Genomic DNA, 56,554 nt, shown 5'->3' with positions numbered 1-56,554 from the left:
TTCAGGGTTATCTGGTCTTAAACACCTATGGCGCGGAAACCAGCCTCGGTATGCTGGTGGCGCTGTCATTGCTGCGCGAACTGGGGCCGGTTGTGACCGCGCTGCTGTTCGCCGGACGGGCAGGGTCTGCGCTGACAGCCGAAATCGGCCTGATGAAGGCCACCGAACAGCTCTCCAGTATGGAGATGATGGCGGTTGACCCGTTGCGCCGGGTGGTCTCGCCGCGCTTCTGGGCCGGTTTTATCAGTATGCCGTTACTGACGCTGATTTTTACCGCGGTAGGGATTGCCGGTGGGGCGCTGGTCGGGGTGAGCTGGAAAGGGATTGATCCCGGTTTCTTCTGGTCGGCGATGCAGAATGCCGTCGATTTTCGTGCCGATGTGGTTAACTGCCTGATTAAAAGTGCGGTATTTGCCATTACCGTGACGTGGATTGCGCTGTTTAACGGCTATGATGCGATTCCAACCTCTGAAGGGATCAGTCGCGCGACGACGCGCACTGTGGTGCACGCGTCACTGGCGGTGCTCGGATTGGATTTTGTGCTGACAGCACTGATGTTTGGGAATTGATGCAATGCAAAGCAAAAAAAGCGAAATCTGGGTTGGCATATTTATGATTATGGCGTTGCTGGCGGCGCTGTTTCTCGCGCTGCGCGTCGCCGATTTAAAGTCAATGGGCACCGAGCCGACGTGGAAGCTCTACGCCACCTTTGACAATATTGGTGGTCTCAAAGCCAGTTCGCCGGTCAAGATTGGTGGGGTGGTGATTGGCCGGGTGACCGACATTGAGTTAGAGCCGAAAACGCTGCTGCCGCGTGTCACCATGGACATCAGCGATCAGTATGCGAATAAAATTTCAGACACCAGCTCGCTGGCGGTTCGCACTCAGGGACTACTGGGTGAGCAATTCCTGGCACTCAATTTAGGATTTGACGATCCTGAACTGGGTTCGGCGATGCTGAAAGATGGCGATACGCTGCGCGATACGAAATCCGCCATGGTGCTCGAAGACCTGATCGGTCAGTTCCTTTATAAGAGCGGCGATAATAAACAAAACAGTGAAAACAAGGATGCGCAGGAAGGCGACAGTGCTGCGCCTGCGGCACCGGCTCAACCTTAAAGAAGAGGGTATACCATGTTTAAACGTTTACTGATGATTGCCATGCTGGTGGTTGCGGTACCGCTGACGGCAACCGCAGCCGATCAGAGCAACCCCTACAAACTGATGAATGAAGCGGCGCAAAAGACGTTCACCCGTCTGAAAAACGAGCAGCCGAAAATCAAGCAGGACCCTAACTACCTGCGTCAGATTGTGCGTCAGGAGCTGCTGCCTTATGTACAGATCAAATATGCGGGCGCGTTAGTGCTGGGCCGCTACTATCGTGATTCGACGCCCGCTCAGCGTGAAGCCTACTTCAGCGCCTTTGGTGACTATCTGGCGCAGGCTTATGGTCAGGCACTGGCACTGTACAACGGACAGAGCTACCAGATTCAGCCTGAGCAGCCGTTAGGCGATGCCCAGATTGTCGCTATTCGCGTTTCCATTATCGATCCCAATGGCCGTCCACCGGTTCGCCTCGACTTCCAGTGGCGTAAAAACAGCCAGAGCGGTAACTGGCAGGCGTATGACATGATTGCTGAAGGCGTCAGCATGATCACCACCAAACAAAATGAGTGGAGCGATCTGTTACGTACCAAAGGTATCGATGGTCTGACGGCGCAGCTGAAATCTTCTGCGGCACAGCCAATCACGCTGGATAAACAACAATAATGCACGAATCGTTACGCTGGGAGCGGGAAGCCAGCACGCTATTACTGAAAGGCGAACTGGATCGCGACACGCTGATGAGCCTGTGGCAGCAACGTGAAACGCTGATTAAAGATGTCGATACCATCGACGTCGCGGCGCTGGAGCGTGTGGACTCTTCCGGGCTTGCCCTGCTGGTGCATCTGCGGGAAATCGCGCGGGCACAGGGTATTACCCCTCGCTTTACGGGCATCAGCGACAAACTGCATTCGCTGATTACGCTTTACAATCTGCAACAGATTATTGTTTCTGCGGATAAAAGCGCCTGATATCCGGTTGTTATGCTAAGCCCCTGTTTTCAACAGGGGCTTTTGCGTATTTAAGAGTCAGCCGCTTTCCTCTACTATGTCAGCCTTATTATTATTAAGTGAAGTTAAGCCCAATGGAAAACAGTGAAATTCAGGCCGTGCTGATGGCAGCATTGCCTTTAGATGAAGTGCATGTGATGAGCAATGATGGCAGCCATTTTCAGGTGATCGCCGTAGGCGAACTGTTTGGCGAACTGAGCCGCGTAAAAAAGCAGCAGGCTGTCTACGCGCCGCTGATGGAATTTATCGCGGATAACCGCATTCATGCTGTCTCTATCAAAACCTATACTCCCGCTGAATGGGCGCGTGACCGTAAACTCAACGGTTTCTGATCCCCAGCGGGGTGAACTCGTCGCTGGCGAGTCCAATCTTTAGCTAGTTAATTGAGAGCCGTGTTAATGGACAAATTTCGTGTGCAAGGCCCCACCCGCTTAAGTGGTGAAGTAACCATTTCCGGGGCAAAGAACGCCGCGCTTCCTATTCTGTTTGCTGCGCTGCTGGCTGAAGAGCCGGTCGAGATCCAGAATGTGCCAAAGCTGCGCGACATTGATACCACCATGAAGCTGCTGAGCCAGCTGGGTGCGAAGGTGGAACGCAACGGTTCTGTGCATGTCGATGCCAGCGCGGTAGATGTATTTTGTGCGCCTTACGATCTGGTCAAAACCATGCGTGCCTCAATCTGGGCGCTGGGCCCGCTGGTGGCGCGTTTTGGTCAGGGTCAGGTTTCCCTGCCGGGTGGCTGCGCTATCGGCGCGCGTCCGGTTGATCTGCACATCACCGGTCTTGAACAGCTGGGTGCCGAGATCAAGCTGGAAGAGGGCTACGTGAAAGCGTCAGTCAATGGCCGCCTGAAGGGCGCACTGATTGTCATGGACAAAATCAGCGTCGGCGCGACCGTGACCATCATGAGTGCTGCGACGCTGGCGACCGGTACCACCGTGATTGAGAATGCGGCGCGTGAGCCGGAAATTGTCGATACCGCCAACTTCCTTAACACCCTGGGCGCCAGAATCAGTGGTGCAGGCAGCGATAAAATCACCATCGAAGGCGTAGAGCGTCTGGGTGGCGGTGTTTATCGTGTCCTGCCGGATCGTATCGAAACCGGTACCTTCCTGGTGGCTGCGGCCATTTCGGGTGGCAAAGTGATGTGTCACAAAACCCAGCCGGATACGCTGGATGCTGTGCTGGCCAAGCTGCGTGATGCGGGTGCCGATATCGAAACCGGTGAAGACTGGATCAGTCTGGATATGCACGGCAAGCGGCCAAAAGCGGTCAACGTGCGCACTGCACCGCATCCAGGTTTCCCGACCGATATGCAGGCGCAGTTCACACTGCTAAACATGGTTGCGGAAGGCACGGGCGTGATTACCGAAACCATCTTCGAAAACCGTTTCATGCATATCCCGGAACTGATTCGTATGGGCGGACATGCTGAGATTGAGAGCAACACGGCGATCTGTCATGGGGTTGAAACCCTGTCAGGTGCGCAGGTGATGGCGACCGATTTGCGTGCGTCTGCCAGCCTGGTTCTGGCCGGTTGTATTGCGGAAGGAACGACGTTTGTTGATCGCATTTATCACATCGATCGTGGCTATGAGCACATCGAAGATAAGCTGAAAGCCATGGGCGCAAACATCGAGCGCGTCAGCGAAGAGTAATCCCGCAGATGCTCTGAAAGAGCCAGCCCCCTTTGGGGGCTGGTTTTTTTTCGCCTGAGGATCGCCTGAGTTTTCAGGCGGTATCGGAATGATCGACAGGCGCCCGGATACGTTTTCTGCGATCCAGCAGGCAGTGGGTCTCGGGATCGTAATAGCGGCTGGGCCAGATCTCACAAGGATGAACCTTGATCGCGTCAGCGATCAACCATTCGCCCTTGGGCCATGGACGCGTGAGCGCATTAGCCAGCGTAGATGAACTAAGACCTGCTGCGCGTGACAGCGCCGCGAGTGTCATTCCACGCTTATGCAGCGCCGCGATAATGTCAGCCGGGTGCCAGTCTTCCATCCTTTTTTGCATATCCTGTTCTCCTTTTCCCTGTCATTGCGTCGTCCAGCAGGACGTGAGCTTTCCTTTTTACCCTTATCTGGAAAGATTGGTGTTTTTATAGCAAATAGTTCCCATTAGTTTCCAGTAATATTTGGATCCAGCATCTGATCTGTGGGGTGGCATGCAAAAGGAGTGCAACAGCTAAGAGATAACAAAAAGAAGTGAGAGCAGGGACGTAAAAACGGAGCCTGTCAGGCTCCGTGAGGGATCAGAAATCGCGCTGAACTGACATGTGCGCCAGCGACTCCAGCGCACTGCGCCACGGCGATTCGGGCAGAATACGCAAGGCTTCAATGGCTTTATCCGCTTCCTGTTCGGCGCGGCTGCGCGTCCATTCGAGTGAACCACACTGATTCATCGCTTCCAGTACCGGTTCCAGCAGATGGCGGCCATTTCCCTGCTCAATGGCTTCACGGATCATCTTCGCCTGCTCAGGTGAGCCGTGCTGCATAGCATGCAGCAGTGGCAGCGTGGGTTTGCCTTCACTCAGATCATCGCCGGTATTTTTGCCCAGCGTCTCGCCGTCAGCACTGTAATCCAGTAAGTCGTCAATTAACTGGAAAGCGGTGCCCAGATAGCGCCCATAATCCTGTAGCGCTTTTTCCTCTTCAGGTGTGGCTTCAGCCAGTATCGCCGAGGCCTGCGAGGCCGCTTCAAACAGACGCGCGGTCTTGCTGTAAATCACGCGCATGTAGCTCTCTTCGGTGATGTCGGGATCGTTGACGTTCATCAGCTGCAGGACTTCGCCCTCAGCAATCACGTTTACCGCTTCTGACATCAGCGCCAGGATACGCAGCGAACCCATGCTGGTCATCATCTGGAAGGCGCGGGTGTAAATAAAATCACCGACCAGCACGCTTGCCGCATTGCCAAACGCCGCGTTCGCGGTCGCTTTGCCACGACGCATATCGGATTCATCCACGACATCGTCATGCAGCAGCGTGGCGGTGTGGATAAATTCGATCAGCGCCGCATTGGTCACGTGAAGATCGCCCTTGTAGCCCATGGCACGTGCGGATAGCACGGCAATCATGGGACGGATACGCTTGCCCCCACCACTGATGATGTAGTAGCCCAACTGGTTGATGAGCGAGACATCTGAATTCAGCTGGTCGAGGATGGTCTGGTTAACGGCAGCCATATCCTGTGCGGTTAATTCATTAATCTGTTCTAAGTTCATTCGTCTTTTCAGCTATGACTCGTTATCTCTGCCATGGTAAGTGCTTTTACCCAGCCAGCGTTCAGGTAATCTGTTACTGATTGTACTTGAATTTTCTGCCTGAGAAACGGTTGCATTCAGCCTGTGTTTTTTTTCTGCAAGAGTGTGCAAAGTGCTCTTGTCTTCTTCTGGAGTTTTGCGTAGAATTCGCGCCCTATTGTGAATATTTAGCGCGCCGCCTGATGAACTAAAAGGCAAGCGCAGAAGCGGAGTTTTATATGTACGCGGTTTTCCAAAGTGGTGGTAAACAACACCGAGTAAGCGAAGGTCAGACCGTTCGCCTGGAAAAGCTGGACATCGCAACCGGTGAAACGATTGAGTTTGACCAGGTTCTGATGATTGCTAATGGCGAAGACGTGAAAATCGGCGCGCCACTGGTTTCAGGCGGAATGATCAAGGCAGAAGTTGTTGCTCACGGTCGTGGCGAGAAAATTAAGATCGTTAAGTTTCGTCGTCGTAAGCACTACCGTAAGCAAGCAGGCCATCGCCAGTGGTTCACTGATGTGAAAATCACTGGTATCACGGCATAAGAGGAGATCTGACAAATGGCACATAAAAAGGCTGGTGGTTCGACTCGAAATGGTCGTGACTCCAATGCAAAACGTCTGGGTGTAAAACGTTTCGGTGGCGAATCTGTTCTGGCAGGTAGCATCATCGTTCGTCAGCGTGGCACCAAATTCCACGCCGGTACCAATGTAGGTTGTGGTCGTGACCACACCCTGTTTGCTACCGCAGACGGTAAAGTACAGTTCGAAGTTAAAGGTCCGAACAACCGTAAATACATCAGCATCGTTGCTGAGTAAGGTTGTCGTGACGCAGACGTTTAACGTCTGAACGCACGAATTGAAGGCCCCGCAGCTCCTGCGGGGCTTTTTACATTCTGCGGTCTGTTGCGGTAAAAGCGACGCATCACAAAAGTTTGCTGTACACTTTATGTACGCACTGGCGAAAGCCAATCCTGATTTATCCGCCGCTGGTCAGCGCAGAAGACCCTGGCGGACCCGTCTGCAGAGTGCTGCAGGCGATTGTGTGACGGAGATAGAAAATGAAGTTTGTAGATGAAGCGACAATTTTGGTCGTCGCCGGTGATGGCGGTAATGGTTGCGTAAGCTTCCGCCGCGAAAAATATATCCCGAGAGGCGGCCCTGATGGGGGTGATGGCGGTGACGGCGGTGACGTTTATCTGATCGCTGATGAAAACCTCAACACCCTTATCGATTATCGTTTCGAAAAATCTTTCCGCGCCGAGCGTGGGCAGAACGGCCAGAGCCGCGACTGTACTGGCAAACGCGGTAAAGATATCGAAGTTAAAGTGCCGGTCGGCACCCGGGTTATCGATCAGGGTACCGGCGAGACACTGGGCGACATGACGCGTCACGGCCAGAAACTGATGGTCGGCAAAGGCGGCTGGCATGGTCTGGGTAACACCCGCTTTAAATCATCTGTAAACCGCAGTCCGCGCCAGAAAACCATGGGTACCCCAGGTGAAAAGCGCGATCTGCAGCTGGAGCTGATGCTGCTGGCAGATGTCGGGATGCTGGGCTTACCGAATGCCGGTAAATCGACCTTTATCCGTGCCGTATCGGCAGCGAAGCCAAAAGTGGCGGACTATCCGTTTACCACGCTGGTGCCAAGCCTGGGCGTGGTTCGTATGGACAGCGAGCAAAGCTTCGTCGTGGCCGATATCCCTGGCCTGATTGAAGGCGCAGCCGATGGCGCAGGCCTGGGCATTCGCTTCCTGAAGCACCTTGAGCGCTGCCGCGTGTTGCTGCACCTGATCGACATCGACCCCATCGATGAAAGCGATCCGGTTGAAAATGCCCGCATCATTCTCGGCGAGCTGGAAAAGTACAGCGAGAAGCTGTTCAACAAGCCACGCTGGCTGGTCTTCAACAAAATTGATCTGATCAGTGAAGAAGAGGCGCAGTCACGGGCTAAAGCGGTGGCTGAAGCGCTGGGCTGGGAAGATAAGTATTACCTGATTTCTGCCGCAAGCCGTACCGGTGTCAACGAACTCTGCTGGGACGTGATGAGCTTCATCAACGCTAACCCGAAAGAAGCGGAGCTTGAAGAGAAGCAGCCGGAGAAAGTGGAGTTCATGTGGGACGATTACCACAAAGAAACCATTGAAAACACGGTTGAAGTGGAAGATGAAGAGTGGGATGACGACTGGGATGATGAAGACGACGAAGGCGTTGAAATTATCTATCAGCGTTAACCGATCGCCTGCTACAGCGTGATATGCAATGCCCCCTTTCAGGCCTGAAAGGGGGCATTGTTCTTTCTGCAGCTAGCTCATCACCGCTACACTCAGTCGCGCACTGCAGCACAGCTGATCCCGACCGTTCCGAATCTCAATCTGCCAGCTCTGACTGCGTTTACCCAGATGCAGTGGACGGCAAATTCCCCGCACCAGACCGGCAGAAACCGCACGATGATGGCTGGCATTCACTTCTACGCCAACCACGCTGCTGCCTTCCTCAACCGCCAGATATCCGGCAATTGAGCCCATCGACTCCGCCAGCACCACGGACGCACCGCCATGCAGCAGCCCGAACGGCTGTTGCGTACGGGCATCGACCGGCATCGTCGCTTCCAGATAATCATCACCTATCAGGGTAAAAACGATACCCAGATGGGCCACCAGAGAGTTCTCACCCAGCGCATTCAAGGCGGGAAGATCAATGGATCGCTTCCAGATCGCTGTCATTATCAGGCTCCCAGGGTTGCGCCACCATCAACCACAATATCCTGCAGCGTCACATGGCTGGCAAGATCCGACGCGAGAAACAATACGGTGGCTGCAATTTCCTGCGGCTGCGCGATCTTGCCCAGCGGGATACCCAGCTTGAACTGATCCGGGAAGCCGGCAATCATCTCCTGCTCACCCGTCGGTGTGTGCCACAGGCTGCGCTGCATATCGGTGTCGGTGGAACCCGGTGAAACGATGTTGCAACGGACGCCATAGGGCGCCATCTCCAGACCCACGGTCTGACAGAGACTGCGCAGCGCCGCTTTTGAAGCGCCATAAGCGGACATGCCAATACGCGGGGCATGAGCCGAATTAGACGCGACGGTGACGATGGCACCGGCGCGCTGTTCGCGAAAGCGTGGCAATGTTTGCTGGAACAGATTAAACGCGCCGCCCGCATTGACGTTAAGACACGCCTGCCAGTCGGCAAACGACAGCTCATCGGTGGCACCAATCCGTAAGATACCGGCTGCGTTGACCAGCACATCAATGCGCGGTTGCACGGCCAATACGCGCTGGCAGATCGTTTTGACCTGAGCCGGATCGGCTACATCCATCGTGTGGCAGGGAAACGGGTAATCATGGCCCTTAAAACGTTGATCAAAGGCCTCGACCTGTGCGCCAGCCTGATGAAAGGCTAACGCAGTATGATAGCCGATGCCCTGGCCGGCACCGGTTACCCAGACGATTTTACCGCTGAAGTCGAATGTGTGGCTCATTTCGCCGGCTCCCGCGTCAGCAGCGCCCACCAGCCATCAATGCTCGGATTTTTCGCCAGGCTGACGAAATCGATATCACGATGTACCTGACGCCAGCGTGCCGCCAGCGCCATCACGCGTACTGAGTCCAGACCGTAATCAATCAGGTTTTCATCATCTTCCGGCACCTCATCATCTTCCAGCAGCGGCAGGATCAACGCGCGCAAATCATCTTTGCTGAGTGGCACAGGCATCAGATCGGCGGTCATCACCACTTTTCCGCTACGGCCCGCGGTGTAGGTCAGCGCCATCATATGTTCCTCACGGCTGAAGTCAGCCAGCGCATCGGCCACCATAAACGGCTGAATATTGCGCATAAACGCATCGGTGGCGGTGGTCAGGCAGCCAATATGGGCATAGACGCCGGTGATAATTAGCTGATCGCGGCCCATCTCCTGCAGGATCGACTCCAGCGGCGAGCGGTGAAATGCACTGTAGCGCCATTTGGTCAGGACATGATCGTCCTCATCCGGTGCCAGCGCATCCACGATCTTCTGCTGATCGGGATGTTTATTCAGGCCCGGTCCCCACATGTCGTTGAGCAGCGCACGATCTTCATCGCTCTGCGCGTTTGGCTGAGCGGTGTAAAACACCGGAATACCCTGCGCTTTGCAGTAGCGACGCAGGCGGGCAATATTGTCGACTACCTGCTCAACCAGCGGGCTATTTTCGCCCCAGAAGTTGAGAAAATAGCGCTGCATATCGTGGATCAGCAGGGCGGCACGGTCCGGCTCCAGCATCCATTTCACTTTGTTGTTGGGCAACTCGGTGGCGGCTGGCAGCGGATAAGAGGTCAGTTGTGGAATAGCCATTGAAAATCTCCGGACAGATCAGGCTTGCGCTTGTTGATCGGCAAGTTGTTGGCGCAGACGTTTTTTGTCCACCTTTCCGACCGCGGTCAGCGGCAGGGCATCTACGCAGGTAATACGGTCGGGCAGCTTAAATTCTGCCACGCCAAGTTCACGCAGGTGACGACGCAGCGCCACCGGTTTAACCGGCTGACGGGTAACGATAAAGGCACAGCTCTTTTCACCCATCAGCTCGTCGCTCATGGAGACCAGCGCAGCGTGGATCACATCCGCATGGCGCTGCAGCAGGTTTTCGATCTCTTCGGCTGCGATCTTTTCGCCGCCCCGGTTGATCTGATCTTTCTCCCGGCCCTGCACGATGATGTTGCCAGCAGGCGTGATCTCAATCAGATCGCCAGAGCAGTAAAAGCCCTGGTCATCGAAGCTGGCGGCGTTATGTTCCGGGCTGTTGTAGTAGCCGCGGAAGGTATAAGGACCACGCGTCATCAGGCGACCGATGGAGCCTGCTGGCAATGGATTACCCTGATCGTCGGCGACCCACACCTCGTCATCCGGGGAGATCGGGCGTCCCTGCGTGGTGAGAATGGTCTGCTCATCGTCATCCAGTCGGGTGTAGTTCACCAGACCTTCCGCCATACCAAATACCTGCTGCAGTGTGCAGCCGATCTCGTTCTGGATGCGCGCGGCCAGCGTTTCGCCCAGCTTTGCGCCACCGACCTGAATGCGTTGCAGCGAGGCCAGCGCGGCATTGCTGCCCCATTCCTGAATCGCCTGCAGCCAGAGACTGGCGGCGGGCGGAACCAGGCCGGTATCGGTGACCTGATGCTTTTCAATCAACGGGAAGCAGAGCGTTGCGCTGGGATCGGCGGCTAAGATCACCTGTCCGCCCGCGTAAAAAACGCCCAGCGCGCCCGGCGAACTCATCGGGAAGTTATGCGCGGCGGGCAGGGCGATCAGGTAGCGGGTGTCGGCGGTAACATCGCAGATAACGTCACTCTCACGGATGCTGTAGTAGTAATCATTATGGGTACGTGGGATCAGTTTCGGTGTACCGGTACTGCCACCCGACAGCTGGAAAAAGGCGACTTCATCGCCTGCGGTCGGGGTTGCGATGAAGTTGCCCGCGGGTTCAGCCAGCAGGGCGTCGAGGCTGTTTTCCGTCTGAGCGTCATTACGCAGGATCACCTGTTGGAGTGAACGCTGATCGCGGCGAAGTTGCGCAATAAACGCATCATCGGCGAACAGTGCGTGGCTGCGATCGGCAATTAACAGGCTCGGCGAGATCTGACTGGCATAGGCGGCCAGTTCGGTGCGCTGATGGCTGAACAGGGCGTTAACCGGGGCAACGCCGATTTTGAACAGGGCAAACAGCGTCAGGTAAAATTCCGCCACGTTGCCAAGCTGCACCAGCGCCGTATCGCCTGACTTCAGGCCGCGACGCTGCAATGCCGCGGCCAGGTTGTCACTCAGCGCCGCCAGCTGGCGATAGGTAAATTGTCGTTCGCCATCAATCACCGCCACGCTCTCGCTGTCGCGATGACGTTCCAGGATGTCGGTCATCGGCAGATCGAGCCAGTAGCCTTTTTCACGGTAACGTGCGGCCAGATCGTCCGGCCAGCGGCTGTAGGAAATCGTCATACAGGTTCCTTTATTGCAGTCCAAAAGCGCGAAGCATGGTGTCGAGTTTGACGCCGGTTTCACGCCATTCTGATTCAGGTTGTGAGTCCGCTACGATGCCTGCGCCCGCAAACAGCCGCACCCGCGGGCCATTCACCGTACCGCAGCGAATGGTGACGACCCATTCGCCATTGCCCTGATCGTCACACCAGCCGACGATGCCGCCAAACAGCTGACGTTCAAATGGCTCCAGTCGCTGAATCAGCGCCTGAGCACGCTGATGCGGGAAGCCGCTGAGGGCCGGTGTCGGATGCAGCAGACAGGCCAGTGACAGCGCATTTTCGCGATCGTCCAGCACGTCACCCTGAATCTGCGTAGCGAGATGCCACAGTGTTGCGGTGGTCAGCAGTGAAGGTGTCTCGGGGACCGACAGCAGGCGGCTGCGCGGTTGCAGCGTCGCGCGCATCGCATCCGTGACCAGCTTATGCTCATGACGATCTTTTGCTGAGTGCATCAGGCTGTCGCCAGAGGCCTGGTCACGCTGCGGATCGCGATGACGCGGCGCTGAACCGGCCAGCGGACAGGAGCTGAACTGGCGGCCCTGCTTACGAATCATCAGCTCCGGGCTGGCGCCAACCAGCGCGCCACCATCGGGCAGCGGCAGATGAAAGTGATAGCTGTTAGGGTTCTGCGCCACGATGCGCTGCATCAGGGCGGCCGTATCAACCGGTTGTTCCGCCACGATATCCATCAGCCGCGACAACACCACTTTATCCAGATCGCCGCGCTGCGTAGCCGCCACCGCCTGCGCAACCATGTCAATGAAAATGTCATGGTCCGGCACCGCCGTGCGGCGACGCACCTGCGGCAGTTCAGCCTCAGCCAGAGAGGCACTGGCGTTGAGATCGTCACGGTTAAAGGTCTGATACGACTCAGGGATAAACAGCGCAGCGGGCTGATCCACGTCGAAGGGGATTGCACCCACCAGAATGGGATGGGCAATGCCCTGTTTTCTGGCTGAAGCAAAATGGTGCTGTAGTTGCTGCTGAAACTCCCCTGTCAGCTGCTCACCCTGCCTCACCGGCGCGGTAAGGGTAGTAAAACAGCCCTGTGTGGTCAGGCTTTGCCAGGGAGAGGTAAACAGAAAGCCACGGCAGAGTGCCGGGAAATCCTGCAACAAGGGATGTTCAAACGCCAGCGATTCCACCATAATTTCCACCTATAAATGATAAGATAACTAATAATGATTATCATTTGTATTGTGGGCCAGTAACCTACGTTGATTAGCCGAAAGTGTCAATAATTACGCGGCGATTCAGCTGGCATGGCCGGTTAAATCAGCACAAATGGTCTCTCTCTTTTTCCGGGTAAAAGTGGACGAAAATCTATGAGTAAACATGGTGTCACATCGGCGATAGCGCTGTTTTTCCTGAGCATCAGCCTGTTCAGTGTTACCGCTGCTGCCCAGACCGGCTGGCCGCGAACTGTCGCCGGGGCAACAGGCAATATCACGCTGACCCAGGCACCGATGCGCATTGTTTCGACCAGCGTTACCCTGACCGGCTCGCTGCTGGCGATTGATGCGCCGGTCGTCGCCAGTGGCGCAACCGCACCCGGCAGTCGGCTGGCTGATAAGCAGGGATTCTTCCGTCAGTGGGGCGAAGTGGCCAAACAGCGCGGCGTAAAACGTCTCTACATTGGTGAGCCCAGTGCAGAAGCGATTGCTGCTGAAGCGCCAGACCTGATTGTGGTCAGCGCCACCGGGAATGATTCGGCGATCAAACTGGTCGATCAGCTTGCGGCGATTGCGCCGGTGCTGGTGGTGAATTACGACGATAAAAGCTGGCAGCAACTGGTGACGTTGCTGGGTGAGGCGACCGGGCATGAAGCGGAAGCTGCCGCCCGGAAAGCTGAGTTTGATGCGCGAGAAAAGGCTCTGAAAGCGAAGCTGACCCTGCCGCCGCAGCCGGTTTCAGCGATGGTGTGGAACGGGGATGGCCGGGCAGTCAATCTGTGGACGGATGCGTCGGCGCAGGGGAAATTACTGCAGCAACTGGGCTTCACCCTGGCGACGCCGCCGGCCACGCTTCAGGCTGGTCACAGCATGGGACAGCGTAAAGATATCCTGCAACTGTCAGGAGAAAATCTGGCGGCAGGCCTTAATGGTCAATCATATCTGCTGTTTGCCGCTGAAGAGCCCACCGCCGCACAGGTGATGAGCAACCCTTTCCTGGCGCAGACCCCAGCTGTGCGCGCAAAAGCGGTCTATGCGCTGGGGCTGGATAGCTTCCGGCTCGACTACTACAGCGCCAGCAATTTGCTGACGCGGCTGGAGACGTTGTTCGTTAAATCATGATCCCGTTTCCGCCGGTGCAGGCGGTTGATAGCGACGCAGACGCGCCATCAGCAGCCACATGATGATGCCCAGCACGGTGGCTGCCAGACCAGCCAGGCTGGCCGCCTGCTGCGGCAACAACAGTGAACCCATCGCGCCAATCATCGCTGCACCTATCGCATCGCCGGTGACATTCTGCGCTGTCCAGAGGCTGTTGATCCTGCCGAGCAGCGCATCAGGCGTCAGCGTCTGGATCATCGCGTACTGCACCAGGCTGTTGATGGCACTGAAATAGCCAAAGACCGCGAGGCAGACCAGACTCGCGCTGAACCACGGCATCAGGCTGAACAGAGCCAGCGCGACGAAAGCAGCAATAGCACTCGCCAGAATCAGGCGGCCCGGCTGCGGTGACTGTGCCAGCCGTCCGCTGGTGAGGGCACCTGTGGCAGCACCCAGCGGAACGGCGGCATACATCAGCCCTAACTCCGTCACACCGACCTGCCAGTGTGGCGCCAGCGCCGGATAGAGCACGCGCACCGCGCTGGCTAACGTCACCAGCGCGCCGACCAGCGCCGCCATGCCAACGATCGGGCTGGCAAACAGGAATTGCACGCCGCTGACCAGTGCTTTCAGCGGATGCTCACGCGGCTGCGGCGGTGGCGCAAGCCGCGGCAACCGCAGCAGGGTTAACACCGTCAGCAACGTGCCGAACGCCGCCAGTCCGTAGTTCCACGCCACACCGCCCTGCGCGATGACCAGTCCGGCAATGGCGGGTGAGAGAATCGCGCCAAATCGCACCGTCAGCATGGTAATCGCACCTGCTTTCATCAGGTTTTCACGCCCGACCAGCGCCGGCGTCGCCGCCAGCAGCGCGGTGACGCCTATCGCGCCGAAAAAACCATCCCACAGTCCCAGCACAAAGACGGCGATCACCGACGGCGAAGGGAGCAGGGCATTGATGCATAAGGCGACAAAGCCCAGGCCACAGGTGGATCGGGCAAACAGGATCAGACGTCGGCGCTCATAGCGATCCGCCAGCACGCCGCCGGTCAGCAGGCCGATAAACATGCCGGCACTGGCCAGCGTCACCGCCAGACCCACCAGCAGCGGCGACTGCGTTAGCTGCTGAATCTGAACCGGTACCGCCACCGCCAGCATGCCGAGGGCGACGATGGAGATAAAGCGGGCGATAAAAATGGCGCGAAAGGCGGGGTGGGTTCTCAGCAGGCTGAGATCGATAAAGTGGGAGGGTTTGTTCATAACGTCGCTTTTTTGCACCCATTTTCCTCATCATTGAGTCCGGGAGTCATGGTAACATACAAAAAATCACTAATAACGATAACAAGTATCATTATCATAATGACTCGTGCTGCGATCTCAATGAATCGGTGAAGGTTTAAACGTTATGCGTCAACTTCGTGCAATAGCAGGTTCAGGGATGCTGCTGTTGTTGCTTCTCGCGCTCAGCCTGATGCTGGGTGCCAAATCTATCCCCTTTCATGATGTCACGCAGGCCTTATTCAGCGACTGTAACCGCGTCGATTGTGTCATCGTGCGCGATGCCCGACTGCCGCGCACCCTGGCGGGTCTGCTGGCCGGGATCAGTTTAGGTCTGGCGGGCGCGCTGATGCAGAGCCTGACGCGCAATCCGCTGGCCGATCCCGGCATTCTCGGTATCAACGCCGGTGCAGGCTTTGCGGTAGTGCTGGGCATCGCCCTGTCTGGCGCTGACTCCCCCGCGGACTGGCTTGGCTTTGCCTTTACGGGCGCACTGCTGGCCTCCCTGCTGGTGGCGCTGACCGGTGCGCTGGGCGGTGGCCGCGTTAATCCGGTGCGTCTGACGCTGGCAGGCGTGGCGCTGGGCGCGGTGCTGGAGGGGTTAACCTCTGGTTTATCGCTACTCAATCCTGACATCTACGATCATCTGCGTTTCTGGCACAGTGGCTCGCTGGATATCCGCAATTTTGCCATTCTGCGCACCACCTTTCCGGCGGTAGTCGCCGGTAGCCTGCTGGCGCTGCTGCTGGCGCGTTCGCTCAACAGCCTGAGTATGGGCGGTGATATGGCGACCGCGCTGGGTACCCGGGTGATGCGTACCCAGCTGGTGGGATTACTGGCTATTGCGCTGCTGAGTGGGGCGGCGACAGCCGCTGTCGGCCCCATCGCGTTTGTCGGCTTAATGACGCCACATCTGGCCCGCTGGCTGCTGGGTAACGATCATCGCTGGATGCTGCCCGGAACCCTTCTTATCACCCCCTGTTTGCTGCTGGCCGCCGATATTCTGGGACGGCTGCTGGTACCGGGCGAACTGCGCGTGTCGATTGTCACGGCCATACTGGGCGCGCCGATGCTGATTGTGCTGGTGCGCCGCAAGTCGGGAAGAGGGCAGCTATGAAACGGGTGATGATTAATGCGCTGATGCTGCTGGTGGCCTGCGGGGTGCTGGCCTTTCTGAGCATTACGCATGGCACCTTACCGATCTCCGCCAGCCAGTTGTGGGCCCTTATCAACGGCGAGGCGGCGCGTAACATACAGCTGATTGTACTGGAGTGGCGACTGCCGCGCGTCATGATGGCGCTGCTGATTGGTGCGGCACTGGGCGTCAGCGGGGCAATTTTTCAGTCGCTGCTGCGCAACCCGCTGGGCAGCCCCGATATTCTGGGTTTCAATACCGGCGCTTACAGCGGCGTCCTGGTGGCACTGGTGCTGTTCCAGCAAAACATGGAGGGCATGACGCTGGCGGCACTGCTTGGCGGACTGCTCACGGCGGGCGTGGTCTGGCTGTTCAGCTGGCGCAACGGCGTGGAGACCTTTCGTCTGATCATTGTGGGCATCAGCGTGCGGGCGCTGCTGATGGCGCTGAACAGCTGGCTGATTATCAGCGCCTCACTGGAGGCGGCACTGAGCGCCGGGCTCTGGAGCGCCGGTTCACTCAACGGCATTACCTGGGCGAAAACGACGCCGGTGATTATCGTGCTGCTGCTGGCGCTGCTGGCGACAAGCATGCTGGCCCGGCGCATGCGTCTGCTGGAGATGGGTGACGACACCGCCTGCGCGCTGGGCGTACCGGTTGAACGCAGCCGCGTTTTGCTGATGCTGACGGGCGTGATCCTCACCGCCGCCTCTACCGCGCTGGTCGGTCCTGTCTCCTTTATTGCGCTGCTGGCACCGCAGATTGCTCGTCGGCTATGTGGCGGTATCAAAGGCGCGCTGCCGCTGGCTGCCTTGTGCGGCGCGCTGCTGTTAACCGCCGCGGATTACGCCGCGCAGCACTTTTTCCTGCCTTATCAGCTGCCGGTTGGCGTCATCACGGTTAGCCTGGGCGGACTCTATCTGATTGCTCTACTGGTACGGGAGGCGCGACGCCAATGACAGTGAAAACACGTTTGCAGGGCGACGCGCTGACGCTGGGGTATGACAAAAAAATCGTGGCGGAGAATCTCACCGTCGCGATCCCCGACGGTGAACTGACCGTTATTATTGGCCCCAACGCCTGCGGAAAGTCGACGCTGCTGCGTACCTTAAGCCGCCTGGTCTGGCCCCTGAAAGGCCAGGTGCTGCTGGATGGCAATGCGATTGCTCACTACGCTACCAAAGAGGTGGCGCGTCGGCTGGGGCTGCTACCGCAAAGCTCGAATGCGCCAGCGGGCATCAGCGTCAGCGAACTGGTCGCGCGCGGGCGTTATCCGCACCAGTCGCTGTTTGGTCGCTGGCGACAGGAAGATGAGACGGCTGTTCAGCAGGCAATGCAGGCTACCGGCGTGGCAGATTTGGCGCAGCAGCAGGTTGATACGCTCTCTGGCGGCCAGCGGCAGCGGGTGTGGATTGCGATGGTGCTGGCTCAGCAGACGCCACTGTTGCTGCTGGATGAACCGACCACCTGGCTCGACATCGCCCATCAGATTGAGTTGCTGGAATTAATGCAGGATCTCAATCAGCAGCATGGCCGTACGCTGGTGGTGGTGCTGCACGATCTCAATCAGGCGTGCCGCTATGCCAGCCACCTGATTGCGATGCGAGACGGGAAAATCATTGCCGAAGGGAAACCGGCGGAGATCGTCACGCCGGAACTGATAGAAGCGATCTACGGCCTGCGCTGCATCATCATTAACGATCCGGTGGCCGGTACGCCGATGATTGTGCCGCTGGGAAGAGGCTGACCTGCGCTTTCTCCACCCGAAGAAAGCGCAAAGTCAGAACGGTTCAGGGATTCAGCGACGCCAGGCACTGCTGCAGTCGTGGCCCAATCTGTTCGAACATGCGCGGTGAGATGATCTCGACGTGCGCACAGTCCAGCGGCCAGATAGTCAGCTCGCCGACATAGGGCGCCCAGGCGCGGCGCGCATCCTGACCGGGCTGCTGCGTCTGTTCCGCCAGGAACAGGGTTGCGTGTCCGGTGAAACGGGCACTGCGCGCTGTTGCCAGCAGGCGCACCGAACTGGCGTAGTTGGCTTCAATGGTGGTAAACAGTGCCTCCATTCCTTCACCGGCCTGCTGCCGCTGCGCAGCGATAAACTGCTCGCGCTCACGATTAACCTCTTCCAGCACCGCCGGATCCAGCACGTTTTCACCGCGTCGTTCATCCCAGTTCTGCGTCTCCGGCGGCCAGGTATCCAGCAGTCCGAGGAAGGCAACGGTTTCACCTTCGGCCTCCAGCCGCGCGGCGATACCCTGCGCCAGCGTGCCACCCAGCGAGTAGCCCAGGAAATAGTATGGCCCCTGTGGCTGCTGCTGACGCACCGTCGCCAGATGCGCCTCACACACCGCGTCAAGGTGCTGCGCCTGGTTCAGCGGGCTGGCGTTGTCGGGTGACTGAATGCCGAGTAGCGACCAGCGTGCATCCAGATAGCGCTGCAACACGCTGAACTGCCAGGCAAAACCGGAGGCGGGATGGAAGCAAAACAGCGTCGGGCCAGTGCCGCGTCGCAAGGGTAATACCGCTTCAAATCCGGCACGAGCCACATCCGCGGGCTCGCTGCTGAGCAGTGCCGCCAGCTTTTCTACCGTGGATGCCACCATGATCTGGCCCACTGACACCGGCTGATTCAGCGTCCGGCGCAGCTGTGCTGCCAGCCGCATCGCCAGCAGCGAGTGACCGCCCAGCGAGAAGAAATCATCCTGGGCGCTCACCGGTTCGCACTCCAGCAGCCTGGCAAACGCCTGTGCCAGTGTCGTTTCGAGTCCGGGATGCGGCGCGCGACCAGCCAGCGCTGCCTGCGTTTGCGGCAGCGGCAGCGCTTTGCGATCCAGTTTACCGTTGCTGCTGAGCGGTAACGCCGCCAACTGAACAATCGCCACCGGCACCATATGCGCCGGTAACTGTGAGGCCAGAGTCTGACGCATTGCGTCGGTATCGATCGGGCCATCAGCCACCACATAGCCGACCAGCTGGCGGGCATCGCCCTGCTGATCGCTGCTGCTCCCCAGCACCACCGCATGTGTGACGGCCTGCTCAATGCCAGGTAGCGCAGCCATGGCGTGGTCGATCTCGTTCAGCTCGATACGCTGCCCGCGAATTTTTAGCTGATCGTCGCTGCGGCCCAGATACTCCACCGCACCATCCGGCAGCCAGCGCGCCACATCACCAGTGCGGTACATCCGGGAGCCGTGACCCCACGGATCGGCGACAAACCGGCTGGCAGTGAGGTCGGGACGATCAAGATAGCCATGCGCCAGCTGCACGCCGGTCAGATAGAGATCGCCAGCCACGCCCGGTGGCACCGGCTGCAGACGCGCATCCAGAATCCGTAAGCCGGTGTTCCAGACCGGGAAGCCAATCGGCACGCTGGCCCCTTCGACGGCCGCCAGTTCCGGGCCAAAGGCCGGATAGTAGCTGACATCAACCGCCGCTTCGGTCGGGCCATAAAGATTATGCAAGGGCACCCGGGTCAGCGCCTGCCACTGGCGCGATAACTCTGCGGGCAGCGCTTCGCCGCTACAGAAAACCCGGCGCAGGGTGGCGCAGCGCGCTATCGCGTCACCTTCCTGCAACGAAGCGACAAAAGCAGCCAGCATCGACGGAACAAAATGGGTGGTGGTCACGCGGTAGCGGGCAAACAGCTGCTGCAGCGCGTCCGGGTCGCGATGAGCATCGGGCGGAGCCATCACCAGCCGTGCGCCGACGATAAGCGGCCAGAAGAACTCCCATACCGAAACATCAAAGCTGCTCGGGGTTTTCTGCAACACCACATCATCGCTGCCGAGCGGATAGCGATCCTGCATCCATAACAGACGGTTGACGATCGCCTCATGACTGACCAGCACCCCTTTTGGCCGACCGGTCGAGCCGGAGGTATAGATGATGTATGCGCCATCCTGTGGACGCGGGGCCTGCATCAGCACGCTATCAACGGGTGTTAACAGCGCGTCGTAAAACAGCGGCGCGACGGGTGAGAGTGCCGCCAGCCGCTCGGACAGTTCACGACAGGTGATCAGCGTTTTCGGCGCGGCATCTTCCAGCATCATCTGTAACCGATCGTCCGGGTAGCCGGTATCAAGCGGCAGCCAGGTTGCCCCCACGCTGACGATCGCCTGCAGCGCCAGCGATAAAAAGACCGAACGCGGCAGCGCTACGGCGACGATATCACCCGGCGTCACTCCCTGCGCAATCAACTGTTGCCCCAGCGCGGCGACCTGCTGCTGCATCTGTTGATAGTCAAGCTGATGCCCCTCATCTGCCAGTGCCGGAGCGCGCGGCGAACGCTGTGCCTGACGGAGCAGCAGGCTGCTCAGGGTTTCTGCAGGCAGCATTACGGCAGTCTGGTTGATCGCCGCGAGCTGCTGATGCTCTTCCGGCATCAGCATGTCCAGCTCGCCACAGGCACTGGCTGGCCGGACGGCAAGCTGCTGAAGCAGCAGGCCAAAGCGGCTGGCGTGTTGCTTTAGCGTTGTGTCGCTGTAGCGCTGTGCATTAGCCAGTAACTCCAGCGTCAGGTCGCCCTGTTCGCTGAGGTAGATAGCAATCTCCAGATCGCGTACCGGTCCTGACGCCAGCTGATGGGTTATGCCTTTGATGCCAGCGAAAGCGAGCTGGTAATCAAACATCTTCAGATTGATTACCGGCCCATAGAGCGGATCGCTGTCGCCGGAGCGACCCAGATCGCGCTGCACCTGTTCAGCGTCGTAACGCTGATGGCGACGCATTTTTTTGACTTCGGCCGCCAGACGCCCGGCCAGTGCCGTCAGCGGCTGTGCCGGATCGTAATGCACCGCCATTGGCAGCACGTTAATCACCGGACCGGTGGCGCAGAGCGCGGCCGAGCCGATGCGGCGCATAAAGATGAAACCGGCGGCGAACGCATGCTGACCGGTGAGGCGCGCCAGCCATAACGCCACCAGCGCAAAGGCGGTATCCGCAGCACTGAGGTTGTGCTGCCCGGTGTGCGTCAGCAAAGCCTGAAAAGTGTCGCGATCCACGGCAAACGTGTGGCGCAGCAGGTCGGTACTGGCGCTCTCACCGGCCAGCGGCAGAGCGGACAACGAGGCGGGCGCAGGTAGCTGCGCGCCTTTCTCCAGCCAGAACTGGCGATCGCGCTGCCAGCCCGAAGATAGCTGATAGCGCTGATATTCATCAACGACGTCGCTGAACGGCACAAACGGGCTCGGCTCCGGCGTGTCGCCGCGCTGCCAGGCGCTGTAGAGATTGGCGATACGGCGGGTCAGGGCGGTGAAACTAAAACCATCGACCACCAGATGATGGTATCGCTGATACCAGTACCAGTGATCCTCATCCAGCCGAAACAGGCTGTGATGGTAGAGCGGCGCGCCGCTCAGCACCCGCAGATCGCCGGTCATATCCTGCTGCATCAGCGCACGTGCTGCGGCCTCCGGATCGGCGGCGTCGCGCAGATCGATCACCTCAGGCTCGCGGAAAGCCTGGGGTTCAGGCCACTGTAGCGGTTCACCCTCCTGCTCGCCAAAGGCCATATTCAGTGTGTCTGCTTCCTGCATGCCAGCAATTATGGCCCGTGACAGCAACGCGCTGTTCAGCGCACCGCGCAGTTCGACAAAATGCGCCACGGCGTAAGCATTGGAATAGGGCGATAGCTGGTCAGCGATCCAGATTCCGGGCTGAGCGGCCACCAGCGGCAGCGTTTTTTGTTCTGTCTGCGGGTTGAGGGTGATCTCAGACATTTTCGCCTCTGTCCTGCGTCATAACCGGACGGATATCGTGCCAGTTTTCATTCAGCCAGCTCAGACAGTCAGCCTGTGGCCCGGGACCAAACACCGGCTGCCATCCTGCCGGAACCGCACAAAAGGCGGGCCATAAACTGTACTGCTGCTGATCGTTCTTCAGCACCTGACAATCCTGTTGCGGATCGTCGAAAGGGTTAAGTTGTTGCATGTCGGTCTCCTGTCCGCAGTCACCGGGCGCGCTAACGCCGCTGTCCTGCATATCCGATATCTTTCAGTGGCGCGCAGAAGGCGGAATATAAGCGGGTTAGGGCTATTGCCACATGGCTTTAAGGCCTGCCAGCAGTCCGCCGCGCCAGCACAGCGCATCGTGACCGCCTTCGACCGGGTGATAGCTGACCTGATGTCCGGCAGCGGTCAGATCGTGCTGAAACTGCTGGTTTGCTGCCAGAATCAGCCGTTCGCGTCGTCCCGCTTCCAGGTAGAAGCGGCGAGGGGGTGCCTGCAGTAAGCCCTGTTGTAACTGCTGTGGCAGCCAGCCATTGGGATCGCCGCGCGCGGGCCACCAGAACGAACCGGAGAGGCTGATCGCTCCAGCAAAGGTTTCCGGCCAGGTCAGGGTGGCGTAAGCGGCAGAAAGGCCGCCAAAACTCTGTCCCGCTACCAGCGTGCTGTCGGCACGAAACGGCGCCCAGCGCTGAACCTGCGGCAACAGCTCGTGCTGAATCGCCAGCCAGAAGTCAGGGTTACAGGTCAGCTCACGCGTGCGGTGTTCGCGGTCGATGATGTCGATCATGACATAGACCGCAGGGGGCAGTTCGCCTGCCTCTGTCAGTTGCTGAAGCGGGCCGGCAACCGGCATGGTCTGTGCCCAGAACTGACCATCCAGCAGCAGTACCAGCGGACGATCGCCTGCACTGGCGTCTCCGGTAACAGAGATCCAGATCTGACGCTGGTTCCCCAGCCGTTCGCTGCGCCACAAATAGTGTTGCAGCGGAATATCGGCGGCACGGCCCTCATCAACCGCACGCCACACCTGCTGATCCGGCGCGTGTGGCAGGTGCAGTGGCGAGACCCTCATTCCGCGTCCACCCGCCCAGCTTCGCAAAGGATTCAGCGGGTCGCTTTGCGCCTGCGGGAATTTCTGACTCCACCACTGGCGCACTGCCTGCATATCGGCCTGCCCGGTAAAAGTCTCTTCCTGACTATCAGGAATCAGGCAGTAGCTGCCGCGCCAGTCAGCGGGCAGGGCGGTTTGCCACCACCAGACATCGGTATCGGGAACAGGCGTTAATGAGGAGGGGACCGCTGAATGATGATGATCGGTTACGCCGGTAATATTGATCCAGACGCGCCGGGTATCGGAGTGCTGCGTGTCACCCTGGGGATCGCGCCAGAAAAAGGTGACCTGACAGGTTCCCTTTTCGCCAGCTTCAACCAGAGGAATGCCCCGTTGCTGCTGCTGTTGCCACCAGCGTTCACTGCCGGTTTCTTCATTTAACCACGTCATACGCGCCATCTTTCGATCACCCTTGATTAGGGTCATGCATGTTATGAATAATAGTATTGATAATTATTTGCATTTGCAATAGGGTGTTTCCGCCCGACAGGGAGCGCGCGCATCCTCTCTGCCGCACCGGCTTTCAGACTGATGCAAAGCGGTTCTGACGCTGGCCCGGCGACAAGGGGAAAACGTTGCAGGCAAGGTTATTACTTTTTTACCGGCACGCCGGCAGTGGCATCCTCGCCGGCACTCCAGGAACAGAAAAATGAAAAAGTTATCCCGGCTTTCGTTAGCCATTATGATTGAACTGGGTTTCACCGCCTCTCTCATTTCTGCCGGTGCCGTGGCTGCTGAAGCCACCCGCGAACCGGCTATCGACAGCAGCACCTCCGATACCCTCCACGACGACACCATGATGGTGACCGCCGCCGAGCAGACGTTGCAGGCACCTGGGGTGTCGACCATCACCGCCGACGAAATTAAAAAACATCCACCCGCACGCGATGTCGCCGAAATTATTCGCACCATGCCTGGCGTCAATCTGACCGGTAACTCCACCAGCGGCCAGCGCGGAAACAATCGCCAGATTGATATCCGCGGCATGGGGCCGGAAAATACCCTGATTCTGATCGATGGATTGCCGGTGACCAGCCGCAACGCGGTTCGGCTTGGCTGGCGTGGCGAGCGTGATACGCGCGGCGACACTAACTGGGTACCGCCAGAGATCATTGATCGCATTGAGGTGATCCGCGGTCCGGCAGCGGCCCGTTACGGTAACGGTGCAGCGGGCGGCGTGGTGAACATCATCACTAAAAAAGAGATGGATAATCAGTGGCACGGCTCATGGAGCGCCTATTACAACGTGCCGGAACACAAGGAGGAGGGCGCGACCCGTCGCACCAACTTCAGCCTTGAAGGGCCACTGGGCGAGGATGTCAGTTTCCGGCTCTATGGCGGACTGGCAAAAACGCAGGCTGATGCTTACGACATTAATGAAGGGCACGCCGCAGACCGCACCGGCAGTTATGCCGGATCGTACCCGGCGGGCCGGGAAGGCTCGATCAACAAAGATATTCATGGCCTGCTGCGCTGGGCATTTGCGCCGATGCAGACGCTGGAAGTGGGGGCCGGTTACAGTCGTCAGGGCAACCTCTATGCCGGGGACACGCAGAACACCAATACCAACGCCCTGGTGAAAAGCAAATATGGTGACGAGACCAACCGGCTCTATCGGCAGAACTTTTCTGTTAAGTGGACCGGTGCCTGGGATAATGGCATCAGCACCAATACCTACGCGCAATATGAGAACACCCGCAACGCGCGTCTGAATGAGGGGCTGGCGGGCGGCACCGAAGGCATCTTCGCCAACAGCAACTTCAATACCATCCAGCTGGATGATGTGTTGTTGCACAGTGAGATCAGTGTGCCGTTTGAATGGCTGGTGAACCAGACCGCGACCTTCGGGACGGAATGGAATAAGCAGCGGATGAAGGATCCTTCATCGACGACTCAGGCCGCCAGCTACGGGTCGATTCCCGGTATCGCTACGACCGGCCGCACACCCTATTCACAGGCGGAAATCTTCTCGCTGTTTGCCGAAGACAATATTGAGCTGACCGACAGCACCATGCTGACGCCGGGCCTGCGCTTCGATCACCATTCGATTGTTGGCGATAACTGGAGCCCGTCGCTCAACCTGTCACAGGGATTAGGCGATGAGTTCACACTGAAAATGGGCATTGCGCGCGCCTATAAAGCCCCGAGCCTCTATCAGACCAACCCTAACTATCTGCTGTACAGCAACGGTCAGGGCTGTGCCGCCAGTGCCGGTGCCTGTTATCTGATGGGTAATGACGATCTGAAAGCGGAAAACAGCATCAATAAAGAGATTGGGGTCGAATGGAAGCGCGACGGCTACCAGGCGGGCCTGACCTGGTTCCGCAACGACTACCGTAACAAGATCGAGGCTGGCACGGCGCCAACCGGCACCGCATCTAACGGCAAAACCGACATCTACAAATGGGAAAATGTGCCCAAAGCGGTCGTCGAGGGGCTGGAAGGCACGGTTAATGTCCCGTTCTCCGACAGCGTAACGTGGAACAATAACTTCACTTACATGTTGCAGAGTAAGAATAAAGAGACCGGCGATCGTCTGTCGATTATTCCGGAATATACGCTCAATTCGACGCTGAGCTGGCAGGCGATGCAGGACCTCTCCCTGCAAACGACCCTGACCTGGTACGGTAAACAGGTACCGAAGAAATATGACTATAAAGGTAACGCCGTTACCGGTAGCGCCACCGATCAGGTGAGCCCCTATTCGGTTGTGGGCATGAGCGGCACCTATGACGTTAATAAATATGCCAGCGTCACCGTGGGTATCGACAACCTGTTCGACAAGCGCCATTTCCGTCAGGGCAACGCGCAGACCACCGGCAATGCCACCACCGGAGCGTGGCTCTATGGCGCAGGGGCCAATACCTTTAACGAGTCGGGCCGCACCTGGTATATGAGCGTGAATACCCGCTTCTGATGGACGGGCAATAAAAAGCGCAGCGGTTGATCTGACCGCTGCGCTTTTTTTATGACTGAATAATCAGTTGTTCTGATTGATATCGCGGTAGAGACGGCTCTCAAATCGCACCAGCGGAATACGGCGGGTACGCTGATCTTCCGGCGGGACCGCATAACCGGAAAGGAACTGAACGAACGCCACCCGCGCGCCACTGGAGGTGGTAATAAAGCCCGCCAGGTTATAGACGCCCTGCAGTGAGCCGGTTTTCGCCGAGACTTTGCCATCCAGCCCCGCCTCATGCAGCCCGCCGCGATACTGCAGCGTGCCGTCGTAACCTGCCAGCGGCAGCATCGAAATATAATCCAGCGTGTTGTCATTCTTCGCAATGAACTGCAATACCTGCATCATGGTTTGCGGCGAAATCAGGTCATGGCGGGAGAGACCTGAACCATCCACCTGAATGCTATTACCCATGTCGACATTGGCTTTGGCTTTCAGGATGCGGCGAACGGCATCCTGTCCGGCGCGGAACGTGCCGGGCACATTGAAGTAGTGATGACCAATGGTGCGAAACACCGTGTCGGCAATCATGTTGTCTGACTTCTTCAGCATGGTGTGCAGCAGCGTATGCAGCGGCGCGGACTGGGTCGATGCCAGCACGGTACCCGGTTCGGTGACCTGCGTCTGTCGCACCAGATGCCCGCTGTAATCAATCTCAGACGACCGTAGTTCCGCCTTGAGGATTTCGCCAGCCCAGGCCGCGCCATCCTGCACCGCAAATGCCAGCGGCAGCGGTTCCGCGCGCTGGCGCATACAGCCCGTGAGGGTGTAGCGGTTCAGCTCGCCCGGCACCACATCCAGCTCGCAATATTGCCCTTCGCCGCTGTTGCGGCCAATGGTGCGCACCTGGCTGTACATATGCGCCGGATAATAGGAGGCGATACGTACAAAGGCATTCTCACCCGGCGTATTAGCACTGTAGAGCGAGACCGAGAAGCAGTTTTTATCAACGATTGCCGCACCCGGCGGAGCACTGAAGCACTGGGTCATATCGTTCCACGGCCAGCCCGGCGCCATATCGTGACTGGCAAAAACGGAGGTGTCGATAACCAGATTGCCTTTGATATGGTTAATGCCCTGCTTCTTTATCGCCGCCACCATGTTGCGCAGATCCTGACGGCTTAAGGTGGGATCACCGCCGAAACGTGCAACTAAATCGCCGTTCAGGGTGCCATCGATAATGGCGCCGCGAGTCTCAAAAGTGGTCTGAAAACGGAAGTCGCCACCCAGCTCCAGCAATGCTGCCAGCGCCGTCACCACTTTCATGGTACTGGCGGGCAGGGCCATCTGTTTTCCGTGATAATCAATAATCGGTGTTGATGCGCCTACTTTTTGTACCATCAGCGCCAGATTGGCGCCGTCTGGCAGGTACTGCATGTATTCATCAACTGGCGCTGCGTGTGCCTGCAGCATAAATGCGCAGCTTAATCCGGTAACAAGTCGTGAAAATCGCATAATCTCGCGGTAACTGGCAGGTGAGGGCGTCAATACTACGTCGCTGGACGGTGCAAAGTAAACGATGACCCGCAGGGAACTCTGGGGTAAAATACGTATCAAATTGCAAAACTCTTTTCTGGCCTGGAAGCATCTCCGGGTCAGGATTCTTTTATTTGCAAAAACGGGCTAATGCGCCGCAGAACGCTTTTTTCTGCAGTCACCGGTCAGGATGACATCGTTAAACAGGAAAGATGGCGAGGAGCTTAAATGAATCAGATTCCGATGACGTTAAGAGGCGCTGAAAGATTGCGCGAAGAGCTGAACGAGCTGAAAACCGTGAAGCGCCCGCGCATTATCGCCTCTATCGCTGATGCACGCGAACATGGCGATTTAAAAGAGAACGCGGAATATCACGCTGCGCGTGAAGAGCAGGGTTTTTGCGAAGGCCGTATTCAGGAGATTGAAGCCAAACTCTCCAATGCGCAGGTTATCGACGTCACTCAGATGCCGAAAACCGGACGCGTGATTTTCGGTGCAACCGTTACCGTGCTGAACGTCGAAACCGACGAAGAAGCCACGTATCGCATTGTGGGCGATGACGAAGCGGACTTTAAGCAAAATCTGATTTCGGTCAATTCGCCGATGGCGCGTGGCCTGGTGGGTAAAGAGGCCGATGACGTGGCTATTGTGAAAACCCCGGGCGGCGACGTTGAGTATGAAATCCTGAAGGTGGAATACCTTTAAGATGTTGCTACGCTTTGAAAAGCGTTAAAGCATAATGTAAAGAAAGGAAAAAGGCCGCATTGCGGCCTTTTATCTGAGGTAAGAGCATGTCACTTTCTTTGCCCAATTAGCGTGGCAGAGAAATTTTGCTCTCTTTAGAGGGGCGATACAGCACCAGCGTTTTGCCGATCACCTGTACGTTGCTGGCACCGGTCTCACGCACGATAGCCTCAACGATCAGCTGTTTCGTTTCACGATCTTCCGAGGCGATTTTTACCTTGATCAGTTCGTGATGCGACAGAGCCTGCTCGATTTCGGCCAGCACGCCTTCAGTCAGGCCATTGCCACCCAGCATAACCACTGGCTTGAGCGGATGGGCGAGGCCCTTGAGGTGCTGTTTTTGTTTGGTACTTAGATTCATCGTAGTTTTTTACTTACTCAGGGATTGAAAACGGTTCATTCTACCGCCATCTCGGGTATATCACCAAATCGACGCAACCCATTGCGTGCAGGTTTATCGCTACGATGACGATTTAGTTGGAAATATTATGACGGGTAAAAAGCGTTCGGCCAGCTCCGGCCGCTGGCTTCAGGAACACTTTAGCGATAAATATGTGCTCCAGGCGCATAAAAAAGGGTTGCGTTCGCGCGCCTGGTTTAAACTTGATGAAATACAACAGGGTGACAAGCTTTTCAAACCCGGTATGACCGTGGTAGATCTGGGTGCTGCACCCGGAGGCTGGTCGCAATATGTGGTACAGCAAATTGGGAACAAAGGGCGAGTCATTGCCTGTGATATCCTGCCAATGGATCCGATAGTCGGTGTCGATTTCCTTCAGGGCGATTTTCGTGAAGAATCGGTGGTCAATGCGCTGCTTGAACGCGTTGGCGATCAAAAAGTTCAGGTTGTCATGTCCGATATGGCGCCGAATATGAGTGGTACACCTGCCGTAGATATTCCCCGGTCGATGTATTTAGTCGAGCTGGCGCTGGAGATGTGTCGGGATATCCTGGCACCTGGCGGCAGTTTTGTAGTGAAAGTGTTTCAGGGAGATGGCTTCGATGAATACCTGCGGGAAATTCGCTCCCTGTTTACGAAAGTGAAAATTCGTAAGCCGGACGCTTCACGTTCACGTTCACGTGAAGTGTATATTGTGGCGACTGGGCGCAAACTATAACCAAATTGCTGGAGAAGTCCGCAGTTTTGCTGCGATTCCATGTATGCGGGATCTATAGTACCCTACGCTATCTGTTAACACCGTTGTAATATGAGGTTAATCCCTTGAGTGACATGGCGAAAAACCTGATTCTCTGGTTAGTCATCGCGGTCGTGCTGATGTCAGTATTCCAGAGCTTTGGGCCCAGCGAGTCGAATGGCCGTCGGGTTGATTATTCAACCTTCCTGTCGGAAGTGAACCAGGATCAGGTCCGCGAGGCACGTATTAACGGGCGTGAAATTAACGTCGTTAAAAAAGACAGCAATAAATACACGACCTACATTCCTGTCAACGATCCCAAGTTGCTCGATAACCTCTTGACCAAAAACGTCAAAGTGGTTGGCGAACCGCCGGAAGAACCAAGCCTGCTGGCTTCAATCTTCATTTCGTGGTTCCCGATGTTGCTGCTGATCGGTGTGTGGATCTTCTTTATGCGTCAGATGCAGGGCGGCGGCGGTAAGGGCGCGATGTCCTTCGGCAAGAGCAAAGCCCGCATGTTGACGGAAGACCAGATTAAAACCACTTTCGCCGACGTAGCAGGTTGTGACGAAGCGAAAGATGAAGTTGCTGAGCTGGTGGAATATCTGCGTGAGCCAAGCCGTTTCCAGAAGCTGGGCGGTAAGATTCCAAAAGGCGTTCTGATGGTGGGGCCACCGGGTACCGGTAAAACCTTGCTGGCAAAAGCGATTGCCGGTGAAGCGAAGGTGCCTTTCTTTACCATCTCCGGTTCTGACTTTGTGGAAATGTTTGTCGGTGTCGGTGCATCCCGTGTGCGTGACATGTTCGAACAGGCCAAAAAAGCGGCTCCGTGCATCATCTTTATCGATGAGATCGACGCAGTCGGTCGTCAGCGTGGCGCCGGTTTAGGCGGTGGACATGACGAACGTGAGCAGACGCTGAACCAGATGCTGGTTGAGATGGATGGTTTCGAAGGTAACGAAGGTATTATTGTTATCGCCGCAACTAACCGTCCTGACGTACTGGACCCTGCGCTGCTGCGTCCAGGTCGCTTTGACCGTCAGGTTGTAGTTGGCCTGCCAGATGTTCGCGGTCGTGAGCAGATCCTGAAAGTGCATATGCGTCGTGTGCCGCTGGCAACTGATGTTGATGCAGCAATCATTGCACGTGGTACGCCAGGCTTCTCGGGTGCCGATCTGGCCAACCTTGTTAACGAAGCAGCGCTGTTCGCGGCCCGTTCAAACAAGCGTGTGGTTTCGATGGTAGAGTTCGAGAAAGCGAAAGACAAAATCATGATGGGTGCGGAACGTCGCTCCATGGTGATGACGGAATCGCAGAAAGAGTCAACTGCCTACCACGAAGCAGGCCACGCCATTATTGGTCGCCTGGTGCCAGAGCATGACCCGGTTCATAAAGTAACGATTATCCCGCGCGGTCGCGCACTGGGTGTGACCTTCTTCCTGCCTGAAGGCGACGCGATCAGCGCCAGCCGTCAGAAACTGGAAAGCCAGATCTCAACGCTTTACGGCGGTCGTCTGGCAGAAGAGATCATCTACGGTGCAGAACGTGTTTCTACCGGTGCGTCCAACGATATTAAAGTTGCGACCAATCTGGCGCGTAACATGGTGACGCAGTGGGGCTTCTCTGAAAAACTGGGTCCGTTGCTCTATGCAGAAGAAGAGGGTGAAGTGTTCCTCGGACGTTCTGTCGCGAAAGCGAAACATATGTCTGATGAAACGGCCCGCATCATCGACCAGGAAGTTAAGCACCTGATCGACAGCAACTACCAGCGTGCTCGTCAGATTCTGGGTGAGAACATGGACATCCTTCACGCGATGAAAGACGCGCTGATGAAGTATGAAACCATTGATGCACCGCAGATCGACGACCTGATGGCGCGCCGCGAAGTGCGTCCGCCAGCGGGCTGGGAAGATCCAGGCAGCAACTCAGACAGCAACGGTACGCCAAAGGCGCCACGTCCGGTTGATGAACCGCGTACGCCAAACCCAGGCAATACCATGTCAGAGCAGTACAACAAATAAGACGCAACATCGTCAGACAAAACCCCGGCTGGTCCGGGGTTTTTTACATCCAGATATTGATCAGCAAGGAGTTTCCGCTATGAAGTTGTTCGCCCGTGATTCCCATCTCGATTTATCTTTTCCACATGTGATGGGCATTCTTAACGTCACGCCGGACTCCTTTTCAGATGGTGGAAAGCATAACGCGCTGGTTGATGCGCTGACGCATACCAATGAGATGGTCAATGCAGGCGCAACCATCATCGATGTGGGCGGGGAATCAACCCGTCCTGGCGCGGATGAAGTGAGTGTGGAGGAGGAGCTGGAGCGGGTGATTCCGGTCATCGATGCCATTGCCCAGCGTTTCGAAGTCTGGATTTCAGTGGACACCTCTAAAGCCGATGTCATCCGGGAAGCCGCGCGAGTGGGTGCTCACATCATTAACGACGTGCGTTCACTTTCCGAACCCGGAGCACTGGAAGCCGCCGCGTCGACCGGGCTGCCCGTCTGTTTAATGCATATGCAGGGCGAACCGCGCACCATGCAGCAGGCACCGGTTTACGAAAATATTTTAAGCGAAGTGGACACTTACTTCGCTCAGCAGATAGCGCGCTGCGAAGCAGCGGGCATTAAAAAAGAGCGTCTGATACTCGACCCGGGCTTCGGTTTCGGTAAAAATCTCAGCCACAATTATGAACTGCTGGCTCATCTTGGCGATTTTCACCACTTCGGCCTGCCGCTGTTAGTGGGGATGTCGCGTAAATCGATGATTGGCCAGCTGTTAAACGTCGGCCCGTCACAGCGTTTAACCGGCAGCCTGAGTTGCGCGGTGATTGCTGCTATGCAGGGCGCGCAGATTATTCGCGCCCATGATGTAAAAGAGACGGCTGAAGCGATGCGCGTGGTCGAAGCGACCCGAAGAGCAAAAGGAGTATCATGAGTAATCGTAAATATTTCGGTACAGACGGCATTCGTGGCAAAGTCGGTGAAGCACCCATCACCCCCGATTTCGTCCTGAAGCTGGGCTGGGCCGCAGGTAAAGTGCTGGCGCGCCACGGTTCAAAGAAGATCATTATCGGTAAAGATACCCGTATCTCTGGCTATATGCTGGAGTCCGCGCTGGAAGCCGGTCTCGCCGCAGCAGGCCTGACGGCCGCCTTTACCGGCCCGATGCCTACACCAGCCATCGCCTATCTGACCCGTACCTTCCGCGCAGAGGCGGGCATTGTGATTTCAGCGTCACATAACCCGTTTGACGACAACGGGATTAAATTCTTCTCGTCCGAGGGCACCAAACTGCCCGATGACGTCGAAGAGGCGATTGAGCTGGAGATGGAAAAGCCGATTACCTGCGTTGAATCAGCGCAGTTAGGCCGCGCCAGCCGCATCGTCGATGCAGCAGGGCGTTACATTGAGTTCTGCAAAGGGACGTTCCCCAGCGAACTGAATCTGAATGGCCTGAAAATTGTGGTCGACTGCGCCAATGGCGCCACCTACCACATTGCGCCGAATGTATTGCGTGAACTGGGCGCGACGGTGATTGCTATCGGTGTCCAGCCAGACGGCATGAACATCAACAAAGAGTGCGGTGCCACCGATCTCAAACTGCTGCAGCAGCGCGTGCTGGCGGAGAAGGCTGATATCGGCCTGGCCTACGACGGTGACGGCGATCGCATCATGATGATTGACCATCTGGGTGACAAAGTTGATGGCGACCAGATCCTCTACATCATTGCGCGTGAAGCCCTGCGTCAGGGACAGCTTCGTGGCGGCGTCGTGGGTACGCTGATGAGTAACATGGGGCTGGAGTTAGCGCTGAAACAGCTTGGCATTCCGTTTACCCGTGCCAAAGTCGGTGACCGTTATGTACTGGAGAAGATGCAGGAGAAGGGCTGGCGTCTCGGTGCAGAGAACTCCGGTCATGTGATCCTGCTGGATAAAACCACAACCGGTGACGGTATCGTTGCAAGTTTGCAAGTGCTCACTGCGATGGTGCGTAACCATATGAGCCTGCACGATCTCTGTAGTGGCATGAAAATGCTGCCGCAGGTTCTGGTTAACGTACGCTTTGCGGGCGAACATGATCCGCTTCAGAGTGACGCGGTGAAAGCTGTCACGGCCGAAGTGGAAAAAGCGCTGGCGGGTCGCGGACGCGTTCTGCTGCGTAAATCAGGTACTGAGCCATTGATTCGTGTCATGGTCGAAGGCGAAAATGAGGCGCAGGTCACCGAACTGGCGAATCGCATCGCCGACCAGGTCAAGGCCGTTTAAAACCGTAACAGGCGGTCTGCAGGGTGCTGAACTGCCTGTAAAATCACCGGGATGGCGTTTTTTTCTGCAAACAGTAGGGGTAGTAAAAATTGCACTTGCAGAGATATGCGCCTTTGGTTAGTATTCACACCCGCTTCTGATGGGTGATGACGAGACTCCCCATCAATACTGGTTGAAGCTTTAACTGTACGATTACCGTGCAAGGAACAGGATGATATGTACCAAGCTCTTTTAGTAGTTTTCCTTATTGTAGCTATCGCCCTCGTGGGTATGATCATGCTGCAGCAAGGCAAAGGCGCTGATATGGGAGCCTCATTCGGTGCAGGCGCATCCGGTACGGTGTTTGGTTCTTCGGGTTCAGGTAATTTCATGACTCGTACAACCGGCATCTTAGCAGCGCTGTTTTTCATCATCAGCCTGGTTCTGGGTAATCTGAACAGCAATAAAGCGTCTAAAGGAAGCGAGTGGGAAAATCTTTCTGCGCCGGCGCAGTCTTCTCAACAGACTGAAAAGCCAGCTCAACCGGTAACGCCGGGCAGCGATATTCCTAAGTAAGGTCGTCAGCACAACGAATCGTTGTGGTCAGTGCAGTGCCGTGGTGGTGGAATTGGTAGACACGCTACCTTGAGGTGGTAGTGCCCGATTGGGCTTACGGGTTCAAGTCCCGTCCTCGGTACCAAATAGCAGTATCCCTTGCATTTTATGCAGGTCTGGCGTATTATTCGCCACGTTTTCGGACGCGGGGTGGAGCAGCCTGGTAGCTCGTCGGGCTCATAACCCGAAGGTCGTCGGTTCAAATCCGGCCCCCGCAACCAATTTTCCCTTTGAGTTCTTTTTCAAATATACTGTATGCATCGACGGACGCATTCACGGTTATTTTTTGAAAGAAAATTCTTTGGATGGAGTCCGGGCCGCATTGCGGCATACAGGGTCCAGTGATTAAAAGCCCCGAATATTCGGGGTTTTTTGTTATTAGCGAATCGTAATACTGGGCTATAGGCCCTTTTTTTATGTCTTGGGGGTGGGCTTGTCCACATTAGAGCAAAAATTGACAGAGTTGGTATCGGCTCCCGTAGAAGCGCTGGGTTACGAACTGGTTGGAATTGAATTCGTTCGTAGTCGCACATCTATCCTGCGCATCTATATTGATAGTGAAGATGGCATCAATGTCGATGATTGCGCCGATGTCAGCCACCAGGTAAGTGCGGTAATGGATGTTGAAGATCCCATTACCGTCCCTTACAACCTAGAAGTCTCTTCACCGGGACTCGATCGTCCTCTGTTCACTGCAGAACACTACACCCGCTTTATGGGTGAAGAAGTGAGTCTGGTGTTGCGTATGGCCGTGCAGAACCGCCGTAAATGGCAGGGAACCATTAAGTCAGTTGATGGCGAGATGATCACGGTGCACGTTGAGGGTAGCGATGAAGTGTTCGCACTGAGTAATATTCAGAAAGCGAACCTGGTCCCCCACTTTTAAAAGTCCGGATTGAGGCTAACCAGGATGAACAAAGAGATCTTAGCTGTTGTAGAAGCCGTTTCTAACGAAAAAGCCCTGCCGCGTGAGAAAATCTTCGAAGCGCTGGAGAGCGCGCTGGCGACTGCGACCAAGAAAAAGTACGAGCAGGAAATTGAGGTACGCGTCAGCATTGATCGCCGCAGTGGCGATTTCGATACTTTCCGCCGCTGGGAAATCGTAGAAGAGGTGACACAGCCGACGCGCGAGATCACGCTGGATGCGGCCCGCTTCGAAGATGAAGCATTCAATCTGGGCGAATATGTCGAAGATCAGATTGAATCGGTCACCTTTGACCGTATCACCACCCAGACCGCTAAGCAGGTTATCGTGCAAAAAGTGCGCGAAGCTGAGCGCGCAATGGTGGTTGATCAGTTCCGTGAGCAGGAAGGCGAAATTATCACGGGCGTGGTGAAGAAAGTTAACCGCGACAACATCTCCCTCGACTTAGGCAGCAATGCCGAAGCGGTGATTCTGCGCGAAGATATGCTGCCGCGTGAAAACTTCCGTCCAGGCGACCGTATTCGTGGCGTACTCTACTCTGTACGTCCGGAAGCGCGTGGCGCGCAACTGTTCGTGACGCGTTCTAAACCAGAAATGCTGATTGAACTGTTCCGCATCGAGGTGCCAGAAATTGGCGAAGAACTGATTGAAATTAAAGCCGCTGCCCGTGATCCGGGTTCGCGCGCTAAAATTGCAGTCAAAACCAACGACAAACGTATTGATCCGGTGGGTGCCTGTGTGGGCATGCGCGGCGCGCGTGTTCAGGCAGTTTCCAGTGAACTGGGCGGCGAGCGTATCGATATCGTGCTGTGGGACGATAACCCGGCGCAGTTTGTTATTAACGCCATGGCTCCGGCCGATGTGGCGTCAATCGTGGTTGATGAAGATAACCACACCATGGATATCGCCGTAGAAGCTGGCAATCTGGCTCAGGCGATCGGCCGTAACGGCCAAAACGTGCGTCTCGCTTCACAGCTGAGTGGCTGGGAGCTGAACGTGATGACCGTCGATGATCTGCAGGCTAAGCATCAGGCTGAAGCACATGCAGCGATCGATATGTTCACTAAACATCTCGACATCGACGAAGAGTTCGCCACCGTACTGGTGGAAGAGGGCTTCTCCTCGCTGGAAGAGCTGGCATACGTGCCAATCAACGAGCTGCTGGAAGTCGACGGCCTCGACGAAGAGACCATTGAAGCCCTGCGTGAACGAGCAAAAAATGCGTTAACCACCCTGGCACTGGCGAAAGAAGAGAGTCTTGGAAATCAGGAGCCCGCTGAGGATCTTCTGAATCTTGAAGGCCTCGATCGTGCGCTGGCGTTCCGCCTGGCGTCGAAAGGCGTTTGCACGCTGGAAGATCTCGCTGAGCAAGGTGTTGACGATCTGACGGATATTGAAGGCATGTCTGATGAACAAGCCGGCGCGCTGATTATGGCCGCACGTAATATCTGCTGGTTCGGCGATGACGCGTAATAACAGGAAGGAACAGCATGACAGATGTAACCGTAAAATCGCTGGCCGCAGAAATTCAGACTCCGGTCGATCGCCTGGTACAGCAATTTGCTGATGCGGGGATCCCTAAGTCTGAAAATGACGCGGTGACCCAGCAAGAGAAAGAAACCTTACTATCTCATCTGAACCGTGAACACGGTCAGGTCGGTTCAGCTAAGCTGACGCTGCAGCGTAAAACGCGCAGCACCTTGAATATTCCAGGCACCGGGGGTAAAAGTAAGTCGGTGCAAATTGAAGTCCGCAAAAAGCGTACCTATGTGAAGGGTGATGCAGAGGCTGAGCAAGCTCAGGCAGAAGCTGAAGCCGAGGCGCAGCGTGAAGCGGAAGAGCAGGCGCAACGCGAGGCTGAAGAAAAAGCCCGTCGCGAAGCTGAACAGAAAGCGCAACGTGAAGCCGAAGATAAAGCCAGGCGCGAAGCCGCTGACAAGGCCAAACGTGCAGCAGCGGAAAATGAAAAAGTGACAAATCAACCTACCGACGAAGTGACCAGGGCTGCGCAATCAGACAAAGCCCGTCGCGAAGCTGAAGCTGCCGAACTGAAGCGTAAAGCTGAAGAAGAAGCCCGCCGTAAGCTTGAAGAGGCTGCCCGCCTCGTAGCAGAAGAAGCCCGCCGTCTGGCTGAAGAGAAATCAGCTGAATGGGAAAAACCGGAAGAAGAGGATAAAGGCGACTATCACGTCACCACTTCGACCCATGCCCGTCAGGCGGAAGACGAAAACGACCGTCAGGTTGAAGCAGGTCGTGCGCGTGCGCGTACTACGGCTAAAGCTGCGCGTCCGGCGAAAAAAGGCAACAAACACTCTGAAGCCAAAACTGACCGTGAAGAAGCGCGTGCGCAGGTTCGTGGTGGTAAAGGCGGCAAGCATCGCAAACCTAGCGCACTGCAGCAGGGCTTCAACAAGCCAGCGCAGGCCGTTAACCGCGATGTTGTGATTGGCGAAACTATCACCGTAGCCGAACTGGCTAACAAAATGGCGGTGAAAGGTTCTCTGGTCATTAAAGCGATGATGAGAATGGGCGCCATGGCGACCATTAACCAGGTCATCGACCAGGAAACTGCACAGCTCGTTGCCGAAGAGATGGGCCACAAAGTGACCCTGCGTCGTGAGAACGAGCTGGAAGAAGCGGTAATGGACGATCGTGATACTGATGCTGCGCAGGAGTCTCGTGCTCCGGTTGTCACCATCATGGGCCACGTCGACCACGGTAAAACGTCCCTGCTGGACTATATCCGTTCCACTAAAATCGCCTCTGGCGAAGCGGGCGGTATTACTCAGCACATCGGTGCTTACCACGTTGAAACCGACAACGGTATGGTTACCTTCCTGGATACCCCGGGCCACGCCGCGTTTACCGCGATGCGTGCACGTGGTGCGCAGGCGACCGATATCGTTATCCTGGTGGTTGCAGCAGACGATGGCGTGATGCCACAGACTGTCGAAGCTATTCAGCACGCCAAAGCCGCTAAAGTGCCGGTTGTGGTTGCAGTGAACAAGTGCGATAAGCCAGAAGCGGATCCGGATCGTGTTAAAAACGAACTGACTCAGTACGGTATCATTCCGGAAGAGTGGGGCGGCGAAAACATGTTCGTTAATGTCTCTGCGAAAGCGGGTACCGGCATTGATGACCTGTTAAACGCTATCCTGCTGCAGGCGGAAGTGCTGGAACTGACCGCTATCCGTGAAGGTATGGCGAGCGGCGTGGTGATCGAATCGTTCCTCGACAAAGGTCGTGGTCCGGTTGCCACCGTGCTGGTACGTGAAGGTACGCTGAACAAAGGCGACATCGTTCTTTGTGGTTTCGAATATGGCCGCGTTCGTGCAATGCGTGACGAACTGGGTCGCGAAGTCATGGAAGCGGGTCCATCTATCCCGGTTGAGATTCTGGGCCTGTCCGGCGTGCCGGCTGCGGGTGATGAAGCGACCGTGGTACGTGACGAGAAGAAAGCACGTGAAGTTGCGCTCTATCGTCAGGGCAAATTCCGCGAAGTTAAACTGGCTCGCCAGCAGAAATCTAAGCTCGAGAACATGTTTGCTAACATGACCGAAGGCGAAGTGTCTGAACTGAACATCGTTCTGAAAGCTGACGTTCAGGGTTCTGTGGAAGCAATCTCCGACTCCCTGCAGAAACTCTCCACCGACGAAGTGAAGGTGAAGATTGTGGGTTCAGGCGTGGGCGGGATTACCGAAACCGATGCGACCCTGGCTGCTGCCTCTAACGCCATCCTCCTTGGCTTCAACGTTCGTGCCGATGCCTCTGCGCGTCGCGTCATTGACGCAGAAAGCCTGGATCTGCGCTACTACTCTGTCATCTATAACCTGATTGACGAAGTTAAAGCGGCAATGAGCGGCATGCTGGCACCAGAGTACAAACAGCAGATCATCGGTCTGGCTGCGGTGCGCGATGTGTTCAAATCACCGAAGTTTGGCGCGATTGCCGGTTGTATGGTGACGGAAGGTAACATCAAGCGTCACAATCCAATCCGTGTCCTGCGTGACAACGTGGTAATTTACGAAGGCGAGCTGGAATCTCTGCGTCGCTTTAAAGATGACGTTAACGAAGTGCGTAACGGCATGGAGTGCGGTATCGGCGTGAAGAACTACAACGACGTTCGCGTTGGCGATATGATCGAAGTGTTTGAAATCATCGAAATTAAACGCACCATCGAGTAATAGACTGCTGATGTGTTGCAATTTGGGAGGCCTCTGGCCTCCCGAATTATTTGGGAGAAATAATGATGGCGAAAGAATTTGGTCGCCCGCAGCGCGTTTCACAAGAGCTGCAAAAAGAGATTGCGATGATCCTGCAGCGTGAGATCAAAGATCCACGTCTTGGCATGATGGTCACCGTATCAGGCGTTGAAGTCTCACGCGATCTCGCTTACGCAAAAGTGTTCGTGACTTTCCTCAACGACAAAGATGAAGAAGCGATTAAACATGGCCTGAAAGCGCTGAAAGAAGCGTCAGGTTATATCCGCATTCTGCTGGGCAAAGCGATGCGTCTGCGTATCGTGCCTGAGCTGACTTTCTTCTACGACAACTCGTTAGTCGAAGGGATGCGCATGTCCAATCTCGTCACCAGCGTCGTGAAGAACGATACTGAGCGCCGTGGTCCGGACGCCACTGGCGATGACGAGGAGGCGTAATGAGTCGTCCGCGTCGTCGCGGTCGCGACGTCCATGGCGTGTTGTTGCTGGATAAGCCACAAGGCGTCTCGTCGAATGATGTCCTGCAGAAAGTGAAGCGTATCTTTAACGCGAATCGCGCAGGACATACCGGCGCGCTGGATCCTCTGGCTACCGGCATGTTGCCGATCTGCCTGGGTGAAGCGACTAAGTTTTCGCAGTATCTGCTCGATTCCGACAAACGCTATCGCGTGATTGCCCGACTGGGCGAGCGGACCGACACGTCAGACGCCGATGGCAACATCGTGCAGACGCGTCCGGTCAGCTTCACTCAGGCCGATCTGGACAGTGCTCTGGAGAGCTTCCGCGGCGAAACGCTGCAGGTGCCTTCAATGTTTTCGGCACTGAAGCATCAGGGACGCCCGCTGTATGAATATGCGCGTCAGGGCATTGAGATTGCGCGTGAACCGCGTCCCATCACTGTCTATGAACTGCAATTCATTCGCTGGCAGGATAACGAGCTGGAGCTGGAAATTCACTGCTCCAAAGGCACCTATATCCGCACCATCATCGATGACCTGGGCGAAAAGCTGGGATGCGGTGCGCACGTGATTATGCTGCGTCGCGTTCAGGTTGCCCGTTATCCGTATGAAAGGATGGTGACGCTGGAACAGCTCAACACCCTGCTGACGGAAGCCACAGAAGCCGGCATCCCACTGGAATCGCAGCTCGATCCGCTGTTGTTGCCGATGGACAGCCCCGCCTCTGATTTCCCTGAAGTGAATATCCCGCCTGCCGTGGCAGATTTCTTCCGCCAGGGACAGCCGGTACAGGCCAGCAATGCGCCTGCGCAGGGGCTGGTAAGGGTATCGGAAGGCGAAGCGCGTAAGTTTATCGGTATGGCAGAAATTGCCGACGATGGCCGGCTTGCGCCACGTCGTTTAGTGGTTGAGTATCAGGATTGAGCCAGGCGTTCACTTTTCGCTGATGGGGCATTTGCGTTGCTATCGGGCGCAGAGTAGAATAGCGCGGCTTTAAAGCGGGATGCTGAATTAGAGATCGGCACCCATACATTCATTTATTACTGGAGTTTATTATGTCTCTAAGCGTAGAAGCTAAAGCAGAGATCGTTGCTAAATATGGCCGTGGTGCTAACGACAGCGGTTCAACTGAAGTTCAGGTTGCCCTGTTGACCGCGCAGATTACCCATCTGCAGGGTCACTTCTCTGAGCACAAAAAAGACCACCACAGCCGCCGCGGTCTGCTGCGCATGGTATCTCAGCGTCGTAAGCTGCTGGACTACCTGAAGCGTAAAGACGTTGCACGCTACAGCAGCCTGATCGAAAGTCTCGGTCTGCGTCGCTAAGTCTGAAGAATCTGATCGTCGGGGCATTATGCGGGCTTTTGCACTCTGTGCAGCTTACGATCAGATTTGTGCGAGTTTCGTGAAGAGGGGGCCTTTATGGCCCCTTTTTTCGAGCAATCGGCAGCAATCCGGACCAAACTGATGTATTGTTGCTTAGTGTGATCTTTAGTTTGCAGAATTTCGCGCGGCTAATGAGAGGCTTTACCGCAGGGGCGGTCGAGGGTTGTCATTAGTCGCGAGGATGCAACTGAAGATTGGTAATCAATGGCGGGCTACAGATAGCCATGCCCCGAAGTTAAGGACTTTGATTTTGCTGAATCCGATCGTACGCAAATTCCAATATGGTCAACATACCGTCACGCTGGAAACCGGCATGATGGCTCGCCAGGCGACAGCCGCTGTTATGGTGAGCATGGACGATACTGCAGTATTCGTCACTGTAGTAGGTCAGAAAAAATCTAAACCAGGTCAGGATTTCTTCCCACTGACCGTGAACTATCAGGAGCGTACTTACGCTGCTGGTCGTATCCCGGGCAGCTTCTTCCGTCGTGAAGGCCGTCCAAGCGAAGGCGAAACCCTGATTTCGCGTCTGATTGACCGCCCGATTCGTCCGCTGTTCCCGGAAGGTTTTGTTAACGAAGTTCAGGTTATCGCCACTGTTGTCTCTGTGAACCCACAGGTTCATCCGGACATCGTTGCCATGATCGGTGCTTCTGCTGCACTGGCGCTTTCTGGTCTGCCGTTCAATGGCCCAATTGGTTCTGCGCGTGTTGGTTACATCAACGATCAATATGTCCTGAACCCAACCGCAGATGAGCTGAAACAGTCTCGTCTGGATCTGGTGGTTGCCGGTACGCAGAATGCCGTTCTGATGGTTGAATCTGAAGCTGAGATCCTGTCAGAAGAGCAGATGCTGGGCGCCGTGGTCTTTGGTCACGACCAGCAGCAGATTGTTATCGAAAACATCAATGCCCTGGTTGCTGAAGCGGGCAAACCACGCTGGGACTGGCAGCCAGAAGCAGCCAATACCGCACTGATTTCTCGCGTTGCTGCCCTGGCAGAAGCGCGCATCAGCGATGCTTACCGCATCACTGACAAGCAGGAGCGTTACACCCAGGTTGGCGTCATTAAAGACGAAACCATCGCTGCGCTGCTGGCTGAAGATGAAACGCTGGATGGTTCAGAAATCGGCGACATCGTGCATAGCCTTGAAAAAACCGTCGTTCGTACTCGCATCCTGAATGGCGAGCCACGCATCGATGGTCGTGAAAAAGATATGATCCGTGGTCTGGACGTGCGTACTGGCGTATTGCCACGTACACACGGTTCATCACTGTTCACCCGTGGTGAGACGCAGGCACTGGTTACTGCAACGCTGGGTACGACCCGCGATGCGCAGAACCTTGATGAGCTGATGGGCGAACGTACCGACAGCTTCCTGTTCCATTACAACTTCCCTCCATACTCTGTCGGCGAAACCGGCATGGTAGGTTCGCCGAAGCGTCGTGAGATTGGTCACGGTCGTCTGGCGAAGCGCGGCGTGTTAGCGGTAATGCCTAAAGCGGAAGATTTCCCTTACACCATTCGTGTTGTTTCTGAAATCACCGAATCTAACGGCTCTTCTTCAATGGCCTCTGTCTGCGGTGCCTCACTGGCGCTGATGGATGCAGGCGTGCCAATCAAAGCCGCCGTTGCCGGTATCGCAATGGGTCTGGTGAAAGAAGATGAGAAGTTTGTTGTTCTGTCTGACATCCTGGGCGATGAAGATCACCTGGGCGACATGGACTTCAAAGTAGCCGGTAGCCGTGAAGGTATCACCGCGCTGCAGATGGACATCAAAATCGAAGGCATCACGCGTGAAATCATGCAGGAAGCGCTGAACCAGGCCCGGGGTGCACGTCTGCACATTCTGGGCGTTATGGAACAGGCTATCAGCACGCCGCGTACTGAGATTTCTGAATTCGCACCACGCATTTACACCATCAAAATCAGCTCTGACAAGATCAAAGATGTGATCGGTAAAGGCGGCTCAGTGATTCGTGCACTGACCGAAGAGACCGGCACAACGATTGAAATTGAAGATGACGGCACCGTGAAAATCGCTGCGACCGATGGTCTGAAAGCGAAAGAAGCGATTCGTCGTATCGAAGAGATTACCGCAGAGATCGAAGTGGGCCGCGTTTACAGTGGTAAAGTGACCCGTATCGTTGACTTCGGCGCCTTCGTTGCAATCGGTGGTGGTAAAGAAGGTCTGGTTCACATTTCACAAATCGCTGATAAGCGCGTTGAGAAAGTGACTGACTATCTGCAGATGGGTCAGGAAGTACCGGTTAAGGTGATGGAGGTTGATCGCCAGGGCCGTGTACGTCTGAGCATCAAAGAAGCGACAGAATCTAAGCCGCAGGCTGAAGAAGCTGTCGCGGTGACCACGCCTGACGCTGCTGAATAAGTCGTTGCTGATTTGCCCCTCTCTGCCTGGCAGAGAGGGGCGTTTGTATCATCGCGAGGGCGGGAATCCTTGTGCACAGCAGGCGGATGACAGGATGGTTATCCCAATGTTTGTATTCGGGAGTGGGAAATGAAGCCTTTTCTGCGCTGGTGTTTTGTTGCGACAGCTTTGACGCTGGCAGGATGCAGCAACTCCAATTGGCGTAAGAACGAAGTTCTTGCAGTGCCTTTACAGCCCACACTGCAGCAGGAAGTGATACTGGCGCGCATGGAACAAATTCTTGCCAGTCGCGCTCTCACCGATGATGAACGCGCACAGCTGTTATATGAGCGCGGAGTGTTGTATGATAGTTTAGGTCTGCGGGCATTAGCGCGGAACGATTTTTCGCAAGCGCTGTCTATAAGACCAGATATGCCCGAAGTGTTTAACTACTTAGGCATATATTTAACGCAGGCGGGCAACTTTGATGCCGCCTATGAAGCGTTTGATTCTGTACTTGAGCTTGATCCAACTTACAACTATGCGCATTTAAACCGTGGTATCGCCCTCTATTACGGCGGTCGATACAAGTTAGCGCAAGATGATCTGCTGGCGTTTTATCAAGACGATCCTAACGATCCTTTCCGCAGTTTGTGGCTCTATCTCGTTGAACGTGAGATGGATGTCGACAAGGCAAAAGTCGCGCTTCAACAGCGTCACGACAAAGCGGTCAGAGATCAATGGGGATGGAATATTGTCGAGTTCTACCTTGGAGATATCAACGAGAAAACGTTGATGGAAAGTCTCAAGGCGGACGCAACGGATAACACCTCGCTCGCTGAACATCTCAGTGAAACCAACTTCTATTTAGGTAAGTACTACCTAAGTCTGGGGGAGAAGGACGACGCGAAAGCGTTGTTCAAACTGGCGGTGGCCAACAACGTCAATAACTTTGTTGAACACCGATACGCATTGTTGGAACTGGCGCAACTCGGCCAGGCACAAGACGATTTATCAGAATCTGACCAGCAATAGCTGACGAACTTAATTTGCCTGTAAAACCTGTTAAGTCATCATCTTAAAGGATGAAGGCTTTTCTGTTCGTCAAAACTTTTAATTTGAGCCGGTTCACACTTTTTGATGAAAATGACTGAAAGTTTTCACGACGAGTTATGTAGACTGGCCGCCGCAATCTAAGAGGCACGTGTACTACATGACTGATATTCAAACCACTTTTGCTGACCTTGGCCTGAACGCCGACATCCTTGAATCACTGAATGGCATGGGCTACGTAAAGCCATCCCCAATCCAGGCTGAGTGTATTCCTCACCTGCTGGCGGGCCGTGACGTGTTAGGCATGGCGCAGACCGGGAGTGGTAAAACCGCGGCGTTCTCTCTGCCGCTGTTACATAACATTGATCCTACTGTTAAAGCGCCACAAATCCTGGTGCTGGCACCTACCCGCGAACTGGCGGTACAGGTTGCTGAAGCAGTTACCGAATTCTCTAAACACATGCGTGGCCTGAACGTGGTTGCCCTTTACGGCGGCCAGCGTTATGACGTGCAGCTGCGCGCACTGCGTCAGGGACCACAGGTTGTTGTGGGTACGCCTGGCCGTCTGCTTGACCACCTGAAACGCGGCACGTTAGACCTTTCTAACCTGCGTGGCCTGGTGCTGGATGAAGCAGACGAAATGCTGCGCATGGGCTTCATCGAAGACGTTGAAACCATCATGGCGCAAATTCCAGCCGATCATCAGACCGCGCTGTTCTCTGCAACCATGCCGGAAGCGATTCGTCGTATCACCAAACGCTTCATGAAAGATCCACAGGAAGTGCGTATTCAGTCAAGCCTGACCACGCGTCCTGATATCAGCCAGAGCTACTGGACCGCTTACGGTCGTAAAACAGACGCACTGGTTCGCTTCCTGGAAGCAGAAGACTTTGATGCTGCCATCATCTTCGTGCGTACCAAAAACGCAACCATGGAAGTGGCAGAAGCACTGGAACGTAGTGGCTATAACAGCGCCGCGCTGAACGGTGACATGAACCAGGCGCTGCGTGAGCAGACGCTTGAGCGCCTGAAAGATGGTCGTCTCGACATTCTGATTGCAACCGACGTTGCGGCCCGTGGCCTGGACGTTGAGCGCATCAGCCTGGTTGTTAACTACGACATCCCGATGGACTCAGAATCTTACGTTCACCGTATCGGCCGTACCGGTCGTGCTGGTCGTGCTGGCCGTGCGCTGCTGTTCGTTGAGAACCGCGAACGCCGTCTGCTGCGTAACATCGAACGTACCATGAAGCTGACCATTCCTGAGGTAGAACTGCCTAACGCAGAACTGCTGGGTGAGCGTCGTCTGGCTAAGTTTGCTGCTAAAGTTCAGCAGCAGCTGGAAAGCAGCGATCTGGATCAGTACCGTGCTCTGCTGGCTAAAATGCAGCCAGAAGATGAAATGGATCTGGAAACACTGGCAGCCGCACTGCTGAAGATGGCACAGGGCGAACGTCCTCTGATTCTGCCACCAGAAGCACCGCGTCCGGCACGTCGCGAATACCGCGATCGTGACGAGCGTGATGGCCGTCGTGACAGCCGTGAAGCGCGTGGCGATTCTCGTGCTCCGCGTGAAAACCGCGAAAGCCGTGATGGCGATCGTCCACGTCGCGAACGTCGTGACGTTGGCGAAATGCAGCTGTACCGCATCGAAGTAGGCCGCGATGATGGTGTTGAAGTTCGTCACATCGTTGGCGCTATCGCTAACGAAGGCGACATCAGCAGCCGTTACATCGGTAACATCAAGCTGTTCGGTACCCACTCGACTATCGAGCTGCCGAAAGGCATGCCAGGCGATGTGCTGCAGCACTTTACCCGTACCCGTATTCTGAACAAGCCGATGAATATGCAGTTACTGGGTGATGCACAGCCGAACGAAGGCCGTGGTGACCGTCGTCCAGCTGGTGCTGGCGGTGAGCGTCGCAGCGGTCCAGGTGCAGGCGGTCCGGGCGCAGCTAACCGTGAAGGTGGTCGTCGCTTCTCTTCTGAACGCCGTGAAGGTGGTCGTGAAGGCGGCGGACGTACTTTCAACCGTGAAGGTAGCCGTGGTCCACGTCGTGAAGAGGGCGCAGCCGCCGCTCCACGTCGTCGTGATGCATAACGACTTAGCGTCGTAACAAAAAGGGAAGCCAATGGCTTCCCTTTTTTTATGCCTGTCAGGCACCGCCGCTGATCATCACGCGCTCGCCGCTGACCCAGGCGGAGTCTTCAGAGGCCAGAAACAGCGCAACCTGCGCCACATCTTCCGGCAGACCAAAGCGTCCCAGCGGCGTGGCTGCCAGCAGTTGCGCTTTGAGCTGTGGGCTCATCCTCTTCGCGGCCAGTAATCCCTCCGTCAGAATCATGCCTGGTGCCAGGGCGTTAACCCGGATGTTCTTTGCGCCCAGCTCGCGCGCCAGTCCCTGGGTCAGGGTATCCACTGCGCCTTTGGTTGCCGCCCAGAGCACGGAACCTGGCGTGCTGTTTTTACTGTTCAGGGCGCTGAGATTAATAATGCTGCCGCCGTGCGCCGGGAAGTGATGAATCGCCTGCTGACAGACCATCAGCGTACCCAGCAGGTTAACGTTAATCTGCTGCTGCATCTCCTCCAGCGTCAGCGCCGCAAACTCGCCGTGATGAAAGCTGCCCGCATTGTTCACCACAATGTCGGGCGCGCCGAAGCACTCTGCGGTGGTGGCGAAGAGCCGTTCCACATCCCGCAGGAGAGAGATATCTGCCTGTACCGCCACGGCTTCACTGCCCAGGTTGACGATATCGCTGACCACGTCAGCCGCTCCCACTTCATCCTGACGATAATTGACCACGACGCGGGCGCCAGCCGCGGCAAAAGCGATGGCAATCGCCGCACCAATGCCTTTTGAGGCGCCTGTTACCAGCGCAATTTTATTTTGCAGTGCCTTCATTATGTTGTTCTCCGCCGTAATGATTGCGTCGAAAGACTATGCGCGCTGGTGCCGAAAAGCGGGTAGTGCAATCCTGCAAGCTTCTTGCACGATCCTGCAAAAGTAGCGCGGCGGGCCAGGTATTCCGCTCAGCGTCAGGTAATATCAGCACAGATAGCGGGAGGGGAGAACACAGTGACAGAGAGTGAGAAGTGGCAGGGGCTGGCGCAGTTAATTGCCCGTCATGCTCCGGAGGATGGGCGGCATTCAAGCGCCATAGATTGCCTGTTTTTTGGCCGGGTTTCAGCACCGACTGAGCCAATGCACTTTGCTCAATGGGCCAGTTTTGCCCTGGTGGCACAGGGCGGTAAGGCGCTGCATATCGGTGATGAGGTGCTGCACTATGGTCCGGGCGATCTGCTGCTGGTGACGCTGGATATGCCGGTGCGCGCCTGCGTCACCGTCGCCACGCCGGAAAAACCCAATCTGGGGATTGGTATTGCCATCAATGAATCCCGGCTGATGCGCTACCTCGAACAGTTTCCCCCGACGCTGCCGCTGGTGACACCAGACAGTGAACGCGGCGTCACCGTGCATAAGGTCTCACCTTTGCTGGTGGATGCGGTTATCCGGCTGGTACGCCTGCTTGACCATCCTGAGGACATTGAGGCGCTGGCCCCGCTCATTGAGCAGGAGATTTTCTATCGGCTGCTGACCGGGCCGGAAGGTTCGCGCATCCTGAATATGGCGCTGGCTGAGCGGCCGGGCAACCGGGTCGCGCAGGCTGCCCGCTGGCTGCGGGAAAATTTTCATCAGCCGCTGAAGATCGATCGGCTCGCCAGCAGTGTCGGCATGAGCATCTCTTCGCTGCATCATCACTTCAAAGCCGTCACGGCCATGACGCCGATGCAATACCAGAAACAACTGCGGCTGAATGAGGCGCGACGTTTGATGATGGTGGAAAAGCTGGATGCCGGTACGGCAGGCTATCGGGTGGGGTATCAGAGCGCGTCACAGTTCAGCCGGGAGTATCGCCGCCTGTATGGGCAATCTCCGGCCAGGGATAGTCGTCAGCTGGCGGTGAGCCCGGACAGATTGCGCCCACCGCAGAACTGATTACAGGCTGTTAGCCGCTTCCATCGCAATGGCGAAGGAGCGCAGGCGCGCTTCGGAATCAAAAATCTGGCCATTGACCATAATTTCATCCGCCTGGGTTTCACGCATCAGCGAGGCCAGCCCATGACGCACTTTGTCCGTATCGCCGACCAGCGACATGCTGAGCGCCTGCTGTACGCCATACTGTTCTGATGGCGACCAGAGATTATCCATGTTTTCAACCGGTGCCGGTAACGGGCCCGGTTTGCCGCGACGCAGGTTGATAAACTGCTGCTGCTGCGAGGTAAACAGGAAACGCGCATCACGCTCACTGTCTGCGGCGATCACGTTAATGCAGACCATGGCATAAGGCTTGTCGAGACGCGCCGATGGCTGGAAGTTTTCACGGTAGACGTGCAGCGCCTGGAACAGCTGGTCAGGGGCAAAATGGGAGGCAAACGCAAACGGCAGGCCCATTTTCGCTGAAAGCTGTGCGCTGTAGAGACTGGAGCCGAGCAGCCAGACCGGAATCTGCAGGCCCAGACCGGGTACCGGCTGCACTGGCGGCTGCGCATCCGCTTCAGCATCGAACCAGCTAATCAGTTCAGCCACATCCTCGGGGAACGTGTCGATGTGCATGTTGGCCTGATGGCGGCGCAGCGCCATCATGGTGCGCTGGTCAGAACCTGGCGCGCGACCTAAGCCGAGATCGATACGGCCAGGATAGAGAGAGGCCAGCGTACCAAACTGCTCGGCGATCACCAGCGGCGCATGGTTAGGCAACATAATGCCGCCGGAGCCCAGCTTCAGAGTCTCGGTATTCGCCGCCAGATAGCCAATCAGCACGGAGGTGGCTGCGCTGGCAATCCCCGTCATGTTGTGATGTTCAGCCAGCCAGTAGCGTTGATAGCCCAGTTTTTCAGCCTGACGCGCCAGCGCCAGCGAATTATGGAACGCATCCCGAGCGGTCGCGCCCTGTGGAATCGGCGCGAGATCCAGCACGGACAGGCGAAGAGGTTTTTTATCAGACATGACTACTCCCGTTGTATGGCGCAGGCGTTAAGTTAAAGCCTGCACCATTTAGTATTACGCATCATTCCTTATATTAAAACTGCTAACCTCAGCAGGAATATAGCCGGTATGTGCTTTTATTCAGGATGCCAGCGTCATGCCCGCCAGTTTGCGCCAGTAACCGTTACAATCACTGCCTTTCGCGACCATTAGCGGAGCGTGACCGTTTTCATTGGCGCGGAAACGGTCGATCTCTGCCAGCGTCGTCACATCCTGCGGCGAGAGCCGTATGCAATCGACCTTGCCGCGCATACCGGCCAGATCGTTACCCAGGTTATAGCAGTAGCCGCTCATGGTCTGAATGCCATTGAGGACGAACACCTGCTGCCCCTCCTGGGAGTTGACGCGCCGGCCTGTCGGATAGTTGATACAGCAGGTTTCGCAATCATCTTTCGCGCGGTTTTCCGAGCGGGCGGTGAAGCAGCGCGCTGAGAGCGCCAGCGGCAGATGACCGTAGCCCAGCACCTCCACCTCAAACTGCTGCCGGATACCCCGCGTCTCGCACTGCTCCAGCAGCTGTAGCAGCCAGTCACGTGACATCTCCACCGGCATACACCAGCGCGTCATGCCCTCTTTGACCAGCAGTTGCAGCGTGTCGGCGTTATAAACATTGAGCGTCGGGCCCGCGACAAAGGGCAGATGACGCTCAGCGGCCATGTTTACCGTGCCAATATCATTGGCTTCAATCAGGAACTCACCGTTCTCTACGTAACGCTGCAGCTCTTTCAGCTCAGAGGGCGATTGCAGCAGCGCCAGCGTGCTCAGCACCACCTGTTTGCCGCTGGCCGCGAGTTCACGGGCCAGCGCCATCCAGCGGGCATAGGGCGTGGCGCGACGTTTACTGCACACCGCTTCGCCAAGGTAGATAATATCCGCGCTACTGCGGGCAGCCTGCTGGTAAAAATCTTCCAGCGTATCGGTCGGCCAGTACCAGAGCACCGGCCCAAGGGCATATTGCATCATGACTCCTTATTGCCATTCACGGTGATAAGCACCCAGCGTGGTTTGCGAACCTTCTGAGAGATCGCCCAGCGTCTGCATCCACTGTGGTGCGACTTCAAACTGTTCCGGCTGCGCCTTGCAGCGATCAATTGCCTGACGCCAGACGCGCGCCACGTCAGCGACATAGGCAGGGCTGCGCTGACGGCCTTCGATTTTCACCGAGGCGATGCCTGCCCGCAGCAGTTCCGGCAGCAGCTCCAGCGTGTTCAGACTGGTGGGCTCCTCCAGCACGTGATAACGCTTGTCGTTAACCATATAGCGTCCTTTGCAAAGTGTCGGATAACCCGCGCTTTCGTCCGGGGCGTAGCGATCGATCAACACTTCATTAAGACGTGACTCCATGCCCTGCGGCGTCTGCTGCCAGCGCACAAACTTCGCCGGGGAGCAGGCACCGGCGCTGTTAGGCGATTCACCGGTCAACCAGGAAGAGAGGTAGCAGCGGCCTTCCGCCATGATGCACAGGCTGCCAAAGGCGAACACCTCCAGCGGCACCGGTGTGCTGCGTGCCAGCTGTTTAACCTGGTGAATCGACAGCACGCGAGGCAGCACCACACGCTGCAGATTGAAGTGGCGATGGTAAAAGCGAATCGCCTCCAGATTGGTCGCCGAAGCCTGTACAGAAAGATGACGTTCAACCTGTGGATAGCGCGTCGCGGCATACTCCAGCGTGGCGATATCCGCCAGGATCAGCGCGTCGGCTCCGTTTTGTGCCGCCACATCAATCGCCCGCTGCCAGCGATCCATGCCATCCGGATGGGCAAAGGTGTTGATCGCGACATGCAGTTTGCGACGATGCTGATGAAGATAGCGCGCGGCTTCAGCCAGTTTCTTATCGGTGAAATTCAGACCCGCAAAATGACGGGCATTGGTGTCATCTTTCAGCCCCACATACACCGCATCAGCGCCATTCTCTACAGCGGTGCGCACTGCGGGTAAGTTTCCTGCCGGGCAGAGCAGTTCCATAGATATTCCTCTCAACATGCAGATGGGCGTCGAGTCTAGGCATCTGGTCCGGGCTGCGTGTTGATTTGGGGCAGTGAAATTCAAATTCATCCGCCCGGCGGCGCTTTTTTTCCCTGCATGGCAGCGGTTTTTATTGATCTCAGAGGAGGCGCGCAGAAAAGGATATGGCAATATACGTAAAATTTTCTGAAGGGAGTGACGAAAGTGTTAGAGCGGATACATGCCCATTGTGTGAAAAACGGTCCTAAAATCTTAGGGTTACCCGCTGCGTTCACCCCATTCCCGGTCAAAAAGTTGCTTCTGCAACAACTCTTAAACTGGCAATTTCGTCATGCTTTGGCTGAAGGTGAGTTAGACTTTCTGGATGGTCGCCTGCTGGGTATTGAAATTGCCGATCTCAATCTGCAATGGATAACCACGCTGCAGGACGGCCGACTGGCGGTATTGCAACAGTCCGAAGCGGATGTCTGGTTTCGGGGCAATGCCAATGATCTGTTGCTGGTGGCAGCACGTAAAGCAGATCCCGACATGCTGTTCTTTCAACGCCGGCTGGTGATTGAAGGTGACACTGAACTGGGACTTGAGGTGAAGAACGTAATGGATGCTATTGAACCCGAGGCTATGCCCACCGCGTTACGCACGGCAATTGAGCAGATGGCGGCATTTGTCGACGCCGGCATGAAACAGGACGCGAAGGCCGCTCAGGCGCGCGCAGGTGCTGCATGTTGATTCGTAGTGAAATTGGCGTGGATGCCGCAGGCATCGACGCGCTGCTCAGACGCTGCTTCAGTACCTCTGCAGAGGCGGAACTGACTCAGGCGCTGCGTGAAGATGGCTTGCTGACCTTAGGCGTGGTCGCGACGGATGACGAGGGACAGGTGCTGGGTTATGCCGCATTCAGTCCGGTCAGCGTGCAGGGTGAAGATCGCGGCTGGGTTGGGCTGGCACCGCTGGCCGTCGATGAGACGCTGCGCGGTCAGGGTATTGCCAGCAAGCTGATCTATGAGGGGCTGGATACGCTCAATGAATTTGGCTACAGCGCGGTAGTGGTGCTGGGCGATCCGGCGCTGTTCAACCGTTTTGGTTTTGAACCGGCGGCACGCCACGGCCTGCGCAGCCGCTGGCCGGGTACAGAGGCAACGTTCCAGGTCTACCGTCTGGCCGATAATGCGTATGACGGGGCGGAAGGGCAGATCGACTACGCCGAACCCTTTAATCGCCAGCCGTAATACCCAGCCAGCTCTCCAGACAGCCGGGCTGGCCCGCCACCAGCAGTAATTTCTGCTGGCGGGTCAGTTGCTTGACCTGATACTCCAGCCTGGAGGCGCTGGCGCGATCGCCCGCGTCACAGTGAAACACCAGGTCCAGCGGCCCTTTGCCGCGCAGCGCGCGGGCGCCGCGTCCGCTCTGGTGCTGAGCGACCCGGCGCACCACATCCGTGGTGATACCGGTGTACAGGCTCCCTTTCGCCGTACGGACGATGTAGAGTTGCCACTGCTGACTCATCGCAATCATTTCCCAAAAAAAGGTGCCGGGCAGTGTAGCGCGCTTCACTCTCCGGTGCACCGCCAGGAGTTTATCTTGTCCGATCACGCCCATCTGGTTCGCTATCTGAGAAAGCAGCATGTGCTTTCACTCTGCTGTACCGCCGACGATCAACTGTGGTGCGCTAACTGCTACTACGTCTTTGACGAGACGCGCATGGTCTTCTGGATCATGACGGAACCCGATACCCGCCACGGTGAGTTAATGCTGCAGAATCCGCAGGTTGCGGGCACCGTCAATGGCCAGCCCAGAAGTGTGCTGCTGATTAAAGGGGTGCAGTATCGTGGCCATGTTAAACGGCTGGAAGAGTCAACAGAGAAGGTCGCCAGAGCCGCTTATCAGAAACGTTTTCCGGTCTCACGCAAAGTGTCGGCACCGCTGTGGGAGATTGTGCTGGATGAGGTGAAGATGACGGATAATGCGCTGGGATTCGGCAAGAAAATTGCCTGGCAGCGGGAGAAATAGAAACGCCCTTTTCAGCAGAAAAGGGCGTCGCGGCTTACAGCGCTTCGAGGATCCGCAGGGATTCACGATTAAAGGCCGGTAAATCGGCCGGGGTGCGGCTGGTGACCAGCTTATCGTCGTCTACCACCACTTCCTTATCATGGAAGTCGGCACCGGCATTGATCAGGTCAATGGCAACGGCTTTAACGGTAGTCATCTTGCGACCGCGCACGCCGTTAGCGCTAATCAGCAGCTGTGGCCCGTGGCAGATGGCAAAAATTGGCTTGCCGCTGGCGACAAACTCTTTGGTAAAAGCAACAAAACGATCGTCGCCGCGCAGGGCATCGGGCGAGTGACCGCCAGGCAGGAGCAGGGCGTCAAATTCAGCCGGGCTGACGTCATCAATGCTGCGATCGATGGTCACTTCCGCTTCGCCTTTCTTGCCTTTAACGACATTACCGGCTTGTTTCTCAATGGTAACCACCTCAAAACCAGCGCGTTTGTAAACTTCCGCAGGTGAGGTAAATTCTGAGTCTTCAAATTCATCGGTAATTAAAACCGCCACTTTCTTGCTCATTTTTTCCTCCTTCAGCATGTGGAGCGCGAGACGCGCTTTCCGGATAACGCTATAAGCCTGGTCGCTGAGAGTGAGAACGCAAGCCAGCCCGTTAAGATCAGCTATCTTTTAACCAGTCAGCAGTGAAATAAGGATGAATCTGAGATGAATCGCGTATTACTGACCGGTGCCACCGGCTTAGTCGGGTCGCATCTGCTGCGCTTACTGATTGAGGATCCACGCGTCGATGAGATCATCGCGCCAACCCGTCGGCCACTGCCCGCGATGAACAAGGTGGTGAATCCGGTTGAGGCCGATCTCACCGATGTCCTCGGGCCGCTGCAAAGTTCGCTGGACACGGTGTTCTGCTGCCTGGGCACCACGCGTAAGCAGGCAGGCAGTAAACAGGCCTTTATCCACGTTGATTACACCCTGGTGGTGGACAGCGGGTTAAGCGGATTACGTCTGGGGGCGAAGCAGATGCTGGTGGTCAGCGCGCACGGGGCCAGTCGTCACTCACCGTTTTTGTACAATCGCGTCAAAGGCGAAATGGAGAATGCGCTGCGCCATCAGGGCTGGCCGCGCCTGACGCTGGTGCGGCCTTCATTGCTGCTTGGAGATCGCGTGCAGAAGCGCCGGGGTGAAAGCCTGGCGGGACCGCTGTTTTCGCTGCTGCCGGGCAACTGGCGGGCGGTCAGCGCGCACGACGTGGCACGCTGTCTGCACCAGCAGGCTTTTACGCCGGGGAGTGAGAGCGTCAAAATCATTGAGTCTGGCGAAATCCCGCGCCACTCAGCGTAACTGCCAGATAATCTGATTACGGCTGCCGCGCCATTGCAGCGTGGCATCCTTCTCCTCTTCGACAAAACGGCCATCGATCAGCACGTCGAGATAGACCAGCACAGCGCGCTGCGCCGCATTCAGCTCCTGCATCCGGTAACCGGTCCAGAGCCAGATATCTTTACCGGGACACGTCTGCCGCACCCGTTTCACCAGACGGCGAATGTGCGGCACGTTATGCGGATGCAGCGGATCGCCACCACTCAGCGACAATCCCTGGCGTGGAATGCGGGTGTCCTGCAAATCCGCCAGCAGTTGCTCCTCCATCGCAAGCGTAAAGGGCACGCCGGAATCAAGCCGCCAGGTGCTCTGGTTGTAGCAGCCGCGACACTGATGTTCGCAACCAGCGACAAACAGCGTGCAGCGGGTGCCAGGTCCATTAACGATATCCACATCATAGTAGCGATGGATATGCATCATCCCAGCGGTCCTTCAGACAGATGCTTCACCCGACGCTGCACTTCCTGCTGTTTACCGGCATTAAAGGGCCGCGCATCCGGGCTGCCCAGATAGCCGCAGACCCGCCGGGTGACGGAGACGCGCGCCGGATCGTGGTTGCCGCAATTCGGACAGGTGAAGCCGCGGCTGGTACAGGTGAACTCGCCGTTGAAGCCGCACTCGTAGCACTCATCAATCGGGGTATTAGTGCCGTAATAGGGCACGCGGTCGTAGCTGTAATCCCAGACATCCTCCAGCGCCTTGAGGTTGTGCTGCACATTCGGGTATTCGCCGTAACAGATGAATCCGCCATTCGCCAGCGGCGGATAGGGCGCTTCAAAGTCGATTTTGTCGTAAGGATTGACCTTCTTCTCAACGTCGAGATGGAAGCTGTTGGTGTAGTAGCCCTTGTCGGTAACGCCTGGCACCAGACCAAACTGCGCCGCATCAAGACGGCAGAAGCGGTCGCACAGATTCTCGCTTGGCGTGCTGTAAAGGCTGAACCCATAGCCTGTTTCTGCTTTCCAGCGCTCGGTGGCATCGCGCATGTAAGCAATGATCTCTACCCCTTTGGCGCCCAGGGCCGCGTCATCGTAAGGATGCTGATGACCGCCGCTGAGCGCATTCAGGGTTTCATGCAGGCCGATATAGCCCAGCGACAGCGACGCGCGGCCATTACGGAAAATAGGACCGACTTCATCATCCGCATTCAGCCGAACGCCACAGGCGCCTTCCATATAGAGGATGGGCGCCACGCGCGCTTTGGTCTTCTCCAGCCGCGCCACCCGCGTCATCAGCGCCCGCTTAGCCAGCTGCAGTCGCGCATCGAGCAGCGTCCAGAAGCGCGCTTCATCCCCGCCCGCTTCCAGTGCGATGCGCGGCAGGTTCAGGCTGATAACCCCGATATTGTTGCGGCCCTCATGAATCTGCTCGCCGTTCTCTTCATAAACGCCAAGGAAACTACGGCAGCCCATTGGGGTTTTAAACGAGCCGGTGACTTTAACCACCTGATCGTAATTGAGGATGTCGGGATACATCCGCTTGCTGGCGCACTCCAGCGCCAGTTGTTTGATATCGTAATTAACGTCGCCCGCCCGGCGGTTGACGCCTTCGCGAATACTGAACACCAGTTTAGGGAACACCGCCGTTTTGCGATTTTTACCCAGTCCGGCCAGCCGGTTAAGCAGAATCGACTGCTGAATCAGCCGGGCCGCCCAGTCCGTCCCC

The 56,554-nt window shown here is 56.4% G+C and carries 56 protein-coding genes and 2 tRNA genes (2 of these 58 only partly in view); 37 read left to right on the top strand and 21 right to left on the bottom strand.

The genetic code is table 11. From position 1 onward, the window contains the following. The 6 genes from mlaE to murA all read left to right on the top strand — a co-directional run. On the top strand, window positions 1–569 hold the 3' portion of the coding sequence (mlaE, locus tag NR195_RS08645; protein ID WP_010251894.1) for a lipid asymmetry maintenance ABC transporter permease subunit MlaE. 214 nt of this gene lie to the left of the window's left edge; the window shows 569 of its 783 coding nt (coding positions 215–783); its start codon lies beyond the left edge, outside the window; the stop codon is at window positions 567–569. A 4-nt stretch (window positions 570–573) separates the two neighbouring features. Beyond that, window positions 574–1,119, top strand: coding sequence for an outer membrane lipid asymmetry maintenance protein MlaD (gene mlaD / locus NR195_RS08640; RefSeq protein ID WP_010251890.1), 546 nt, complete (start codon window positions 574–576; stop codon window positions 1,117–1,119). 15 nt (window positions 1,120–1,134) lie between these two features. Next, a complete protein-coding gene (mlaC, locus tag NR195_RS08635) occupies window positions 1,135–1,770 on the top strand; it encodes a phospholipid-binding protein MlaC (protein ID WP_010251887.1) in 636 nt (211 codons plus the stop codon). Further along, on the top strand, window positions 1,770–2,075 hold the full coding sequence (gene mlaB, locus NR195_RS08630; RefSeq protein ID WP_010251883.1) for a lipid asymmetry maintenance protein MlaB: 306 nt from the start codon (window positions 1,770–1,772) through the stop codon (window positions 2,073–2,075). Before mlaC ends, mlaB begins: the two co-directional genes overlap by 1 nt. A gap of 113 nt (window positions 2,076–2,188) precedes the next feature. Continuing rightward, window positions 2,189–2,446 (top strand): BolA family iron metabolism protein IbaG, encoded by a 258-nt coding sequence (ibaG, locus tag NR195_RS08625; protein WP_010251880.1) that lies wholly within the window; start codon window positions 2,189–2,191, stop codon window positions 2,444–2,446. A 66-nt stretch (window positions 2,447–2,512) separates the two neighbouring features. Further along, on the top strand, window positions 2,513–3,772 hold the full coding sequence (gene murA / locus NR195_RS08620; protein WP_010251868.1) for a UDP-N-acetylglucosamine 1-carboxyvinyltransferase: 1,260 nt from the start codon (window positions 2,513–2,515) through the stop codon (window positions 3,770–3,772). Window positions 3,773–3,845: 73 nt separating this feature from the next. On the opposite strand, the gene NR195_RS08615 is transcribed toward murA, so the two are convergent. Both NR195_RS08615 and ispB read right to left on the bottom strand, forming a co-directional pair. Then, complete coding sequence (locus tag NR195_RS08615; RefSeq protein WP_022625265.1) at window positions 3,846–4,130, bottom strand: helix-turn-helix transcriptional regulator; 285 nt, start codon at window positions 4,128–4,130, stop codon at window positions 3,846–3,848. Between the two features lie 238 nt (window positions 4,131–4,368). Then, window positions 4,369–5,340 (bottom strand): octaprenyl diphosphate synthase, encoded by a 972-nt coding sequence (gene ispB, locus NR195_RS08610; protein ID WP_008925415.1) that lies wholly within the window; start codon window positions 5,338–5,340, stop codon window positions 4,369–4,371. Between the two features lie 257 nt (window positions 5,341–5,597). On the opposite strand from ispB, the gene rplU reads away from it, so the two are divergent. The 3 genes from rplU to cgtA all read left to right on the top strand — a co-directional run bounded on the left by rplU (window position 5,598) and on the right by cgtA (window position 7,597). Beyond that, window positions 5,598–5,909: a 50S ribosomal protein L21 gene (rplU, locus tag NR195_RS08605; RefSeq protein ID WP_008925416.1), complete on the top strand. Its 312-nt coding sequence runs from the start codon at window positions 5,598–5,600 to the stop codon at window positions 5,907–5,909. 15 nt (window positions 5,910–5,924) lie between these two features. Continuing rightward, window positions 5,925–6,182, top strand: a complete 258-nt coding sequence (gene rpmA, locus NR195_RS08600; protein WP_003851093.1) for a 50S ribosomal protein L27 — start codon at window positions 5,925–5,927, stop codon at window positions 6,180–6,182. 242 nt (window positions 6,183–6,424) lie between these two features. After that, window positions 6,425–7,597: an Obg family GTPase CgtA gene (gene cgtA, locus NR195_RS08595; protein WP_003851092.1), complete on the top strand. Its 1,173-nt coding sequence runs from the start codon at window positions 6,425–6,427 to the stop codon at window positions 7,595–7,597. Window positions 7,598–7,669: 72 nt separating this feature from the next. On the opposite strand, the gene NR195_RS08590 is transcribed toward cgtA, so the two are convergent. Genes NR195_RS08590 through NR195_RS08570 form a run of 5 tightly spaced genes read right to left on the bottom strand, consistent with a single transcriptional unit; the run spans window position 7,670 to window position 12,525 of the window. Continuing rightward, window positions 7,670–8,089: a hotdog fold thioesterase gene (locus NR195_RS08590; RefSeq protein WP_029519501.1), complete on the bottom strand. Its 420-nt coding sequence runs from the start codon at window positions 8,087–8,089 to the stop codon at window positions 7,670–7,672. A 2-nt stretch (window positions 8,090–8,091) separates the two neighbouring features. Further along, window positions 8,092–8,850, bottom strand: coding sequence for a 2,3-dihydro-2,3-dihydroxybenzoate dehydrogenase (gene dhbA / locus NR195_RS08585; RefSeq protein WP_022625267.1), 759 nt, complete (start codon window positions 8,848–8,850; stop codon window positions 8,092–8,094). Continuing rightward, a complete protein-coding gene (locus NR195_RS08580; RefSeq protein ID WP_033759624.1) occupies window positions 8,847–9,701 on the bottom strand; it encodes an isochorismatase family protein in 855 nt (284 codons plus the stop codon). Before NR195_RS08580 ends, dhbA begins: the two co-directional genes overlap by 4 nt. 18 nt (window positions 9,702–9,719) lie before the next feature. After that, the gene (locus NR195_RS08575) at window positions 9,720–11,336 is read right to left on the bottom strand and encodes a (2,3-dihydroxybenzoyl)adenylate synthase (protein ID WP_052271177.1); all 1,617 of its coding nucleotides are present in this window, start codon (window positions 11,334–11,336) and stop codon (window positions 9,720–9,722) included. A 10-nt stretch (window positions 11,337–11,346) separates the two neighbouring features. Beyond that, the gene (locus NR195_RS08570) at window positions 11,347–12,525 is read right to left on the bottom strand and encodes an isochorismate synthase (RefSeq protein WP_033769492.1); all 1,179 of its coding nucleotides are present in this window, start codon (window positions 12,523–12,525) and stop codon (window positions 11,347–11,349) included. A 177-nt stretch (window positions 12,526–12,702) separates the two neighbouring features. On the opposite strand from NR195_RS08570, the gene fepB reads away from it, so the two are divergent. Continuing rightward, window positions 12,703–13,671: a Fe2+-enterobactin ABC transporter substrate-binding protein gene (fepB, locus tag NR195_RS08565; protein ID WP_031592025.1), complete on the top strand. Its 969-nt coding sequence runs from the start codon at window positions 12,703–12,705 to the stop codon at window positions 13,669–13,671. Here fepB and entS read toward each other — a convergent pair. Next, complete coding sequence (entS, locus tag NR195_RS08560; RefSeq protein ID WP_182504620.1) at window positions 13,666–14,910, bottom strand: enterobactin transporter EntS; 1,245 nt, start codon at window positions 14,908–14,910, stop codon at window positions 13,666–13,668. The two genes, fepB and entS, sit on opposite strands and share 6 nt — an antisense overlap. Window positions 14,911–15,055: 145 nt before the next feature. Here entS and fepD point away from each other — a divergent pair, with 145 nt between their 5' ends. Genes fepD through NR195_RS08545 form a run of 3 tightly spaced genes read left to right on the top strand, consistent with a single transcriptional unit; the run spans window position 15,056 to window position 17,810 of the window. Next, the gene (gene fepD, locus NR195_RS08555; RefSeq protein WP_072171285.1) at window positions 15,056–16,045 is read left to right on the top strand and encodes a Fe(3+)-siderophore ABC transporter permease; all 990 of its coding nucleotides are present in this window, start codon (window positions 15,056–15,058) and stop codon (window positions 16,043–16,045) included. After that, window positions 16,042–17,022 carry an iron-enterobactin ABC transporter permease gene (fepG, locus tag NR195_RS08550; RefSeq protein WP_256844420.1) on the top strand — a complete coding sequence of 327 codons (981 nt, stop codon included), beginning with the start codon at window positions 16,042–16,044 and terminating at the stop codon, window positions 17,020–17,022. Before fepD ends, fepG begins: the two co-directional genes overlap by 4 nt. After that, the gene (locus NR195_RS08545) at window positions 17,019–17,810 is read left to right on the top strand and encodes an ATP-binding cassette domain-containing protein (RefSeq protein WP_256844419.1); all 792 of its coding nucleotides are present in this window, start codon (window positions 17,019–17,021) and stop codon (window positions 17,808–17,810) included. Before fepG ends, NR195_RS08545 begins: the two co-directional genes overlap by 4 nt. A 43-nt stretch (window positions 17,811–17,853) precedes the next feature. On the opposite strand, the gene NR195_RS08540 is transcribed toward NR195_RS08545, so the two are convergent. The 3 genes from NR195_RS08540 to fes form a co-directional block, all read right to left on the bottom strand. Then, window positions 17,854–21,783: an enterobactin synthase subunit F gene (locus tag NR195_RS08540; protein ID WP_256844418.1), complete on the bottom strand. Its 3,930-nt coding sequence runs from the start codon at window positions 21,781–21,783 to the stop codon at window positions 17,854–17,856. Further along, window positions 21,776–21,994 carry an MbtH family protein gene (locus NR195_RS08535; protein WP_029519500.1) on the bottom strand — a complete coding sequence of 73 codons (219 nt, stop codon included), beginning with the start codon at window positions 21,992–21,994 and terminating at the stop codon, window positions 21,776–21,778. Before NR195_RS08535 ends, NR195_RS08540 begins: the two co-directional genes overlap by 8 nt. A 102-nt stretch (window positions 21,995–22,096) precedes the next feature. Beyond that, complete coding sequence (gene fes, locus NR195_RS08530; RefSeq protein ID WP_256844417.1) at window positions 22,097–23,302, bottom strand: enterochelin esterase; 1,206 nt, start codon at window positions 23,300–23,302, stop codon at window positions 22,097–22,099. A 250-nt stretch (window positions 23,303–23,552) separates the two neighbouring features. Between fes and NR195_RS08525 the strand changes: the two genes are divergently transcribed. Continuing rightward, entirely contained in the window at window positions 23,553–25,820 is a 2,268-nt protein-coding gene (locus NR195_RS08525) for a TonB-dependent siderophore receptor (RefSeq protein WP_256844416.1), read from the top strand. Between the two features lie 63 nt (window positions 25,821–25,883). On the opposite strand, the gene dacB is transcribed toward NR195_RS08525, so the two are convergent. Further along, complete coding sequence (gene dacB, locus NR195_RS08520) at window positions 25,884–27,317, bottom strand: serine-type D-Ala-D-Ala carboxypeptidase (RefSeq protein ID WP_010251813.1); 1,434 nt, start codon at window positions 27,315–27,317, stop codon at window positions 25,884–25,886. Window positions 27,318–27,566: 249 nt separating this feature from the next. On the opposite strand from dacB, the gene greA reads away from it, so the two are divergent. Further along, window positions 27,567–28,043: a transcription elongation factor GreA gene (greA, locus tag NR195_RS08515; protein ID WP_010251811.1), complete on the top strand. Its 477-nt coding sequence runs from the start codon at window positions 27,567–27,569 to the stop codon at window positions 28,041–28,043. 106 nt (window positions 28,044–28,149) lie between these two features. On the opposite strand, the gene yhbY is transcribed toward greA, so the two are convergent. Further along, window positions 28,150–28,443 (bottom strand): ribosome assembly RNA-binding protein YhbY, encoded by a 294-nt coding sequence (gene yhbY / locus NR195_RS08510; RefSeq protein WP_010251809.1) that lies wholly within the window; start codon window positions 28,441–28,443, stop codon window positions 28,150–28,152. Between the two features lie 127 nt (window positions 28,444–28,570). Here yhbY and rlmE point away from each other — a divergent pair, with 127 nt between their 5' ends. The 17 genes from rlmE to NR195_RS08430 all read left to right on the top strand — a co-directional run bounded on the left by rlmE (window position 28,571) and on the right by NR195_RS08430 (window position 46,592). After that, window positions 28,571–29,200 (top strand): 23S rRNA (uridine(2552)-2'-O)-methyltransferase RlmE, encoded by a 630-nt coding sequence (gene rlmE / locus NR195_RS08505; RefSeq protein ID WP_010251807.1) that lies wholly within the window; start codon window positions 28,571–28,573, stop codon window positions 29,198–29,200. Between the two features lie 113 nt (window positions 29,201–29,313). Then, window positions 29,314–31,239 (top strand): ATP-dependent zinc metalloprotease FtsH, encoded by a 1,926-nt coding sequence (gene ftsH / locus NR195_RS08500; RefSeq protein WP_010251805.1) that lies wholly within the window; start codon window positions 29,314–29,316, stop codon window positions 31,237–31,239. A gap of 79 nt (window positions 31,240–31,318) precedes the next feature. Then, window positions 31,319–32,158 (top strand): dihydropteroate synthase, encoded by an 840-nt coding sequence (gene folP / locus NR195_RS08495; protein WP_010671999.1) that lies wholly within the window; start codon window positions 31,319–31,321, stop codon window positions 32,156–32,158. Further along, a complete protein-coding gene (gene glmM / locus NR195_RS08490) occupies window positions 32,155–33,489 on the top strand; it encodes a phosphoglucosamine mutase (protein WP_010251799.1) in 1,335 nt (444 codons plus the stop codon). The genes folP and glmM overlap by 4 nt, the downstream gene beginning before the upstream one ends. Before the next feature lie 216 nt (window positions 33,490–33,705). Next, a complete protein-coding gene (gene secG, locus NR195_RS08485; RefSeq protein ID WP_010251798.1) occupies window positions 33,706–34,044 on the top strand; it encodes a preprotein translocase subunit SecG in 339 nt (112 codons plus the stop codon). 37 nt (window positions 34,045–34,081) lie between these two features. After that, window positions 34,082–34,168: transfer RNA gene (locus tag NR195_RS08480), tRNA-Leu, on the top strand. A 59-nt stretch (window positions 34,169–34,227) separates the two neighbouring features. Then, a tRNA-Met gene (locus NR195_RS08475) sits at window positions 34,228–34,304 on the top strand. A 212-nt stretch (window positions 34,305–34,516) separates the two neighbouring features. Beyond that, window positions 34,517–34,969 carry a ribosome maturation factor RimP gene (gene rimP, locus NR195_RS08470; protein ID WP_010251795.1) on the top strand — a complete coding sequence of 151 codons (453 nt, stop codon included), beginning with the start codon at window positions 34,517–34,519 and terminating at the stop codon, window positions 34,967–34,969. A gap of 24 nt (window positions 34,970–34,993) precedes the next feature. Beyond that, on the top strand, window positions 34,994–36,481 hold the full coding sequence (nusA, locus tag NR195_RS08465) for a transcription termination factor NusA (protein ID WP_010251792.1): 1,488 nt from the start codon (window positions 34,994–34,996) through the stop codon (window positions 36,479–36,481). 17 nt (window positions 36,482–36,498) lie between these two features. After that, on the top strand, window positions 36,499–39,192 hold the full coding sequence (gene infB, locus NR195_RS08460; RefSeq protein ID WP_010251789.1) for a translation initiation factor IF-2: 2,694 nt from the start codon (window positions 36,499–36,501) through the stop codon (window positions 39,190–39,192). Between the two features lie 65 nt (window positions 39,193–39,257). Continuing rightward, entirely contained in the window at window positions 39,258–39,665 is a 408-nt protein-coding gene (gene rbfA / locus NR195_RS08455) for a 30S ribosome-binding factor RbfA (protein WP_010251785.1), read from the top strand. Further along, on the top strand, window positions 39,665–40,609 hold the full coding sequence (truB, locus tag NR195_RS08450) for a tRNA pseudouridine(55) synthase TruB (RefSeq protein WP_256844415.1): 945 nt from the start codon (window positions 39,665–39,667) through the stop codon (window positions 40,607–40,609). Before rbfA ends, truB begins: the two co-directional genes overlap by 1 nt. Window positions 40,610–40,740: 131 nt before the next feature. Continuing rightward, window positions 40,741–41,010, top strand: coding sequence for a 30S ribosomal protein S15 (gene rpsO, locus NR195_RS08445; RefSeq protein WP_003851063.1), 270 nt, complete (start codon window positions 40,741–40,743; stop codon window positions 41,008–41,010). Between the two features lie 310 nt (window positions 41,011–41,320). Next, window positions 41,321–43,459 carry a polyribonucleotide nucleotidyltransferase gene (pnp, locus tag NR195_RS08440; protein WP_010251767.1) on the top strand — a complete coding sequence of 713 codons (2,139 nt, stop codon included), beginning with the start codon at window positions 41,321–41,323 and terminating at the stop codon, window positions 43,457–43,459. A gap of 129 nt (window positions 43,460–43,588) precedes the next feature. Next, window positions 43,589–44,473 (top strand): lipoprotein NlpI, encoded by an 885-nt coding sequence (nlpI, locus tag NR195_RS08435; RefSeq protein WP_010251765.1) that lies wholly within the window; start codon window positions 43,589–43,591, stop codon window positions 44,471–44,473. A gap of 105 nt (window positions 44,474–44,578) precedes the next feature. After that, entirely contained in the window at window positions 44,579–44,635 is a 57-nt protein-coding gene (gene yrbN / locus NR195_RS22965; RefSeq protein WP_098053093.1) for a protein YrbN, read from the top strand. A 16-nt stretch (window positions 44,636–44,651) separates the two neighbouring features. Further along, window positions 44,652–46,592, top strand: a complete 1,941-nt coding sequence (locus NR195_RS08430) for a DEAD/DEAH family ATP-dependent RNA helicase (protein ID WP_010251762.1) — start codon at window positions 44,652–44,654, stop codon at window positions 46,590–46,592. Window positions 46,593–46,647: 55 nt separating this feature from the next. Here the strand turns inward: NR195_RS08430 and NR195_RS08425 are convergent, their stop codons facing one another. Further along, window positions 46,648–47,394: an SDR family NAD(P)-dependent oxidoreductase gene (locus NR195_RS08425; protein WP_256844414.1), complete on the bottom strand. Its 747-nt coding sequence runs from the start codon at window positions 47,392–47,394 to the stop codon at window positions 46,648–46,650. Between the two features lie 174 nt (window positions 47,395–47,568). Here NR195_RS08425 and NR195_RS08420 point away from each other — a divergent pair, with 174 nt between their 5' ends. Then, on the top strand, window positions 47,569–48,489 hold the full coding sequence (locus NR195_RS08420; RefSeq protein ID WP_033770876.1) for an AraC family transcriptional regulator: 921 nt from the start codon (window positions 47,569–47,571) through the stop codon (window positions 48,487–48,489). On the opposite strand, the gene NR195_RS08415 is transcribed toward NR195_RS08420, so the two are convergent. The 3 genes from NR195_RS08415 to NR195_RS08405 form a co-directional block, all read right to left on the bottom strand. Beyond that, window positions 48,490–49,500, bottom strand: a complete 1,011-nt coding sequence (locus NR195_RS08415) for a luciferase-like monooxygenase (protein ID WP_010251755.1) — start codon at window positions 49,498–49,500, stop codon at window positions 48,490–48,492. Window positions 49,501–49,620: 120 nt separating this feature from the next. After that, window positions 49,621–50,499, bottom strand: a complete 879-nt coding sequence (locus NR195_RS08410; RefSeq protein WP_256844447.1) for a U32 family peptidase — start codon at window positions 50,497–50,499, stop codon at window positions 49,621–49,623. Between the two features lie 9 nt (window positions 50,500–50,508). Continuing rightward, window positions 50,509–51,504: a peptidase U32 family protein gene (locus NR195_RS08405; protein ID WP_033780467.1), complete on the bottom strand. Its 996-nt coding sequence runs from the start codon at window positions 51,502–51,504 to the stop codon at window positions 50,509–50,511. Between the two features lie 204 nt (window positions 51,505–51,708). On the opposite strand from NR195_RS08405, the gene NR195_RS08400 reads away from it, so the two are divergent. Further along, on the top strand, window positions 51,709–52,233 hold the full coding sequence (locus NR195_RS08400) for an SCP2 domain-containing protein (protein WP_010251750.1): 525 nt from the start codon (window positions 51,709–51,711) through the stop codon (window positions 52,231–52,233). After that, window positions 52,227–52,733 (top strand): GNAT family N-acetyltransferase, encoded by a 507-nt coding sequence (locus tag NR195_RS08395; RefSeq protein ID WP_010251747.1) that lies wholly within the window; start codon window positions 52,227–52,229, stop codon window positions 52,731–52,733. Before NR195_RS08400 ends, NR195_RS08395 begins: the two co-directional genes overlap by 7 nt. Here the strand turns inward: NR195_RS08395 and NR195_RS08390 are convergent. Next, window positions 52,717–53,010: a GIY-YIG nuclease family protein gene (locus NR195_RS08390; RefSeq protein WP_031292823.1), complete on the bottom strand. Its 294-nt coding sequence runs from the start codon at window positions 53,008–53,010 to the stop codon at window positions 52,717–52,719. The genes NR195_RS08395 and NR195_RS08390 overlap by 17 nt on opposite strands. A gap of 75 nt (window positions 53,011–53,085) precedes the next feature. Here NR195_RS08390 and NR195_RS08385 point away from each other — a divergent pair, with 75 nt between their 5' ends. Next, window positions 53,086–53,514 (top strand): YhbP family protein, encoded by a 429-nt coding sequence (locus tag NR195_RS08385; protein WP_256844413.1) that lies wholly within the window; start codon window positions 53,086–53,088, stop codon window positions 53,512–53,514. Window positions 53,515–53,548: 34 nt separating this feature from the next. Here the strand turns inward: NR195_RS08385 and NR195_RS08380 are convergent, their stop codons facing one another. Then, a complete protein-coding gene (locus NR195_RS08380) occupies window positions 53,549–54,070 on the bottom strand; it encodes a type 1 glutamine amidotransferase domain-containing protein (protein WP_010251739.1) in 522 nt (173 codons plus the stop codon). 144 nt (window positions 54,071–54,214) lie between these two features. Between NR195_RS08380 and NR195_RS08375 the strand changes: the two genes are divergently transcribed. Continuing rightward, entirely contained in the window at window positions 54,215–54,850 is a 636-nt protein-coding gene (locus NR195_RS08375) for an NAD(P)H-binding protein (protein WP_089414636.1), read from the top strand. Here the strand turns inward: NR195_RS08375 and nrdG are convergent. Together nrdG and nrdD are read right to left on the bottom strand one after the other, a co-directional pair. Continuing rightward, on the bottom strand, window positions 54,842–55,309 hold the full coding sequence (gene nrdG / locus NR195_RS08370) for an anaerobic ribonucleoside-triphosphate reductase-activating protein (protein WP_022625291.1): 468 nt from the start codon (window positions 55,307–55,309) through the stop codon (window positions 54,842–54,844). The genes NR195_RS08375 and nrdG overlap by 9 nt on opposite strands. Further along, window positions 55,306–56,554: the 3' portion of an anaerobic ribonucleoside-triphosphate reductase gene (gene nrdD, locus NR195_RS08365; RefSeq protein ID WP_256844412.1), read on the bottom strand. Its footprint extends 890 nt past the window's final position; only the last 1,249 of its 2,139 coding nucleotides appear in the window; its start codon lies off the right edge, out of view; it ends in the stop codon at window positions 55,306–55,308. The genes nrdG and nrdD overlap by 4 nt, the downstream gene beginning before the upstream one ends.

This window comes from Pantoea sp. Ft-CA_14 (genome assembly GCF_024520875.1).
Taxonomy (GTDB): domain Bacteria; phylum Pseudomonadota; class Gammaproteobacteria; order Enterobacterales; family Enterobacteriaceae; genus Pantoea; species Pantoea agglomerans.
Note: the sequence above shows the minus strand (reverse complement) of the source record. Positions and strands in the feature narration are given on the sequence as shown.

Coding starts and splice junctions, on each gene's coding strand:
- mlaD (WP_010251890.1), top strand. CDS start 574: ATGCAAAGCAAAAAAAGCGAAATCTGGGTTGGCATATTTATGATTATG.
- mlaC (WP_010251887.1), top strand. CDS start 1,135: ATGTTTAAACGTTTACTGATGATTGCCATGCTGGTGGTTGCGGTACCG.
- mlaB (WP_010251883.1), top strand. CDS start 1,770: ATGCACGAATCGTTACGCTGGGAGCGGGAAGCCAGCACGCTATTACTG.
- ibaG (WP_010251880.1), top strand. CDS start 2,189: ATGGAAAACAGTGAAATTCAGGCCGTGCTGATGGCAGCATTGCCTTTA.
- murA (WP_010251868.1), top strand. CDS start 2,513: ATGGACAAATTTCGTGTGCAAGGCCCCACCCGCTTAAGTGGTGAAGTA.
- NR195_RS08615 (WP_022625265.1), bottom strand. CDS start 4,130: ATGCAAAAAAGGATGGAAGACTGGCACCCGGCTGACATTATCGCGGCG.
- ispB (WP_008925415.1), bottom strand. CDS start 5,340: ATGAACTTAGAACAGATTAATGAATTAACCGCACAGGATATGGCTGCC.
- rplU (WP_008925416.1), top strand. CDS start 5,598: ATGTACGCGGTTTTCCAAAGTGGTGGTAAACAACACCGAGTAAGCGAA.
- rpmA (WP_003851093.1), top strand. CDS start 5,925: ATGGCACATAAAAAGGCTGGTGGTTCGACTCGAAATGGTCGTGACTCC.
- cgtA (WP_003851092.1), top strand. CDS start 6,425: ATGAAGTTTGTAGATGAAGCGACAATTTTGGTCGTCGCCGGTGATGGC.
- NR195_RS08590 (WP_029519501.1), bottom strand. CDS start 8,089: ATGACAGCGATCTGGAAGCGATCCATTGATCTTCCCGCCTTGAATGCG.
- dhbA (WP_022625267.1), bottom strand. CDS start 8,850: ATGAGCCACACATTCGACTTCAGCGGTAAAATCGTCTGGGTAACCGGT.
- NR195_RS08580 (WP_033759624.1), bottom strand. CDS start 9,701: ATGGCTATTCCACAACTGACCTCTTATCCGCTGCCAGCCGCCACCGAG.
- NR195_RS08575 (WP_052271177.1), bottom strand. CDS start 11,336: ATGACGATTTCCTACAGCCGCTGGCCGGACGATCTGGCCGCACGTTAC.
- NR195_RS08570 (WP_033769492.1), bottom strand. CDS start 12,525: ATGGTGGAATCGCTGGCGTTTGAACATCCCTTGTTGCAGGATTTCCCG.
- fepB (WP_031592025.1), top strand. CDS start 12,703: ATGAGTAAACATGGTGTCACATCGGCGATAGCGCTGTTTTTCCTGAGC.
- entS (WP_182504620.1), bottom strand. CDS start 14,910: ATGAACAAACCCTCCCACTTTATCGATCTCAGCCTGCTGAGAACCCAC.
- fepD (WP_072171285.1), top strand. CDS start 15,056: ATGCGTCAACTTCGTGCAATAGCAGGTTCAGGGATGCTGCTGTTGTTG.
- fepG (WP_256844420.1), top strand. CDS start 16,042: ATGAAACGGGTGATGATTAATGCGCTGATGCTGCTGGTGGCCTGCGGG.
- NR195_RS08545 (WP_256844419.1), top strand. CDS start 17,019: ATGACAGTGAAAACACGTTTGCAGGGCGACGCGCTGACGCTGGGGTAT.
- NR195_RS08540 (WP_256844418.1), bottom strand. CDS start 21,783: ATGTCTGAGATCACCCTCAACCCGCAGACAGAACAAAAAACGCTGCCG.
- NR195_RS08535 (WP_029519500.1), bottom strand. CDS start 21,994: ATGCAACAACTTAACCCTTTCGACGATCCGCAACAGGATTGTCAGGTG.
- fes (WP_256844417.1), bottom strand. CDS start 23,302: ATGGCGCGTATGACGTGGTTAAATGAAGAAACCGGCAGTGAACGCTGG.
- NR195_RS08525 (WP_256844416.1), top strand. CDS start 23,553: ATGAAAAAGTTATCCCGGCTTTCGTTAGCCATTATGATTGAACTGGGT.
- dacB (WP_010251813.1), bottom strand. CDS start 27,317: ATGCGATTTTCACGACTTGTTACCGGATTAAGCTGCGCATTTATGCTG.
- greA (WP_010251811.1), top strand. CDS start 27,567: ATGAATCAGATTCCGATGACGTTAAGAGGCGCTGAAAGATTGCGCGAA.
- yhbY (WP_010251809.1), bottom strand. CDS start 28,443: ATGAATCTAAGTACCAAACAAAAACAGCACCTCAAGGGCCTCGCCCAT.
- rlmE (WP_010251807.1), top strand. CDS start 28,571: ATGACGGGTAAAAAGCGTTCGGCCAGCTCCGGCCGCTGGCTTCAGGAA.
- ftsH (WP_010251805.1), top strand. CDS start 29,314: ATGGCGAAAAACCTGATTCTCTGGTTAGTCATCGCGGTCGTGCTGATG.
- folP (WP_010671999.1), top strand. CDS start 31,319: ATGAAGTTGTTCGCCCGTGATTCCCATCTCGATTTATCTTTTCCACAT.
- glmM (WP_010251799.1), top strand. CDS start 32,155: ATGAGTAATCGTAAATATTTCGGTACAGACGGCATTCGTGGCAAAGTC.
- secG (WP_010251798.1), top strand. CDS start 33,706: ATGTACCAAGCTCTTTTAGTAGTTTTCCTTATTGTAGCTATCGCCCTC.
- nusA (WP_010251792.1), top strand. CDS start 34,994: ATGAACAAAGAGATCTTAGCTGTTGTAGAAGCCGTTTCTAACGAAAAA.
- infB (WP_010251789.1), top strand. CDS start 36,499: ATGACAGATGTAACCGTAAAATCGCTGGCCGCAGAAATTCAGACTCCG.
- rbfA (WP_010251785.1), top strand. CDS start 39,258: ATGGCGAAAGAATTTGGTCGCCCGCAGCGCGTTTCACAAGAGCTGCAA.
- truB (WP_256844415.1), top strand. CDS start 39,665: ATGAGTCGTCCGCGTCGTCGCGGTCGCGACGTCCATGGCGTGTTGTTG.
- rpsO (WP_003851063.1), top strand. CDS start 40,741: ATGTCTCTAAGCGTAGAAGCTAAAGCAGAGATCGTTGCTAAATATGGC.
- nlpI (WP_010251765.1), top strand. CDS start 43,589: ATGAAGCCTTTTCTGCGCTGGTGTTTTGTTGCGACAGCTTTGACGCTG.
- NR195_RS08430 (WP_010251762.1), top strand. CDS start 44,652: ATGACTGATATTCAAACCACTTTTGCTGACCTTGGCCTGAACGCCGAC.
- NR195_RS08425 (WP_256844414.1), bottom strand. CDS start 47,394: ATGAAGGCACTGCAAAATAAAATTGCGCTGGTAACAGGCGCCTCAAAA.
- NR195_RS08415 (WP_010251755.1), bottom strand. CDS start 49,500: ATGTCTGATAAAAAACCTCTTCGCCTGTCCGTGCTGGATCTCGCGCCG.
- NR195_RS08410 (WP_256844447.1), bottom strand. CDS start 50,499: ATGCAATATGCCCTTGGGCCGGTGCTCTGGTACTGGCCGACCGATACG.
- NR195_RS08405 (WP_033780467.1), bottom strand. CDS start 51,504: ATGGAACTGCTCTGCCCGGCAGGAAACTTACCCGCAGTGCGCACCGCT.
- NR195_RS08395 (WP_010251747.1), top strand. CDS start 52,227: ATGTTGATTCGTAGTGAAATTGGCGTGGATGCCGCAGGCATCGACGCG.
- NR195_RS08390 (WP_031292823.1), bottom strand. CDS start 53,010: ATGAGTCAGCAGTGGCAACTCTACATCGTCCGTACGGCGAAAGGGAGC.
- NR195_RS08380 (WP_010251739.1), bottom strand. CDS start 54,070: ATGAGCAAGAAAGTGGCGGTTTTAATTACCGATGAATTTGAAGACTCA.
- NR195_RS08375 (WP_089414636.1), top strand. CDS start 54,215: ATGAATCGCGTATTACTGACCGGTGCCACCGGCTTAGTCGGGTCGCAT.
- nrdG (WP_022625291.1), bottom strand. CDS start 55,309: ATGATGCATATCCATCGCTACTATGATGTGGATATCGTTAATGGACCT.